We start from the raw sequence: 57,371 nt of genomic DNA, 5'->3' as shown, positions 1-57,371 counted from the left end.
TTCTAGCTGTTAGGTATTTACATTGTAATCCCAATCCAGCAGCATTTTTATCACTACCGATCAGTACGCCATAACCTGAAAACAGTAAACCAAGGTATATAATAGCCACGATCAAGAATAATCTGAATAAACTCATGTAGTTACTCCGTGTAATTAGTTTTACTTATTGTCTTGCTGAAATATTTAATAATTTAACTACTAATGATGTGATAATTAATAATAAAAATCCTAAATTATATTGATTTATAAGACGAAACAGTAAAAAATCTATGCTTAGTTAGGTCATATGACAATTTTGACATCACTAAATACATATTGGCTATAAATGGTTGATGTTTGATCCAGTATAATTTAAAAAACGTTGAAGGTTGAAGAAGGTGCCCGATTTGAACATAAAGAAACTTGTTGCGACGGTGGGAATTATTGCCGTTTGTTGCTTGTTTTATCTATTAGCCCTTGACAGCTATTGTGATCAAGGAGGGACGTTCTCAACGGGCCTATGTACCATAACTTCGATTATTCCGTGGTAACGTATTTTATTTTAAATACAAATAATAACCATTCTCAGTAATTATGATGCTAATTGCCATTCCTTTCTTATTCAGCCGCTAATTTCACCCTTCTGATGGGCTGAGTGGTAAGATAACGACTTCGTCATGCATGTAATAGGGTTGTCAATGTTAGAAACAAATATGAGCGGGTTGGGTGTGTTCCCTATTGCGCTGTCACTATTTACTGTCATTTTTTTCTTGATAGTTTGGTTCTTCTTGAGCCGAGCCAGTGTACGAGCAAATGAACAAATCCATTTGCTACAAGAGATTGCCGAGCAGCAAAAACTGCAAACTGAATTGCTCAAAGCGCTAGTTGCCAATGCCACTGGCGTCAGTGATGGGCAAAGTGATAGTGACATCGTTTCTCCTCTCGATTTTAAAGGCTTCATTCCTGAGAGATAAGCTATCCCGATTCTGGCGCTGTCGAAAGGCTGTGCCAGAGTGATTGTTAGTTTAGTTAGCAATCGCTTCAGACTGAGCTGTGATACCTCTCTCCACTTTCCCCTTTATTCACTTTTAACGTCCTGTTTATCCGTCTGAAATAAAGCATGCAAGCTGTCATAAATTTGTCTTATTTTCACCGTAATGTAGCCAGAACTTTTAAAAAGAACGGTGATTCGGATGATCAAATGGTATGAAGAGAGTGACAGTGAAGTGAACAGAAGTATTGCGCTATTGAACGGTGAAGATCCTGATAAGTGGTATCCGTACGGAGGTATTAAGGGCAAGGATTACTGTAAAAATCCATCCGATGCATGGCCTATCATTTATGCCAATAAAATTGGCCTTTATTCCCCTGAAGTTAATGATAATAATCAGTGGAACGCCCGAATCACTAACTCCCTTGGTGAATGGCAAGCTTACAGTCAAAGCCCGTTACGCGCGGCCATGATCTGCTACTTGTTGAGTCGGGAAGCTTAATAATAACGATCCGAAATTTTCATCAAGTGTCATTATTCCGTCAGTATTAAGTGGCGGGACGAATAAACGATAAGAAGTCTGTAACGACTTTCGTGGAGCTGATGATGAAACGTATTATTAAAGGGGATTCAAATTTATCTCATTTGGTGATTGCTCACGCAGCAATTGATCATCACCAAAAATCTTACGGTGTACGACGCCAAGGTTGGCCTTCAACTTATCTTATCCGCTACAAAAATAATCGCGTTGCTGTAGAAGTGGTCACACGACGTCAATCGTATGTGGCCACTTTGATGATTGGTGCCCGTAATTTAAGTAAGTTATGTGGTATGTCAAATCGGCATGTTTCAATGTGAATCGCCATCTTGGACAGATATAGCCAATAGTACAGAGACACAAAGCTATTGGTGCATTTTCGTAACGTGCCAACTACCTTTATCCTTGATGCAATCTGTTTTAAGTGTTAAAAACGCCGCAAATTTATTTATAAAATACTGTTTACGACTACTGGTTAAGAACAGATGCGGCAGAGGATAGGATGGAACAGCAGTTACAAGAATCAACGCTCAAACGCGGTTTAAAAAATCGACATATTCAACTGATTGCGCTGGGTGGCGCAATTGGTACTGGTCTATTTCTAGGGATTGCCCAGACTATCAAAATGGCCGGCCCCTCAGTCATCTTGGGATATGCCATCGGCGGTTTTATTGCATTCCTTATCATGCGCCAACTGGGTGAGATGGTCGTTGAGGAACCCGTGGCCGGTTCATTTAGCCATTTTGCTTATAAATATTGGGGCGATTTTGCCGGGTTTTTATCTGGCTGGAACTACTGGGCGATGTTTATTCTCGTCGGTATGGCTGAACTAACTGCTGTAGGTATCTATATCCAATATTGGTGGCCTGAAATACCCACATGGGTTTCTGCCGCCGTCTTTTTTGTCTTGATCAATGCCATTAACCTTATCAATGTCCGTATGTACGGTGAAACTGAATTTTGGTTTGCGATCATCAAGGTTGTTGCCATTATCGGGATGATAGTCTTTGGCGCATACCTTTTGGCATCAGGAACCGGCGGCCCAGGTGCCTCTATCACAAATCTCTGGGCCCAAGGTGGTTTTATGCCTCACGGATTAAGTGGCTTAGTGATGGCGATGGCCGTGATTATGTTTTCTTTCGGTGGGCTAGAGATGGTGGGGATCACTGCGGCTGAAGCGGAAGATCCACAAAACAGTATTCCTAAAGCAACCAATCAAGTCGTCTATCGTATTCTCATCTTTTATATTGGCTCACTGGGTGTTCTGCTCTCTCTTTATCCGTGGGGTAAGGTTGTTGAAGGCGGCAGCCCCTTTGTGATGATTTTCCATGCATTAGACAGTAACTTGGTAGCGACCATCTTGAATGTGGTGGTTTTGACTGCAGCATTATCGGTCTATAACAGTGGAGTATATTGTAATAGCCGTATGCTATTTGGTTTGGCATCACAAGGAAATGCCCCTAAGTTATTGACTAAGGTGAATAAACGTGGGGTGCCTATACTGTCAATTGCACTCTCAGCATTGGCAACCTCGGCGGGTGTCGTGATTAACTATGTGATGCCGGGCAAAGCCTTTGAGCTCCTGATGGCACTTGTCGTCTCAACGCTGGTCATTAACTGGGTCATGATTTGTCTCGCGCATTTAAAATTCCGTGCTGCAAAAACGCGAGAGGGCGTAGAACCACGATTTAAGGCGTTATGGTATCCCTACGGTAATTACCTGTGTCTGGTCTTCTTATCGCTGATTCTGGTCATCATGTACCTCACTGATGGCATTCAAATCTCCGTCTTGATGATGCCCGTTTGGGTGGCATTGTTGTGGTGTGGTTTCATGCTGACTCGCCGTCAAAAACGAGGCAAGATACAGACTAAGAACTCAAATATAGCCTGATAGGCTCGTTGTATTTGTTAAATAAAAAAACGGATATAACCATTTGGGGTTATATCCGCGTTTTGAAAATAATGTCTTGGTGAGTATGTTTAAATCAGCTGCAATCAAATAGAGTTGATATCATGGGATATTTACCAGCACAAATGAATGCATCCTAATGGTGCACTAAAAGTTAATTGAGATTAATTCTTAACTGCACAATATAACCACTTTTAATTCATGGTCTAATTAGCTTAATAAAGTATCTTATTAAAATTGCCAACGCATCCAAGTAAACAATACATTCCCATTGTTATAAGTGCCGGGAATATAGGTAGTTTGTAGTGAAAACTTATTATACTCAATGGATACGAGCGGTAAAGGTAAGGGTATTGGGATGTAATGATATTCGTGGCGAGCGGTAATACTTGCCGTAAAGCCTACACCAAATCGCCATCCATCCATTCTTCCCGGTATCCACATTTTTTGGTAACCATAACCTATAATGGGTTCAACTTCGTTGTGTGAGTCCATAAACGCCATCGCATACACAGAGTGCCAATTGTTATTCTCATCATAGCGATATCTGCCATAACCGATGCCCCATGGCCTTTCATTGTAGGACGCTATCTTATCCGCATCGTAAGTTCTACGGTTGTGCCACGTATTCAGCGGGATATACAGCTCTTGCTCCGGTGAATCCCAAGCGAGGGTGATATTGTTGACCAGACGCTGCCACAGGCTGTTACTGCCCGCATGTGGCTCAATTTTCTGCTCTGTGGGCACCTTGCCAGATTGATTGATATCTTCCGCAAGAGCAGTTGAAACATGGCCCCACCACAAACTACTCAGCAAGCAGGCGCTGATAATATACTTATGAATCATGATTTAAATCTCTGGTGCTGATAAGCCTAAATAAATTATCCAAGCATCAGATAATCTATATGCCTATCAAAAGTAATGATTGGTAATAAGCTAGTTATAATTAGGTAGAGGTTATCGTCTAAATCCTAAACAGTTCTTTAACGAAAAGGTAAAACCTTAATTTAAGCTTTTCTCAGAATGGCTAAGATATAATAGAAAATCACTTGGATATATCTTAAATTTTCTTTTTTACATAGAATTGACAATAATACACAGAATGAAATGACTTCCGTGACTGACTAATATCTCCATTTTCTTATATATTTATACAATTTACAAAAAGAGAAAATGCACCTTTCTGGTGCGGGTTGGTTGATTTTGATGCATCCTAGTATTCAATAAGCTCAATAATAGAGCGCTTAATAAATTAATAACCTCAGAGTTGAGGGTGTATTTCCCTGAGTATTAGTGGGAGAGCGGTTTATTTTTTCACTAGTGTTCTTGGTTTTGAATTGTCATTTCAGATGAGATTGGCGAATAAGATATTTATGTCTTTTAGATGTTTCGGGGCTCAGAGGTATAACCTGAGGTTAAGTAAGGGGTTACTCCCCCAGTCTGGGGTCTGGAAATTGTGTGATACTCCGGTGTCAGCATCTATGACAGGGGCGTGATATATTCAATTATTATATATTTAATGCTAATAAATTTTATACCCATACGTTTTTTGTGACGTTTAAAACATGCCAATCATGAGGTGGTGACGTAAGAAATATTATAAAAAGAGTTAGCCTAAATGTTAAAAACCAGTAAGAAAGCGGGGCAGAGCAGTATAAAAAAATAGAGCAGAAAATACGATGACCTTCAACAGGTTTTGGCATATTTAAGCATTCTTTATGTGCAACCGATTCAAATATGTGCGACAGGTTCACCCTTGATTAAAAATGGCTTGCCATCGAATTCAGAGTATGTGATAACGCATATGGGTAAAACGAGGTACAGTTCTGTATATGTGTGGCATTTTCAGTAAAGAAGTTCTGAGTAAAGACGTTAGCGTTGAATACCGCTTCTCTGCCGATCCTTATCTTAGTGCCTCAAGCAGTAACGACTCTAGTTTGTCTATGTAAACGCCTACGGGCGAGTTAAACAATCCAAAGGAAATACTCAAGATGGCAAAGATCAAAGGTCAAGTTAAGTGGTTCAACGAGTCTAAAGGTTTCGGTTTCATCACTCCAGCTGACGGCAGCAAAGATGTGTTCGTACACTTCTCTGCAATCCAAGGTAATGGCTTCAAAACCTTGGCTGAAGGCCAGAACGTAGAGTTCGAAATCCAAGACGGTCAGAAAGGTCCGTCTGCAGTAAACGTTACTGCAATCTAATCAGCACTTTTGCTGTAATAAAACCCGCCATTGTGCGGGTTTTTCGTTTCTGAAATCATTACGCGGTGAGTTCATTAAGGCAGGATGATCAAGCCAGAATACTGGTTGCGGCCTTTAATGCTTGGGTGCGTAGGATCAATTGCTTGTTGCTGGCTGGTACGACGATAGCTGGTGTACTTAAACTGAACTTTATTCGCATCATCTTTATCCGGTACGGTGGTACATATAGTACAACCGCCTATTCGCTCAACTTGATAGATACCTGCTCCGCGTAATTGATGCTCAGCAATCACCGCCAAGTTGAGGTGACGAAAACGGGGAGTAATAATGTTTCTAGCCAACGGCAATTGGTGAACAAACTGCTCAACTAACTCTTCATTAACCTCATAACAGCAAGATCTTGCTGCTGGCCCAATAGCGGCAACCCAATTCGCGGGATCGTCGTCGCGTGAGATACGTTTCACCATATTCAAAATAATGCCATCAAGCAATCCGCGCCAACCCGCGTGGACAACCGCAATACCTTTGCCTTGTCGATGACTGAAAATGACCGGAAGGCAATCGGCCGTCAACACCGTTAACAATATTCCGGCTTGGGTGGTATAGAGGCCATCCGCTTCACCACATTCTTGCCGAGGCTGCGTAACATCGACAATTCTGGTGCCATGTACTTGCTTCTTATTGGCTTGCGATTCCCGAAAAGGTTGGAGATCGTCAGGTAGAAGAGACGATTTGTCACCAAAACCGTGGCGGATAGCGGCAATTTTGCTCAATTGTGGTGAAAGGTCGGTCATCAGGTTTACCTACTGAGGGAAAAATACGCCATTCAGTGTAAGCCGTTTTTGAATCGATTGACCAGTCGCCTTTTCGATTAAATGCGCGTTAGCGAATTGTTGCAATATAACGCACCTTGTATCACTGTTTTAGCCCTCTCACGCCGTTGGATAGGGTTTAATGGCAGCTAAATTCCAAGCAGGCAGTCAGGGTTGATCTCAATGATTTCTAAACCAAAAAATGACAGTAATAACTTTATTCGATGGCGGTTTGGTTTGCTGTGTGGCTGCATTTTACTGTCATTCTTAGGTCTGACTGCTCGGGTCGCCTGGCTGCAAATTATTGAGCCAGACAGCTTGGTTAAGGAAGAGGACATGCGTTCCGTGCGCGTGGAAGAAACGCTTAATACACGCGGCATGATTACTGATCGTAATGCCCACCCCTTGGCTGTCAGTGTCCCCGTCGCTGCTGTTTGGGCTGACCCCAAAACAGTGATAGAGAAGGGCGGTGTTGTTGCAAATGAGCGTTGGCATGCATTGGCTCAAGCACTGAACCTGCCACTCGAGCAGGTGAATAGCCGCATATCGCTGGCCCCTAATGCGCGTTTTATCTATCTCGCCCGCCAAGTTGAACCTAATGTTGCTGACTATGTTCGGCGCCTGAAATTACCCGGTATTGAAACGAAAGTGGAGTCACGGCGTTTTTACCCCACAGGGGATGTGGCTGCAAATCTCATCGGTTTTACCAATATTGATGATCAAGGCATCGAAGGGGTAGAGAAAAGTTTTAACTCGCTACTGAGTGGTACGGCAGGCAGTCGGGTTGTGCGAAAAGATCGTTTTGGTCGAGTGATTGAGGATATTGCTTCGACAGACAGCCAGCCTGGGCAAAATGTACAACTCAGCATTGATGAACGGCTGCAGGCAGAAACCTCGCATGCATTGTCCAATGCCGTCATGTTCAATAAAGCAGACTCAGGCTCCGCGGTGGTTATTGATGTCAACACAGGAGAGGTTTTGGCTATGGCGAACTACCCGACGTTTAACCCCAATAATCGTGCTGCAACGCCGGAAGAAAATTTCCGCAATCGCGCCATTAGCGATATTTTTGAACCGGGTTCTACCGTCAAACCGATGGTCGTGATGACGGCATTACAACGGCGTTTAGTTAAGCCGGACACTGTTTTGGATACTCGCCCTTATATCCTGAGCGGTCATCAAATCAAAGATGTGGGCTATTATCCGGCATTATCATTGACTGGCGTATTGCAAAAATCGAGTGATGTGGGGGTTTCTCGGTTGGCGTTAGCCATGCCCGCTGCTGCATTAACGGAAACCTACAGCTTATTTGGTCTGGGAAAGCCAACTGAATTAGGCTTAACCGGTGAAAGCAGTGGGTTGATGCCGCATCGAAAACGCTGGAGTGATCTCGATCGCGCGACGTTTTCCTTTGGCTATGGCTTGATGGTGACACCACTGCAGTTGGCACGTGTGTATGCCACGATTGGCAGCTTTGGCATTTATCGGCCCTTGTCGATTACCAAAGTGGATCCCCCGATAGTTGGGCGACGAGTTTTCCCAGAAAATGAAGTGCGGCAGGTTGAGCATATGATGGAAAGTGTCGCATTGCCGGGTGGCGGCGGGATTAAAGCGGCGGTAAGAGGATACCGTGTTGCCATTAAGACGGGAACAGCGAAGAAGATTGGTCCAAATGGCCAATATATTGATAAGTATGTGGCGTACACCGCAGGCGTTGCACCGGCAAGTCAACCTCGCTTCGCGTTAGTCGTGGTCATTAACAATCCGCAAGGCGGAAAATACTACGGCGGTGCTGTTTCTGCGCCGGTTTTCAGCGATATTATGGGGCAAATTTTGCGCACGATGAATGTGGAACCTGATGCGATTTCCATTGAGGCCATCCGGCACAGCTAAGCGCTGAGATTTACGGATATAACAGTGGCTTGCAACCTCATAAACGCTTCTTTAGACTAACGCCGTGTCTGCCTACGATTGGGCGGTTAATTATCTGTTATTTTGGAACTCAACCATGTCTTATCAGTGCCCCCTTTGCCATCAAGCCTTGCTAAAAAGCTCGCAGCAGTGGCGTTGCAGCAATAATCATCAGTTTGATTGCGCCAAAGAGGGTTACGTTAATTTGATGCCAGTGCAGCATAAAGGCTCCAAACAACCGGGCGATAGCCCTGAGATGATGCAAGCACGGCGGGCGTTTCTGGATGCGGGCTATTATCAGCCTTTGCAGCAGCGAATTTGTGGGCTGCTTGATTCGGCGTTACCGTTAGATGCCGCCACGTTATTGGATATTGGTTGTGGAGAAGGTTATTACACGGCTGCAGTCGCTGATCAACTAAATCGGCAGCGACAAATGTCCATTTTTGGTTTAGATGTGGCAAAAGTCGCCGTTCGATATGGTGCTAAACGCTACCACCAGGTGAATTTCTGCGTAGCTTCCAGCCACAGATTACCCTTTGCTAATCATTCACTTGATGCCGTCTTACGTATTTATGCGCCATGTAAAGCAGCCGAGCTAGCTCGCACGGTGAAGCCCGGTGGGATTGTGGTCACGGTTGCGCCGGGGCCGCGTCACCTCTATCAATTAAAAGCGCTAATTTACGCGCAAGTGCAACTTCATGATGACACGGAAGAATCTCTGGAAGGGTTTGAACTCGTTAGCCGTGAAACACTGGCCTATGAAATGGTGCTCAGTGGCAAACAAGGTTTTAACTTATTGCAAATGACGCCTTTTGCATGGCGCGCCAGCGTAGAAACAGGGCAAGAATTAGCCGCCTCTCAGACATTCACTTGCGAAACTGATTTTGTTATTGCTCTGCATCGCCGTAAAGCTGAAGCGTCCGCTGCTGAAATTCATGAACCTGCGGTTGAATGTTGCGATGCGGTTGAACGTTGCGATGTAGTTGAATGCCACGAAAAGTAGAAGCGCCTTAGCATGCAAGCCTGAAAGGATTCGGGCTGTAAGATACTCTAGTTTTAACTTGAATAATAAAGCATGAGATATAATTTAATGGGAGTGAACCCCCTGAGATTAATATTATTCTAGTGGTAATAGCGTGTAAATATGCCCTGGTGTGGCATTGAGTATTAACTTAAGTCAAATTTATCGTGCTTTATTATTATAATATACTGACGTTACTTTAGATCTAGATTCCGCCAAGTTCGTCCGCCGGACTCAGTGACCAATATTGAAGGGATGAATCTGATTTGTTCAGCAACTTTCAATGCTAAATCAGCAACTTCTTGCTTATTCAATGTACCGCTACCGTAATTGAATTCTCCTTCTGGTAATTTGTAGACTTTATCTCTGCCAATGAGGCGGGTAAATCCCGCATCAGTCATTTTCTTATTAAGTGTTTCGTAATCGCCTTCTACTGCATTATGCAAAACAACACTGACCGTGAAATACGGCATATTTATCTTTCCAATTTAACAGACAATATTGTTTATATATCACACTGCGGGAAAGTATATTTTGACCGGTGTCTAATTGCTGACAGTACAACGCAATTAACCTTGCATTTTATGTGTGTTTATCACTGAAACAGGATTGAGGGGCAATCATTGCCCCAAGTGAAGAGGGCAGCTAGAGGGCGAAGGATAACCGGTTACGCCCAGCGTGTTTTGCTGCATAACACGCAATATCTGCCTGACGCATCGCTTGCGCGGCGGTTTCTGATTGACGATTTAAGGTGACGGCTCCAAGACTTGCCGTGAAGGTGTACGATTGACCGTGCCAATGGAATTGGATAGCGGAAATATCGGTAACTACCTGTTCAAGGATGTCAGTCGCTGGCTTATTTTTACAATTAAATAGCACGATTGCGAATTCATCTCCGCCTAAACGAGCAACAATATCATTTTCTCGCACGGCTTGTTGCATGGTCTGTGCCACCATTCGTAGCACCATATCGCCAGCTTCATGGCCAGCGGTATCATTAACATCCTTGAAGAAATCTAAATCCACGTAACAGAGAATATGCTGCTCATTGTCGCTCAATTCACTCAGGCTATCTGCTAGCCGTTCTTCTAACCGTCGCCGATTAATCAGGCCTGTGAGCATGTCATGATTCGCCTGATACTGCAGTTCACGCTGTTCATGGCGCGCGCGAGTCACGTCTTGGAACACCACGACAGCTCCGGTGAGTTGGTTGTCACGATCGTGAATGGGTGAGGCTGAACAACGAATTTCTTGGCGCTCACCTTGGCTTGATAATAGCTGGCTACCTTCTGGCAATAGCGTATGACGCCCTTCACTTAAACACTGGTTGAAAGCGTCGAGTCGGTTTTTATCCTGTAATGGGGACCACAAAATAAAGACGTCTTCAATGGGCAGGCCGCAGGATTCATTCTGGCTACGACCTGTCATTTCTTCGGCTTTGGGGTTCATTAATACAACGCGGCCCTCACAATCGAGAGAGATAATCCCTTCCTGAATAGAGGACAGCACGCGATGAAGCTGTTCGCGTTCCTCATAACGAGCGACTTCACTGGCCCTAAGCGCATCTTCACGTTGCTTACGTTCACTCATATCACGGATTATTTTGGCGTAACCCAGTAGTTTGCCATTGTGATCGTGAACCACAGTGATGATAGTGACCGCCCAAAAACGGGTCATATCTTTGCGAACTAGCCAGCCTTCACGCTCTATGCGGCCAGCAGATGCCGCGGTTTTCAGTAACTTTTCCGGCAGCCCCGCCGCGATATCTTCTGGCAAGAAGAAACAGCCAAAGTGTTGAGCGATGATCTCATTACTGGCATAGCCGATATTACGTTCTGCCCCATGGTTCCAGGTATTGACCCGCCCCCAAGGATCAAGCATCAAAATGGCGTAATCTTCCACGGTATCGACCATCAAGCGAAAGCGCTCTTCACTGATGCGCAATGCTTCTTCACGCTGACGGCGTTCCGTGAGGTCGCGGACAATTTTGGTAAAGCCCAACAGCTTTCCGTTGTCATCATGCATCGGGTTAATGGCAACACTAGCCCAATAGCGGATACCATTTTTACGCACATGCCAGCCTTCCGTCTGGAAATTACCTTCAGCAATGGCTTTGGCGAGGGACTTTTCTGGCAGACCAGCAGAGATATCCTCCTGAGTGAATAAGAGGGCAAAATGTTCACCAATAATTTCGTCGCTGGTGTAACCCTCATTGCGCTCTCCGCCTTTGTTCCACGTCAGAATGCGCCCATGGGTATCAATCATATAGATGGCGTAATCTTCGACTTCGCTGATTAAATGGCGAAACTGTTCTTCACTTTTCCGTAGCGCATTTTCTCGCTGCCATTTATCGGTCAGGTCACGGGTGACGTGAACAAATCCTTGTAAATTGTTATCTGCGTCATGCAAAGCATTGAGGGTGAGATTACCCCAAAAACGCTTGCCATTTTTTCGCACTCGCCAGCCTTGGGTTTCATAATGACCAAACTGGTTGGCGTGCTGTAGCCCTTTGGTTGGCAGCTTTCCTGCCAAATCTTCTGGTGTATAAAACAGCTCGAAGGATTGGCCAATGATCTCTTCCGCAGCATAACCGGTGTTGCGTTCGGCACCGCTGTTCCACGTCAGGATATGTCCTTGGGCATCAATGATGTAGATGGCGTAGTCATCAACGGCTTCAATTAATAGCCGGAAAATGTGATCGTCAAATGATGCCGGATGCAGAGCCATTCCTGTATTTCCTTGAATTTTTAATCAACATACTATGGCAAAGCAAAAGAGTCGCCATAAGGTTAAGCGGTGATTGCGATAAAAGATATGAATCAGTTTATCGCTAACATGAGAAAGTGGGTAATAAGATTTTTATTAATCTGAAAAAGGAATATAGCCAATAGTCGAAGGAGAATATCGCCAAAGATTGGGTGCTTAAGTGTCAAGCCTGTACTGGCAAGGCTTCTGGCTCTACGACATTAAGTCGATACTGTGCTAAGACTCTATTTTTCACCCTGTAAATATTAGGGGTAAATATCCATTGAAAGTATAAAAATAATGACTTAAGTCGGAATAACCCATTATATCCAATCTATATAAATTCAATTTCCATACTGATTCTACTTTAATGACTTCACATTTCATCGGGTAATAAACTGACCAATAGTGATCAGGTCATTCACACAATGACTCTAATTTTTTTACGCACTAAAAAATATTCCCCGTGAAGTACAGAAATGCTTGCATCAGCAAGTGTTATCAGGATAATTCTGAATCCTTATAATAAGCATTCTCATTACTTGCAGATTTACGAACTTCAGGGGCATCAAATCAATGAATCAACAAATTTCCACTACGGTGCATCAGAAACGACTGGCGCCTCGAATTCTATGCGTCATGATCGGTGCTGCACTTGGCACACTATCGGCATCTGCATGGGCTGCAACCGCATCTGACAGTACGGCCGAAAACGTTAAAAAAACCAGTGCCACAGCGGATGCGGCCAAAAGTGATGAGAGTAAAAAAACGGATACTATCACTGTCGTCGGAACGCAAGAGACATTCCGCGCAGGTGGTAACGATTTAATCCCAACCTATCTAGATGGTCAGGTTGCGAATGGTGGCCGTATCGGTTTCCTTGGGCAGCAAGATGCCCGGAATGTGCCCTTCAATGTCATTGGCTACACCTCGAAACTGGTAGAAGACCAACAAGCACGGACACTGGCCGATGTCGTGCGAAATGATGCGTCTGTGCAGAACGTTCGTGGTTACGGTAACGCTTCGCAGAACTTCCGTATTCGTGGTTTTAACCTCGACGGTGATGATATTTCATTCGGTGGTCTGTTCGGCGTGTTGCCACGTCAGGTCATCGATACCAGCATGGTTGAGCGGGTTGAAGTGTTTAAAGGCCCTAACGTTTTTGTTAACGGTATATCACCGAGTGGTAGTGGTGTGGGTGGGATGATTAACCTAGAGCCAAAACGTGCTGGTGATACACCATTAACGCGCGTTAGCCTAGATTATACCTCGGCTTCACAAGTGGGTGGAGCCGTAGATGTTGGCCGCCGCTTTGGTGATAATGACCAGTTTGGTGTGCGCGTTAATGCGTTGCATCGTGAAGGTGAAACGGCTGTTCATGACCAGAAAAATCGGACTACCGCCGTATCTACTGGTTTAGATTACCGTGGTGAACGTGCACGTACTTCTTTAGATATCGGCTATCAAAAACAGACCGTTCACGGCATGCGTACGGATGTTGCCATTGGTAGCGCGACTGAAATCCCAGAACCGCCAGCGGCGACCTTAAACTATGGTCAGCAGTGGGTTTATACCGATATGGCGACCACTTTCGGTATGTTGCGCAGCGAATATGATGTTAGCCAGAACTGGACGGTGTACGGCACCATCGGTGCTAGCCATAATGATGAAACAGGCCAATATGGCTCGCCAACATTGGTGGGCAATAGCGGGGCTGCCACCATTAGCCGCCTATACGTGCCGTACGTTTCTGATTCTATCGCCGGTTTAGGTGGCGTTCGTGGTCATTTCGAAACGGGCCCGATATTGCATAAAGTGAATATTGGTTATGCCGCTAACTACCGCACAGCCAAATCAGCTTGGAACATGTCAGCGCCGGTGGATACCAATATTTATAATCCGGGTGTTATCCCGTTCCCGCCAACCACGTCGGGTAGCGTTAATCAGGATCCAACGCTTAATAGCCAAGTACGTGCGAGCAGTATTTCCGTATCGGATACCTTATCGGCGCTAGATGATAAAGTGCAGTTGATGCTGGGCTTGCGTCGCCAAGATTTGGTTATCCGTAACTTTAACAGTGGCGTACCGGATAGTACTAACGTGCAAGATGCCATGAAAGTGACACCGGTATATGGCCTGTTGGTTAAGCCGTGGGAAAATGTGTCCCTGTATGCTAACCATATCGAAGCGTTATCACCGGGTCGCGTTGCACCGTGGTATACCGCCAATGCGGGTAATGTGACCGGTATTGTTCATGCCAAACAGGACGAAGTGGGTGTGAAGTTTGATAACAAACGCTATGGCGGTACGTTGGCGCTGTTTGAAATCACCCGACCTGCCGGTTCAATTGATGCCACAACCAATATGTACACCTTGGGTGGCGAGCAACGTAACCGTGGTGTTGAGTTGAACGTATTCGGTGAACCTGTATTTGGTACGCGCTTGTTAGGGAGCGCCGTGTGGTTGGACCCCGTGCTGACTGAAGCGCAAAACAGCAATAACAACGGTAACTATGCGGTAGGTGTGGCTCGTTATCAGTTAGTGTTTGGCGGTGAGTACGATATTAAAGCGGTCGAAGGTTTAACTGCGACAGGTACGGTTACTCGTTCTGGTTCTCAGTATGCTAACCAAGAAAACACGTTAAAACTGAAACCATGGACCCGTTTGGATCTTGGCGTGCGTTACACTATGCCGCTGAAAGAAACCAATCTTATCTGGCGTGCAAACGTGGTGAACGTGACCAACGAACGTTATTGGGAATCAGTTGAAGACACGGGGACTTACATATATCAAGGTAATCCACGTGAGCTGAAACTGTCCGTCTCAATGGACTTCTGATGAACGTTGGGGTTAGTGACGAGCGTTAACTGGTCCCTGATAAAGAAAAACCCCGCATCTCTTTTTGAGTGCGGGGTTTCTTTTTGAATCGGTTTTATTTTATGGCGGCAATAAAGGGTATCGTGTTATCAGGCCAGACCATAAATATGCTCATACAAGATATTAAAACCGATGCCAATTAGAACGATACCACCAATAATTTCAGCACGTTTCCCCAAGAGGGGGCCAATATAGCGGCCAATCAGCATGCCGAGAGTCGCCATGATCATCGTGGCTAAACCAATTGCCATCGCGGTATGAACAATATTGACTTGTAAGAAGGCTAAACCGACGCCAATGGCCATCGCATCAAGGCTGGTGGCAATGGCAGTCATGACCAATACACCAAAACTGTGGCTACGCATTTTTTCAGTTTCTTCGACTTTCTGTTTCACACCTTCGAAAATCATGCGAGAACCCAAAATAAACAGCAAGCTGAAGGCAATCCAGTGATCCCATTCCAGAATATACTGACTGGCGAACAGGCCAATACACCAACCGATAAGTGGGGTGATCGCTTCAATCACGCCAAAGATTAAGCCGGTACGGATTGCTTCTCGAAAACGGGGTTTATGCAGACTAGCGCCTTTGCCGATCGATGCAGCAAAAGCATCCATAGACATCGCAAAAGCAAGAATAAGTGTTGCAGATAGATTCATAGTAATAGACTCGGCCGGGCGGCTCCATATACACGTAACCCACCCCCAACCTAACGACGGAGCTACGTGTCTATGGTCTCGCCAACCTTACCTGGCTGCCCGTACCACGTTTCATTAGATGAAACGAGTATGTTGATACGGGCGTTTCTATTGCTCGCGCTATAAAAAATAGAACGAATAGAAACCGGCTACTCCCCATGAACGGCGCAACCTTAACATATAAATTAATATATCGACAACCCCAAAAATATTATGGCGAACGAAATGAGTTGATAATGATTTTCATTATCGGATTTGTCTTGGTAAATAGCGCATATAAGCATCAGTAATGGTGTGGAAATAAACCAAGGGAAGGGCGGCGGTGCTGGGAAATTAATCTTTTAAGAAAAATATAAAAGATCCCTCTCCCAGACATTTTTATTTTATGATTGATTTTCAAGGAAAAAATTATAAATTTTCTCTAAATCATCTAATTGGTTCACTTGAATTAATAATCTGCGCTGCTCTAATTGAATAACTAAGATCCCATCTTCAGACAAATTCATACTTTTAATCCGGCTATATTCAATAAAAGTATTAGCATAGAAGAAACCCGTATTTTTAAACAACAGCTTAGGCCAGCGGATATAAGAGATATAAACGGCAATTAAGGCTAGTCCCACTAACAAATAAGTGGTTAATGGTGCGCCATTTGACATGACATTATTGTAAATAAGGATAGCAATCAGCCCGACAAAGATGGCGCAGTCGATTCTGCTTTTACGTTTCAGGTGGACTTGTAGCCGAGTTTTACCTTTCATCATATTCATGATGAATTCATCATAGATAGCATAAGCAAGCAGCAGGGCAATAAATACAACTAGAATGACATCGGTAACCGACATGCAATGACTCCCTAACAGAAAACCAGTCCCAAATTGAAAACCAGCCTCAAATAAAAAAACGGCCCTGAAATAAAAAACCGAGAGTTACCCCCCGGTTTTAGTCCAATCTAACGGCTTAATTATGGTGCCAAGAAGCCAATCCAGTAACCGAAGATACCGATGGCAAAGAAGCCCATGATGATCCACAGTGCGTTAACTTTACGACGTAATAGCCACATACACCCAAACGTTAACAGCAGTGGGACTAAGCCCGGCATCAACTGGTCTAGAATAGTCTGTACCGTGGTGACCGTCGTCTCACCGGCTTGGTTGGTGACTCGAGACACCACCACCGGTATATTGACGTGCGTCCACTTGTTAACCAAGGCCCCCATAACAAATAGGCCGAGGATAGACGCCCCTTCCGTCAGTTTTTGCAGAACACCGCCGCCCATATCGCTAACGATATCGACACCCTTTTTATAGCCGTAAGCAACACCGTAATAACGGGTTAACAAACGCACGATGTTAAACAGCACGAAGAACAGCAACGGCCCCAGTAAGCTACCGCTCATGGCGATACCCGCACCGAGAGCAGCAAACACCGGACGCACGGTTCCCCAGAAGATAGGGTCACCCACACCGGCCAACGGCCCCATCAGACCCACTTTGATGCCGTTAATGGCAGCGTCGTCGATTTCAGCACCGTTAGCTTTCTGCTCTTCCATCGCCAGCGTTACGCCCAGAATCGGCGCAGCCACAAACGGTTGGGTGTTGAAGAATTCCAGATGACGTTTGATGGCTTGCTTACGTTCTTCTGAGTTCTCTGGATACAGGCGACGGATCGCTGGCACCATTGAGAAGCAGAAGCCCAACGCCTGCATACGTTCGAAGTTCCATGACCCTTGGAAGAGGTTAGAGCGGATAAACACCCCGCGGATGTCGGCGGGCGTGAGTTTCTTTTCACCAGTCGTTGTTTTATCAACACCGGCTTTATCAAGCACAGTTGTGGTATCAACCATTTCTCTCACCTTTTCCTAGTCTAATTCGTTATCAAGATCGTTATTGGCCGGACCCGCCTGTACAACCTGAGACTTGTTGTATTTCGGGCTAAGTTGGATATAAAGCAAGGCCATAACCACACCAATAACACCCAGAGCTACCAGGTTGAAGTTGGTAAATGCGGCGGTAACGAAACCTAAGTAGAAGAATGGCATCAGGTAGCCAGCACGCATCATGTTGATAACCATGGCGTAACCAACCACGACGATCATACCACCCGCGATATTCAGGCCATTGGTAACGACTTCAGGAATCGAGCTCAGCATCATCTGAACTTCAGATGTCCCAACAGACAAGGCAACGATTAACGCTGGGATAGCGATACGCATTGCTTGCAAGAACAGGGCAGAGATATGAATCCAAGTGATTGCGCGTAGGCTGCCACGTTCGGCTGCACCATCAGCGGCGTGTTGGAAAGCAACGGTAATGGTACGTACGATGATGGTTAGCACCTGACCGGCGGCGGCTAATGGGATAGCCAGTGCGATACCCGCACCAATGCTTTGACCACCAGCGATAACCAAGATGGTAGAAATAATCGATGCCAGAGCGGCATCAGGTGCCACGGCGGCCCCGATGTTCATCCAACCCAGAGCGATCATTTCCAATGTACCACCGACGATAATACCGGTTTTCATATCACCCAGAACCAGACCAACTAAGGTACAGGCGACTAACGGGCGGTGAAATTGGAACTCATCCAGAATGGAACCCATCCCGGCAATACAGGCAACTATGAATATCAGCACAATCTGAAGAGTTGTGATCTCCATTGTACTTCTCCTATGACCAAAAAAGCTGAGTAAAAATAACCGTGTTCCAAAACAGAACAGGGCATAACCTTTCTACGTAGTTTTTAGTAAAGCTATTTATCAAGTTTGCTAATTAAATCCATCATTTTGAGCCGCGTATCCGAGGAGACTTTCCGGACTTCCAGCTCAATACCGCGTGCATTTAACTTATTAAAAGCTTCAACATCTTTCTCATCAACGGAGACAGCATTGTTCACCTGGGTTTTTCCCTGACGGAATGCCATACCACCGATATTCACTGATTTAATATCGACACCACCCTCAACCAAACGCACGACGTCTGTTGGGTTGGTAAAGAGCAACATGACGCGATCTTTAGCATATTGCGGGTTGTTGTAGACACGAATCGCTTTTTCGACATCAACTACGTGGGCAGTTACACCTGGAGGGGCAACCTGTTTGAGCAAGGTACTGCGCATTTTGTCGGCAGCAACGTCGTCACTGACAACAATAATACGGTTTACGTTAGTTTCTTTGGTCCAACGCGTGGCGACCTGACCGTGTATCAAGCGGTCATCAATACGCGCCAGCCCGATCTTCATATGATCGTTCGGACCTAAAGCAACGGCCGGAGCCTTGGCTTTTGGCGCAGGAGCAGTTTGTTGCGTATCGGGCTTATCACTCTTCACTTCAGGCGCTTTCAGTGCTTTAACGCCTTCACGACCGGTTTCTACTGCGACCTTGACCAATTCAGCAAATGACGGGTTATCATCACGTGCCATAAAGGTCTCAGCCAGCATCGGAATGTTAACCCCGGTGACGACCTCATAGTTCTCTTTATCGACGGCAATACGGCTGGCAGCGTTAAACGGGCTACCACCCCATGTATCAACAAGGAATAGAACGCCTTGACTGGTTTCTAATCCTGTTAATTTGCCGTTGTATTTTTCAATCAACGTTTCGGCATTTTCACCTGGGACGAAATCGATATAAGCGACGTTATCTTGCTCGCCTAAAATCATTTCGGCTGTTTTCAGCAGTTGTTCTGCTGCAGCCCCATGTGTGCCAATGATAATAGCTATACTCACTCGCTACCCCCTCTGTTAACTCAAAATTGAGTTCTCGCACTTAACAGAAAAATCTGTATTCACCCACAACACTTCGGTACACATTGAATCTATTATGATAGTCACAATATTCACTCACTGCTGGCGATTTACACGTGACAGTAATGAATCGATTCAGGTTGATGCCGTAATGTTGTTGGATGTGATTTATTTTAGTCAGTGAAAAAATAAATTATGTGACGGTGCTCATTTATTGGGACATGTTATAGATGATTTGGCTTATTTGGATAATTATTCGACAATCACATGAGTGGTATTGATGTGTTTGATCTCTAAAACAAACATCACAGTAGGTTTTGCATGTTTAAGATTGATGTGATTTGTATGAACATTGGCAGATGACGCGAGCGAATGAGATTAAATTATCGGTGTGAAATTAAAGAATCGTGAGATGTAAATAGACATGGGTACATGAAAACGATAATAAATCTGACTATGCTGATAAAAAAAATCCTGATAGAGTTAACGGCTCTATTAATTGTCAGGAGTTAAGGGCCTCAGCTCTCCCTATGGACTGTCACCGAAGTTACTGTTTCTCAAGTGTTAACACCCAACCAGTGGGTTTAAATCTGGTTATCCTATCACGCACTTTTGCTGCGTATAATTTCACCCGATCATTCTGCGTATCTATACTGACAACCGTACTGCGGCAATTTGTTGCGTCAGTTGCAGGGCGCACATCATTTGAATCGTGTTCTCATTATCGGAGTCTGACATGGAATTTCTAATGGACCCCTCAATCTGGGCAGGGTTACTGACGCTGGTGGTGCTGGAAATTGTTCTGGGTATTGATAACCTGGTATTTATTGCCATCCTTGCTGATAAACTTCCGCCTAAACAAAGGGATAAAGCTAGAATTATCGGTTTATCTCTTGCGCTGATTATGCGTTTGGGACTGTTATCGGTCATTTCTTGGATGGTCACACTGACAACGCCATTATTCAGTGTCGGCAGTTTTAACTTTTCAGGGCGAGACCTGATTTTGCTGGTGGGGGGGCTGTTCCTGCTATTTAAAGCCACCACGGAGCTACATGAACGGCTGGAAGGTAATCAACACGATAGCAGCGCGAATCGCGGTTATGCCAGCTTCTGGGCCGTTGTCGCGCAAATAGTCGTACTCGATGCCGTCTTCTCACTGGATGCCGTGATCACCGCTGTGGGGATGGTCAACGATCTGGCCATCATGATGACGGCGGTCGTGATTGCAATGGGCGTGATGCTACTGGCATCGAAAACACTGACCCAATTCGTGAATGCGCATCCGACAGTCGTAGTGCTATGCCTAAGTTTCTTGCTGATGATTGGTCTGAGCCTGATTGCTGAAGGCTTTGGTTTCCATATTCCGAAAGGCTACCTGTACGCTGCCATTGGCTTCTCTATCCTGATTGAACTGTTTAATCAGATTGCGCGTCGCAACTTTATTAAGCATGAATCTCGCTTGCCAAGACGTCAGCGCACAGCTGAAGCCATCATCCGCTTAATGGGGGGGCGTCAGCAGCAGGAACCGCAAACGGGCGATCCGCAAGTCGTCATCCCTACTGAGGCATTTGCGGAAGAAGAACGTTATATGATTAGCGGCGTATTGACGCTGGCATCCCGTTCGATGCGTAGCGTGATGACACCTCGTACTGAAATCTCTTGGGTGGATTGTAATCGTACGCAAGAGGAGATCCGCGAGCAGCTATTAGATACGCCGCACAGTCTGTTCCCAGTCTGCCGTGACTCTCTTGATGAGATCATCGGCGTAGTACGTGCTAAAGATCTATTAGTTGCCATTGAGCGGGGTGATTCGATCAGTGAGTTTGCTGCCGCCACGCCGCCGATTGTGGTGCCTGATACCATGGATGTGATTAATCTGCTGGGTGTTTTGCGTAAAGCTAAAGGTCGTTTAGTGGTGGTTAATGACGAATTTGGTGTCGTTCAGGGCTTGGTGACACCGTTAGATGTGCTAGAAGCCATTGCCGGTGAATTCCCTGATGAAGATGAAACACCAGATATCATCGAGGATGGCGATAGTTGGTTAGTGAAGGGGGGGGCAGATTTGCACTCTCTGGAACAAGCGTTGGATTGCCAGGAGTTAGTCAGCCCAACCGCTGATTATGCCTCGCTGGCCGGTATGCTGCTCTCTTACTCAGGTCATATGCCAACGGTGGGTGATGTGGTTGAACTTCATAATCTTCGTTTTGAGATTATGGAAGTTTCGGAATACCGCATTGAGCTGGTTCGCATTACCAAGCTGCATAACGAGCTTGAAGAGTAACGTGTAAAGCACTTACAGGATTTTAGTTAATGCGGGTCATCTCATGATGGCTCGCATTTTTTTATGGATATTCTCGCGCTTTCTATTTTGTTCAATTCTCGATTTATCACAATGTTCTTTAAATTATTAGCCCAACCACTCTATTAATTCTGAGCTTTAAGTAATAGAAGAATGAAGAAATACTTTAGGTGCTAGTTATTGCTTATTTATACATTTCAGAATATATGTAATTTAAATTATTTTTTTGAAGTGTCATTGGTTCTAATAAATAGAATGTAAGAAATAATGTAATCGACGATGATGATCTATCGAGAATCCTTGATTTAATCTGAATTTAATTATTTTAAATCAGTGTGTTACTTGTTTTTTGTGACTGATTTTAAGTTTGGGAATTATTGTTTTAACTAAAATTACAGAATCAATAAATATATACTATCATTAAGCTCTCTTAAGAGAATTAATACATTGGGCGGTTGTTTTAGTATTTAAATGGAAATTTAAATAGGTCGTAAATCCGTTAAAAACATGGGTTTTGATCTATTTTGACAGTCAGATATTCCTTTCTACTCAGGCATCGCACAATCTCAATGACTGTACCATTCGACAAGTTAGTGACGGAGGTTCTATGAAAAAGATCGTTTTTGTTCTGACGTTAATGCTGTTTTCATTCGGAACGCTAGGTCAGGAGACAGCTTCAGGGCAGGTTGGTGATGTATCATCGTCAACAATAGCCACTGAGGTAAGTGAGGCAGAGTGCGGTACTCAGTCAGCAACAACCCAAGGCGAAAATGATTGGGATTGGTGCTGTGAGTTATGTTGCAATCCTGCGTGTTATGGTTGCTAAACAGATGAGCCACCAATAATTATTTGCTGCGCAGTAAGGGGAGCGTTGGCTCCCCTTGTGAACACAATATGCTAATGCAATTCAATGCACGAAATTAATTGCACTGCACTTTAATGGCTAGTCCACCACGGGATGTTTCGCGGTATTTAGCATTCATGTCTTTGCCCGTCTCAAACATGGTTTCGATGACTTTATCCAATGACACTCTTGGCTCGCTGGTACGGCGCATCGCCATGCGTGCAGAGTTAATCGCTTTTACTGATGCAATCGCATTACGCTCAATACAAGGTACTTGCACTTGACCAGCAACAGGGTCGCAAGTCAGGCCTAGATTGTGCTCCATGCCAATCTCAGCCGCGATGCAGACTTGAATTGGGCTGGCGCCGAGTAATTCAGCTAAACCGGCTGCTGCCATGGAACAGGCAACACCGACTTCACCTTGGCAACCCACTTCTGCACCAGAAATAGAAGCGTTCATCTTATAGAGAATACCGATAGCCCCAGACGACAGGAAATAGCGGATAAAAATCTCAGGGGTGACCGGCTCGATGAAGTGATCGTAATAAGCCAGTACCGCAGGAACGATGCCGCAAGCCCCGTTAGTGGGGGCCGTCACCACTCGCCCACCTGCCGCATTTTCTTCGTTAACGGCCAAGGCGAACATATTAACCCAATCAATGACGTTCATTGGGTCATGGGACAGCTTATCGGAGGAAACCAGCAAACGGCGCAAGGCAGAAGCACGGCGAGGTACACGTAGCGGGCCAGGTAATACCCCTTCGGTATTTAAGCCACGATCGATACAGGCTCGCATGGTCTGCCAGATGGCGGTGAAGTAGGCATCAATCTCTTCTTTGCTGTGCATCGCCAACTCATTTTGCATCACCATGCCGGAGACTGACATACCGGTTTGCTCGCAGTTTGCCAAGATTTCCGCTGCTGAGTTAAATGGATAAGGCACGCTGACGGCATTGACGGCGGCTTTGCCGAAATGCTCTTCATCAACGATGAAACCCCCACCGATAGAATAATAGGTTTTGCTCAGGATTTTTTCATCACCGGCGAAAGCATGAATCTGCATGCCATTTTCGTGCAGTGGCAGATTATCACTGCGAAACACCATGCCACCTTCACGAGGGAAGTCCACCTCATGAAGCCCGTTGGCTAGCATCAATTTTTGCCGTAGCTCCACATCACGAATAAAGGCTGGAATACTATCGATATCTACGGTGTCAGGCATATTGCCTGCTAACCCCATAATAATGGCGATATCGGTGTGGTGGCCTTTACCCGTCAATGATAATGAGCCGTAAACATCCACGGCAACACGCGTGACAGATGGCATCAGTCCTTGAGTCACCAGCAAGTCAGCAAACTCTTTGCCTGCTTTCATTGGCCCAACAGTATGAGAACTGGAGGGACCGATACCAATCTTGAACATATCAAAAACGCTAATCACGCTAAAAACTCCTTCACAACGCAATCTTTCTTCTTAATGCCAATAAGGCAGCTAAGAATGTTTGTATTAAGTATAAGTGTTCTATGAATCGCAGCAGGGGATTTCGCATCAAATGCCTACGTGAAACCAAGCCATCACAGAACGCTGTTTATGGGGTGCTATTGGTGCCGGCCGTATCAACTTGATACCGCATAATTGTTTATCGCCATCCGCAGTTGTGTATGGCGAAATCAGTGTTATTTTTTGTCGGGTTTTAACCTTATAGATTTAGAGGTTTATTTTGACGAAAGATATTTTACAGATATTTCATAACGCTGACATGTCAGTTTACAGTTTTTTTAAAAACTCTGTGCGGGAAAAATAGAGTAAAAATCGAGATGGTGCGGTGATAGGGATCGCTTTATGCTGAAATGACCCTTTTTAAAGGACAGTGCTGTGAAGCTGATCACCCAGTAACCATGTCAATAGTGCGGGTTAGCTTAATTTAAAGACTGACTTGTTGCGCTAGCCGCCGAATGATAGCGGCTGTCAGCCCCCATACAAACTGCCGCTCATACCAAGAAAGATACACGCGGTGATGAGTTCCCCCACGGTGGATATCCAGCGAATAGTAGCGTGAAAGACTCAGCGCTTCGTAAAGCGGCATTTCAAATAGCCCTGCAACTTCATCCTCATTGCCATGAAAAGCGACGGTGTCAGGGACCAAACCGACAATAGGGGTGACCTGATAGCCACTGGAACTGTCCAAAGGTGCCAATTGCCCCAATACATGGACGGCAGACGCGGGAATAGCGACTTCTTCTTCGGCTTCACGCAGCGCCGTCGCAATTAATGAGTGGTCATCTGGATCAGCTTTACCTCCGGGGAACGCGACCTGACCAGCATGTTTCCGCAAATGATTGGAACGCCGTGTTAGCAGTAATGTCGGTTCTGGTCGACAAATAATTGGGATCAATACCGCGGCATGTCGGCTATTGGCCAAAAAACAACCGGGTTGCGGCAACTGTAATTGGAAGCGGCTGATAAATTCAGGCAATGTTTTCCCGATTAAAGATTCACTCACAGGGTGTCTCGTACATAAATTATTCATTCTCAATCGTGATAAATTTTAAAAAGTCGCACACGGCTAACATTCTGACCTTTTTGACGATGACTCTTTTTCGAGTTGCGGCAAAATCCGGGCAATTTTATCAAAAGTTTCCTGATATTCAGCCTGTTCCTGACTGTCAGCCACAATTCCCCCGCCAGCGGAGCAATATATTTTCCCGTTTTCAGTCAATAGGGTGCGGATCGTAATATTGGTATCCATTGTCCCGCAGCAACTAATATAGCCAATGTTACCGCAGTAGGCATTACGCCGATGCGGCTCCAGCTGTTCAATAATTTCCATTGCACGAATTTTAGGGGCACCCGTGATGGAACCTCCGGGGAAACAAGCACGCAGAAGTGCGGTCGCAGGGCAATTATCAGGCAGTGTGGCAGTAATGGTACTGACCAAATGGTGCACTGCAGGGAAGGGCTCAACGACGAATAATTCTGGCACCCGTACGCTACCTGGCTGAGCCACTCGTCCGATATCATTGCGTAGCAAATCAACTATCATCAGGTTTTCTGCTCGGTCTTTACTGGCGTTTGCCAATCGTGCTGCTTGCAGACGATCCTGCTCAGGGTTTGGTAGCCGTGGCAATGTCCCTTTAATTGGGCGAGTCTGAATCTGATGGTTTTCCAACCAGAGAAAACGCTCTGGCGATACGCTGAGTACGCTGTTGTGAGGCAATCGAATAAAGGCAGAAAAAGGGGCACGATTACTGCGGCTCAAAGAGAGGAAGGCTTGCCATTCATCTCCTTGATATTCAGCACTGAATCTCTGTGCCAAATTAATTTGGTAGCAATCCCCGCTATGAAGATAGGCCTGAATTTGGCGGAATTTTTCGCCATATTGCTCACGCGACATATTGGCTTGCCATGGGCTCGTCAACCTAAAAGGTGCGGCAGCTTCTGTCGCTTTCAACTGACACAACCAGTCTAGTCGTTGCTCGGCATCACCGTGACATACCAAGGTCAGTTTTTGCAGATGGTGATCAGCAATGAGTGCCCAGTCATACAACCCAATGGCCATATCGGGTAGGGCAATATCTTGTTCAGCCAACGCAGGGACCTTTTCAATCCGCCGGCCAAGATCATAACCAAATAGTCCCAATGCGCCCCCTAAGAAGGGTAAGTCTGGATACGTTGGGATGGATGGTAAGAATTTATCCAATTCTTGCTGTAATAGCATAAAGGGATCTTCGCGGGATAACGTCGTTCCTTGAGTCCCGACTATCTCGGTTTGTTCCCCTCTGGTCGTGAGTGTGACCACGGGGTCAGCAACCAAAATATCAAAACGATTATGAGCATGCTCGGCGAATCCAGAGTGCAATAACATCGCCCACGCCTGATTGGCGAGTGGTGTAAATTGCTGGATCAGAGCATCAGGCTGATAAGGCAAAGTTTTGAAGGTCAGGGATTTTATACTCATGAGTCGTTATTCTTTTCTTACGGGTGAAGAGGGGGGAACATCAGGCCGCCGAGAAGATTAGCATAAAACACGCATCGGTTTCTGCCCGTTCTATCGGGGAGGGCCAATTCGACTCGGATATAGCCAATTCAGTATGGAATAGCCAATTCACCGCTGATGAGAATAAACAGGTATACTTGAGCAATTATAGGTAGGAGATAAATCAATGCTAGCGGGTATGCCTTCACTTTCCCATGAGGAACAGCAAGAAGCGGTTGAACGTATTCACAAATTCATGTCGGAAGGAATGAGCAGTGGTGAGGCGATCGCATTGGTTGCCGAAGAGATTCGTGAGCGGCACCAAAACGATCCTCAAGCGATGCCTATTTTTGAAGATACCGACTTTGAGGATCACGAAGAGTCTGATTATCGTCGTGATGATGAACAAGATGCAGATGAAATTGAAGACCAATATGAAGGTTGATTTTCGCACCGCAACTTAAACGAAAAAACCCGCCGAGAATGGCGGGTTTTTTGATCAGAGCAAAAGTGTTATTTCCCACTTACCACGACAGCACTCGCAGCGCGCTTCGCCACTTCAATGGCAGCACTCACATCATCTGCAACGGCTAAAGCAACGCCCAGACGCCGTTTACCGGCAATTTCCGGCTTACCAAATAAGCGAATCTGCGTATCCCCCGCTAGCGCTGTTTCTAGCCCATGATAATGGATATTTTGGCTAGTCAATTCAGGCAAAATAACGGCTGATGCTGCCGCGCCATATTGCCGAATGGTGCCAATCGGCAACCCCAAAAAGGCACGAACATGTAGCGCAAACTCGGACATATTCTGCGAAATTAAGGTCACCATCCCTGTATCATGCGGGCGCGGTGAGACTTCACTAAAGATCACTTCATCGCCGCAGACAAACAGCTCGACGCCAAATAATCCGTAGCCACCTAATGCTGTCACCACCTGAGAGGCTATCGCTTTAGCGCGTTTTAACGCAACATCACTCATTGCTTGCGGCTGCCAAGATTCGCGGTAATCACCTTCTTCCTGACGGTGACCAATCGGCGCGCAGAAATGGATACCATCAACAGCGCTGATCGTCAGCAAGGTTATTTCAAAATCAAAGCGCACCAGTCCTTCGACGATCACGCGTCCACCACCCGCACGGCCACCCAATTGCGCATAGTCCCACGCGGTTTTGAGTTGATCTTCACTGCGAATCAAACTCTGTCCTTTACCTGAAGAACTCATCACAGGCTTGACGATACATGGGTAGCCAATCTCACTCACGGCAGCGTGAAAAGCACTTTCGGTATCGGCGAAACGGTAGCTAGAGGTGGGAATTTGCAGGGTTTCAGCGGCCAGACGGCGAATACCTTCACGATTCATCGTCAAACGGGTAGCCTCGGCACAAGGGACAACACGTTGCCCCATGTTTTCTAATTCAACCAGCATATCAGTGGCGATGGCTTCAATTTCTGGCACGATATAATGTGGTTTCTCTTGTTCAACTAACTGCTTCAACGCAGCACCATCCAACATGTTAATCACATGGTTGCGATGGGCGACATGCATAGCGGGAGCATCCGCATAGCGATCGACAGCAATAACTTCCAACCCGAGTCTCTGGCATTCTATTGCCACTTCTTTGCCCAACTCGCCTGAGCCTAGCAGCATGACACGAGTGGCGCCTGGGCGCAGAGCGGTTCCAATTGTTAGCATAGTGAGATACCTACATCAGTGGGAAAATGACATATTTACTCGGCGCGCGAGTGATTTTAATGGGCGATAGTATAAAGTAAAACAGAAACGAAAACGATTGCGTATCTAACCGAGCGCAGTCAAATAGGGGCATTTATTGGGTGAAAATTTTAATTCTGAGCGTATGAAGAACGAATTGAGAGGCGTCGGCCAAGTCTAATTTGTGTGGTTTTTGCAGTATTCTACCGGCGAGAGGCCCACTTCTGGTATTATCGCGCCAAAATATTGCGCTTGCCTTCAGGCCATCGCTGCCATTCCATCCTGTTATAAGAGTCTTTGCCGTGAGCACAACCTCCTTTGCGACCTTGACGCTGCCTGCTGAGCAGTTGTCCAATCTTAATGAACTTGGCTATACCGAAATGACACCGGTACAGGCTGCAGCGCTACCGGCAATCCTCAACGGGCAGGATGTTCGGGCGAAGGCCAAAACGGGCAGTGGTAAAACCGCTGCATTTGGTATCGGTTTGCTAGACAAAATTGCGGTAGGTGAGTTTGTCACTCAGGCATTAGTGCTGTGTCCGACCCGTGAATTGGCAGACCAAGTCAGTAAAGAGCTACGCCGCTTGGCCCGTTTCACTCAGAACATCAAAATTTTGACCTTATGCGGCGGCCAGCCGATGGGCCACCAGTTGGACTCTCTGGTACATGCGCCCCATATTGTTGTCGGTACACCAGGGCGCATCCAAGAACATTTACGCAAAAAAACGCTGGTGCTGGATGATCTCAAGGTGCTGGTCTTGGATGAAGCCGATCGCATGTTAGATATGGGTTTCGCCGATGCCATCGATGATGTGATTTCTTACACCCCACCAACGCGTCAAACTTTGTTGTTCTCCGCCACTTATCCGTTTGGCATTGAACGCATCAGTGCGCGGGTGCAGCGTGATCCGCTCAATGTTGAAGTGGATGATGGCGAAGAAGCGCCCGCCATTGAGCAGGTGTTCTTTGAAACCACGCGCGAAAAACGCTTACCGCTGCTGATTGCCATTCTCAGCCACTATCAACCCGCATCTTGCGTCGTGTTCTGTAATACCAAAAAAGATTGCCAGAGTGTTTACGACGCACTGGAATCCCGTGGCATTAGTGTGCTGGCTTTACACGGTGACTTAGAACAACGTGACCGTGATCAGGTGCTGGTCCGTTTTTCCAACCGCAGTTGTCGTGTGTTAGTGGCAACCGATGTTGCCGCTCGTGGTCTGGACATCAAAGATTTAGAGTTAGTGGTTAACTTTGAACTGGCATTTGATCCTGAAGTACACGTGCACCGCATTGGGCGTACTGGCCGAGCAGGGATGAGTGGGCTGGCTGTTAGCTTGTGTACACCACAAGAAATGACTCGCGCCCATGCAATTGAAGATTATCTGCAAATAAAGTTGAAATGGACACCCACTGATCAAGTGAGCCGCAGCACTAGCCCTCTGCTGGAACCCGAAATGGTGACGCTATGCATTGACGGTGGCCGTAAAGCAAAAATTCGCCCAGGCGATATCTTGGGTGCACTCACCGGTGATGCGGGTTTGACTGCGGCGGATGTGGGTAAAATCGACATGTTCCCGGTGCATGCCTATGTGGCTATCCGTAAGGCCAGCGCCAAGCGCGCTTTACAACAGTTGCAACAAGGTAAAATCAAAGGCAAAAACTGCAAAGCCCGTCTATTAAAATAATCACAGTGGGGGGATGGTGATTGCATCCTCCCAATAAATCATCTTATACTGTGTTTATGTACAGTAACCTATAAGCAAATAGGACGTTTATTCATGGCCGTTGAAATAAAATTCGTCGTGGTAAGACAGGGTGAGGAAAAAATGACTTTCACAACCAAAAAAGAAGCCGATGCCTACGATAAAATGCTGGATTTGGCTGACAATTTGTCTGAATGGTTGTCGCAAGCTCCCTTAACTCTTGAAGAAGAACAGCGTGAAGCGCTGAGTTTCTTCTTGGCAGAAAATAAAGATGCATTAGGGCAAATTCTTCGTGGCGCAAGTCCGACAGCCCCTGTAGATGGGCAATCAAAAGTGAAGTCTGAGAAAAACGCGCCAGAGAAAAAGACCAAACCTGAAGAAAATCAAGCGGCTTAATCTGTCCACTTTCGGCAGAAAGTCAAAAAGGGATCTAAAATGAATCGTGAAATCACCTTCTTTCGCCGCTTTGAGGCGGATATTTTGGCTGATCGTAAAACGATCACGATCCGAGATAGCAGTGAATCCGACTTTCGCCCAGAAGAAATTCTGCGCGTGTGTCGAAATGAAGACGGCGTATTTTTCTGCCACATCAAGGTCACGTCAGTTACGCCAGTGACATTGGATGCGCTAACTGAACGCCATGCTGAGCAAGAAAATATGTCCTTGGATGAACTCAGAAAGGTGATTAAGGCGATCTATCCCGGCTTGGAACAGTTCTACGTGATTGAGTTTACTCGGTGTTAATTCAGCAGCGCTGATTCGCAGACGCGACAGCGTTGTTCACTCTGTAACCTACCTCTCAATCATCGTTCCTGCCGCTGGATGGTAATAATAAAAAGTGGAGGAAGGATGAGAAAGACAGGACTCGCCTTGGTATTTGCTGCCGTATCGGCAGCCATCACAGGCAATGTGCAAGCGCAAGAGCCACGGGTAGCGAAAGTGCCTACTTGTACCGGCTTAAATCAATCTCAGGTTGCCACTCAGGTCAAACGTGATTTTCTACAAAATAGAATCACGCGCTGGGAAAATGACAAAAAACGACTCGGAACAGATAAGCCCGTGGTTTGGATTAGTGAGGTTGATATCACCGGCAAAGATGACATCTGGCAGGTTCCATTGGTTGTTCGAGGTAATAAGGGCGATGAAACCTATGAGGTGGTGTTAGATTGTCAGGCTGGTTCGATGACGTATACCCTTCGTCCTTGAAGCCACAGGGGTGTTGGCTGCTTTCACTCACCCGAATCACATACTCATGTATGCTCATCGGGATGAGTTCAATTGCCGCCTACCTGTGACTCCAATGACTTTGGGTATATTTTTTTCTTGAAGCCGCAGGGTTGTTAGCTGCATGCACTCGCTCGAATTACGTCTAAACAGGTGCTGGGGCGAAGAACCCCAGTATCTGTTTCTCACTCCATTTATCACTTATTTAGAAGCATATTGATTCATCATCATTAAATGTTGGTGCTTGGCATCACCAAATAATCGTGTCACCCTCGCGATAACGAACACAGATGGATAACTCACCCATGACCACACCTCCAAAGGCAGAAAAACGCCCTTATCCGATAACCATGCACGGCGATACCCGTGTAGATGACTATTATTGGTTACGTGATGATGAACGTACCAACACGGATGTTTTGAATTATTTGCATGCCGAGAACGAATACACTGAAGCCGTCATGAAGCCACTGCAACCCTTGCGTGAAACCTTATACCAAGAGATGGTGTCCCGTATTCCACCGCAAGAAGAATCTGTCCCTTATATCCGCAATGGCTATCGCTATCAGACTCGCTATGAACCGGGCAACGAATATGCGATTTATGTCCGTCAACCTGTTTGGGCGGATAGTAGTTGGGAAACGTTATTGGATGGTAATCAGCGTGCCGCAGACAGTGACTTTTATACCTTAGGTGGGTTAGATGTCAGCCCAGATAACCAACTTTTGGCTGTGGCTGAAGATTTCTTATCGCGTCGCCAATATGATATTCGGGTAAAGTATTTAAAAACCGATACTTGGCAAGAAGATGTCATTACCAATACGTCAGGCAATTTTGAATGGGCAAATGACTCGAAAACCCTGTACTACGTGCGTAAACATGAAAAAACCTTATTGCCTTATCAAGTCTATCGCCACATCGTTGGGACGGATCCAAAACAAGACCAACTGATCTATCAGGAAACTGACGACACTTTCTATGTTGGTTTAGAAAAAACCACATCAGAGCGTTATATCGTTATCCATCTCAGCAGCACCACCACCTCTGAAATTCTCCTACTAGATGCCGATCAGCATAACCCTGTGCCGCAGTTGTTTGCGCCACGGCGTAAAGACCATGAATATGGTTTGGACCACTACAAGCAGCATTTCTATATTCGTTCCAATAAAAACAGATGCACATCTGAAGACGGCAAGAATTTTGGTCTGTACAAAATAGCGGAAGAAGGTAAAACGCTCAGTGATTTTGCCGATGAGTCCCAGTGGCAGCCCATCATTGCGCCAAGAATAGACGTGATGTTGGAAGGGTTCAGTTTGTTCCGTGACTGGCTGGTGGTCGAAGAGCGCAGCGAAGGGCTGACCCATTTGCGGCAAATTCACTGGAACACAGGTGAAGAAAAGTCGATTACGTTCGATGATCCTACCTATGTGACTTGGCTCGCGTATAACCCCGAGCCAGAAACTGAACTGCTGCGCTATGGCTACTCATCCATGACCACGCCCAGCTCTATGTTTGAGCTGAATATGGACACTGGCGCGCGCCAGTTACTTAAACAACAGGAAGTGAAGAACTTCTCACCTGAAAAATACCGTAGCGAACGGATTTGGGTGACGGCAACTGATGGCGTAAAAATACCCGTCTCGCTGGTTTATCACCGCGACCAATTTGTTTCAGGTGCTAACCCCTTGTTGGTGTATGGCTACGGTTCTTACGGTAGCAGTATGGATCCCGCGTTTAGCGGCAGCCGCTTAAGTTTGCTGGACCGTGGCTTTGTCTTTGCACTGGCGCATATTCGAGGTGGTGGTGAACTGGGCCAACGCTGGTATGAAGATGGGAAGTTATTCAATAAATTAAATACCTTTAATGACTTTATTGATGTTACTAAGGCATTGATAGAAAAAGGTTACGGTGATGCCAAGCGTGTCTTTGCTATGGGGGGGAGTGCTGGTGGCTTACTGATGGGAACCGTCATTAACCAAGCCCCTGAACTGTATAAAGGTGTTGTCGCACAAGTGCCATTTGTTGATGTGGTCACCACGATGCTGGATGAATCTATCCCGCTAACCACTGGTGAATATGATGAGTGGGGCAATCCAAACGAAAAGGCGTATTACGACTATATTAAGCAATACAGCCCCTATGATCAGGTTAAAGCCCAAAACTACCCGCACATGCTGGTCACGACCGGTTTACACGATTCCCAGGTTCAATATTGGGAACCGGCAAAATGGGTCGCAAAATTGCGTGAAATGAAAACCGATGACCACCAACTGCTGCTCCATACCGATATGGACTCTGGCCATGGCGGTAAGTCGGGGCGTTTCAAAGCCTATGAAGATATCGCTTTGGAATACGCATTTATTCTTGGTCTCGCTTGATATCAACGATCAAATTACGACAGATAATGGTTCAGTGTATGGCGCATATCTGGCGTCAGATCAGTGATTGAAGCTAACATCCAACGCAGGTAGTCCGGATCCTGTCGGGCTATCTGCTCAATACTTTTCCCGCGATACTTGCCGAATTTAAAGGTCTGCAACAACAAGGGTTGCTGCGTTATCTCGACCATTTGCTCAGCGTTCCAACCTGAGTCCAGCATTATACGCTGCAACAATGCCGCCGTGACGTAGCAGTCATACAACGCGCGATGAGGGTACAGTCCATCAGGCGGTGAAACATTCAGGCGTAAGGCATAACGTAGATATTGATTACTGTACTTAATATCAGGGTAAAGCATACGTGCCAGCTTGAACGTGCAAATCCATTGGCCACCCATCTCAGGCAGAACACCTCGGTCAAAAGGGGCGTTATGCGCAACATAATAAGGACTACCCTGATATTTTCGAATGGCAACAGCGATTCTTGGTTTACCCTCGACCATTTCTTCGGTGATATGGTGAATTACCATGGCGTCAATACTGATTGGCCTATCCGGGCTGACCAGATCACTCATCGGGTTACTCAGTTGTCCATCCACTAAATCTATTGAAGCAACCTCGACAATCCCACCGTCTAAACCACAAGTTTCAGTATCGATGACACGAAAATACATCCTTAATCTCCTTCGTTTCCATGATAATAACCAACAAAAAACCCGCCTTTCGGGGCGGGTTGGCTAACGAGACGAAAATACCATTATTCTGCGCTGGATGCTGATGACTTCTTAGCGCGTTTCTCAGCTTTTTTCTCAGCCGGTGTTTTTAGTGGCTTTTTCTTCGCGTTCTTTTTGCTGTCCATTCCCTTACTCATGGCTGCCTCTCTTTACCTTCGGTTAGGTTGGTACGCATGCCTATTAACCACCTAATGGTGGGGAGTTGCAAGTAGATAAACCATCACTACGATTAATAGATTGTTTAACAAGAGTATTATTAAATCATCATCCCTCTTGATACCGCTTAATTCACATGCTGTATTGAACTATCGCCAAACTATTTATTGAGATCCGATGCAATTATCAGCAATTGATAGAATTAATGAGCTGATTGGCGTAAATGTGATGTTTTATCGTTGACCCTGCGTGCGGTATAAGCTTTGATAACATCCATGTCTAATAAGAAACAGGGAAAAATAATGGAGCAGTTACGTGGACTTTATCCAGCGTATGAACCCTACGACAGTGGTTTATTAGACACCGGCGATGGGCATCAGATTTACTGGGAGCTCTGTGGTAACCCTGAGGGCAAACCAGCGGTATTTATTCATGGTGGTCCAGGCGGGGGAATAGCACCTTATCATCGGCAATTGTTTAATCCGACAAAATATAAAGTATTGCTGTTTGATCAACGTGGGTGCGGGCGCTCGAAACCCCACGCCAGCCTAGACAACAACACCACGTGGCATTTAGTCGAAGATATCGAGCGGCTGCGTAAAATGGCTGGTGTAGATAAATGGCTGCTATTTGGTGGTTCATGGGGTTCCACACTGGCGCTGGCCTATGGAGAAACACACCCAGAGCGAGTCAGTGAAATGGTGTTGCGGGGTATCTTCACCCTGCGTAAAACAGAGCTGCATTGGTACTATCAAGAGGGTGCTTCGCGTTTCTTCCCCGATAAATGGCAACGTATTTTATCCATTTTGTCGCCAGAAGAGCAGGGGGATGTTATCGCGGCTTACCGCAAACGACTGACATCACCAGATAAGGCGGTGCAGTTGGAGGCAGCTAAAATCTGGAGTCTGTGGGAGGGGGAAACCGTCACTTTATTGCCGACCAAAAGTTCAGCGTCATTCGGTGAAGATGATTTTGCATTGGCTTTTGCGCGCATTGAGAATCACTATTTTACCCATTTAGGTTTTTTAGATGATGATAATCAACTGCTCGATAACGTTACGCGTATTCGCCACATACCTGCCGTGATCATTCATGGCCGATACGATATGGCTTGCCAGCCACAAAATGCGTGGGACTTAGCACAAGTTTGGCCAGAGGCTGAATTGCACCTTGTTGAAGGGGCAGGGCATTCATTCGATGAGCCAGGGATTTTGCATCAGTTAATTCTTGCTACGGACAAGTTTGCTCGTAAATCCTAACCGCATATTAGTTTACGCCTGTAGTTTTACCTAACAGGCGTTTTATCATGATTTCATTTTAGGTTCATACGGCAAACGCGAGAACTTATTCGACTCGATTCGGTAATGTGCAAGCCGTTGTGAAAAGTACTCACGCAATTCTTCTGGTTGTTCTCGTGCGACCATTTCTGGAATAACAGGCATGTTGTAGCGTTCTTTAAATGCGACACCTGACGCCGCCAGATCAACATTCATCTTGGCCATTTCTTCACTAGAGAGCTCTGCCAGATTGTATCCCATCGTATTCTCCTGCTTTCTTGTATCGACTATGGCGCAAAAGGTAATGCAGTCGGCGGGTGTTGGCAAGTAGCGAATATAACGAAGTGAAATGTGATAATGGTATTCAACTCAGCGAGAATAATAATCATCTAACTTTTATTATTATTATTTAATAAAAACCCCACTTAAACAAGAATCATTCTTTTTACTATTTCAGTGGTAATGTGAATGATTCTTATAACAGTTCACTTTATGCGAGTGATTTATTAATTTTGAACTAAAACAATTAGTTATATTATTTTTTTCTTTTCGATAATAATAATGTGAATAGGGTGTTCTTATTTTGTTTTTATCTTGGCATAATACGAGCATCAATCGTTGCTTACCTGCATTATAAAAAGAGAAGGGAATTATTATGTTGAAAACAGAAATGGCACAAAAGCTCAATGAGCAGCTGAATCTGGAATTTTACTCTGCGAATCTATATCTACAAATGAGTGCTTGGTGCAGCGATAAAGGCTTTGAAGGCGCGGCAGCATTTCTAAAAGAGCATTCTCAGGAAGAGATGCAGCACATGCAGCGTCTATTTGAGTACCTCAGCGGAACCGGCTCTATGCCTGTTTTAGGTACCATCAGTGCGCCACCAATTGATTTTGCCTCATTGGCTGATGTCTTTAAATTGACCTACGAACATGAGCAATTGATCACCACTCAAATCAATGAGCTTGCCCATGTTGCAATGACCACTCATGACTATTCTACTTTCAACTTCCTACAATGGTATGTTGCTGAACAGCATGAAGAAGAAAAACTGTTCAAATCAATCTTGGATAAATTGGCTCTGGTTGGTAATAGTGGCAATTCATTGTTCTTCGTCGATAAAGACTTAAAAACAATGGCCGCTCAAAGCCATCCACAGGCTTAATTTCACCGATTAGTGTAGATTTGTGAGACATTCGCTGCAGCAATGAGTGCCTTGAGGAACAGGTTGCTGCAGTGTTTTGTTTTAGCTCCGCAATGCTAGCTGTAATGGCCCCCCATCATATTGTTTTCTCACCATTTACATATTGTTTACCTTTGGTTTCTCGACTTGCAATAACTAAATCGTTATCATTTGCATTAACGTCAAACTGGTAAGTTTAGTTATCGTTCAACTATTGGTGATATTTCAATCATCAATCAGAAACTGGCGTTTTCTTTTGTGTCCTACCTCACAGGTAGTGCAATTGACTGGATTTGATAGGGGTTTGCTCTGCCAATATAGGATATGGTTGGTAGCAGACTGATTATTCTCCCCATCGATAAAGGGATACCATGTTTATTCGTAAAGTACGTTCTTCATGCCGCATGCTTTCGGCACTTATCGTGTTATTTGTTGGGCTATCTAGTCAGCAAGCTCTTGCTCATGCACATTTAAAGATTGAGTCTCCTGCTGCGGATACGACCATCGGGTCAGCACCAGAAGCCCTGACATTGGGGTTCTCGGAAGGAATTGAGTTGAATTTCAGCGGCGTAAAAGTCACAGGTCCAGATAACAGCGTCGTGAAAACGGGTGTTCTGAAATTGGATCCAGCTAACAACACACAATTGATACTGCCCATCGATCACGCATTGACTGCGGGTAAATACAATGTTTCATGGCATGTAGTTTCGGTTGACGGTCATAAAACCAAAGGCACCTACAGTTTCACAGTGAAATAATATGTCTTTAGCGGCGCTATTTATTCTTTGTCGCTTCCTGCATTTTTTAGCGGTGATGCTGATGTTTGGCATCAGTCTATTCACCGCTGTTCTCGCATCAGGTCCATTTTCCTCGATACTCGCAAAACGCCTATCACTTCTGCTGATTATCAGTACAACGCTTGCCTTTATCTCTGCAGTGAGTCTGCTCGCCATTCAAGCTGGCATAATGGGGGATGGCTGGTCTGATACCTATCGATTGTCTGTTTGGTGGTCGGTGCTGGGGACTCGTTTTGGCCAAGTGTGGCAGTGGCATCTAGCGTTATCGGTTCTGAGCATGGGGATAATCTTCCTCGGGCCAACCCGCACTGCAGTACGGATGATGGTTGTCTGCGCAACCCTGCTATTAGCCAGTTTGGCATTCACAGGGCATGCCGCAATGCACGACGGTCTATTGGGCTGGATTCATCAGACCAATCAAGTCATACATCTAATCAGTGCGGGTTACTGGGTCGGATGCCTTCCTCCATTGCTTATCTGCCTGGCTTATACCCGCAATCAGACGGTTAAACGTGAAGCCACCACGGTCTTAATCCGGTTTTCAAGTTGGGGGCATTTGTCTGTTGCGTTGGTATTGGCGACGGGCGTTATTAATAGCTTAATTATGTTGCGCGATACTCAACTTGAACTGACATCCCGCTATCAGATGCTGTTGTTCAGCAAAGTTGTATTGGTCATGCTGATGATTGCCATTGCGTTGATTAACCGCTATCGCATTGTCCCTATGCTCAGAAGACTTCCTGCGAAAGCGAACTATTGGCTGGTGGTAAATAGCTGTACTGAAATCTTGCTTGGTGCAGCAGTGTTACTGTTGGTCAGCTTGTTTGCGACCATGGCACCTGTCTAGTATGAGATATAGAGGCGGTATATCTCGTACTCTGCTTGCATCTACGCCTGCGTATGCGAGAAAATCAACACTATGAATAGCTTGAGGATAATTAAAATGAAGGGTTCTGTGTTGGCGTTAACCTTACTGGTGCTATCAGTTAATGCTTTTGCTGCGGGGAAAATCATCACTGTCAGTAAGTTTGAGTTTGGCAAGAAATGGGCGTTTACTCGGGAAGAAGTCATGCTGGAATGCCGAGCAGGTGATGCATTATTTGTGATTAACCCGAGTACATTAGCGCAATATCCGCTAAATGATATCGCGACTGAGCAGATGAAAGCAGGGCATGTGTTGGCAAAACCATTAGATGTTTTGCTACTTGATGACAGTGCAAATCCAAGTCAAAAGATGAGTTTAGAGCCCTTTGTTCAGCGCGCTATGACGTTATGCCAAAAGTAATGTGACCATTTTTATTGGCATTGGTGAGCATCAGCTCTGAATTAACAAATGGTTACCTATTACCTCTCCAGTGCAGATGCTTATTATGCAAATTAATTTACAACCGTAATTAATTACTTTTGCAATCAACTTGGCGAAAAGCATGCTCTCGACTACGCTTAAAGGGTACGGCTGAGTAAGCCTACGTTAATGCCAACTTTTAGCGCACGGCTCTCTCCCAAGAGCCATTTCCCTAGACCGAATATAGGAATCGTATTCGGTCTTTTTTAATTTGTTGATTTTATTGGTATTTTTATTTTTCTCCCGAAATCCCCCGAAATTTCCCCGAAATCCTATACTCGGCCTAAATCTCAACCCACTCATTTTTACGTGAATCCAGGTATACATTCGTCATTTTCATCGATTTATGTCCAAGCAATTTCTGTGCAAATTCCTTACTGTATTCTGCTTTATAAAGTCGTGATGCTAGGCTATCTATTGTCACACCTTCCAGCGTCTACCTATCCTCCAACTGAATCATGGGCGTGCAGAATACGACCGAAGAGATTGGCGCGTTACATTAACAAATGATGCAGACTATTCGAGGACAGACAGATCCGATTCCCTTAGAATAAATCATCGAACAGACTGAGGGTTCTATTGTGTCCGTAATTTATCATTACTGTAATCCTGAGGCTTTTTTACAGATTATTGAGAAAAAGAAACTCTGGCTCTCTGCCACTAACAATATGAATGATTCCACTGAGGATCGTTGGGTTGAAAATTCTCTTGGGAATGTATTACGAAGCATAATAAATGAGACTAATAATGATTGGTGTAATCAGGTATGGTCTTCTTTTACTGTAAGTAATTTGCCGAAGTATGTGGCTTGTTTCTCTACAGATGACGATTCACTTAGCCAGTGGCGGGCGTATGCACTGGATGGTGAAGGAGTGGCAATTGGGTTTGATGAATCCCGTTTTGGCTTGGGCGATTCACTACGCTTGCACGGTGAAACAAGAATTAAACTGAGTAAAATTGACTATTTAGATACACATGAATTAGAGCGAGAGATTAGGCTTTTACTGAATAAATATTACGCCACGCCGGGTAATCCTGAAGAATCCCAGCTCATTCTCACCGATAAACTTAATGAGTTGGGTATGCAGATCAAAAATCCTGCATTTGAAGAAGAGAAAGAAAAGCGAATCATTTATTGGCCAACTTCATCCTTAAGTTACGATGTACCCAGACTTGATAAGCCTGAACAGGTTGGCGAGTTAAGATATCGCATTGCCTCTGGTTATCTGACTTCTTACTATGAGTTTGATTTTTCAGCACAAGATGCAATAGTTGATGTGGTATTAGGTCCGAAAAATAAATTCACGGAATATGATATATATGCATTTCTTAGTCTTAATGATGTGTATGCAAAGCCTCGCCGTTCCGCTGCCACATACCGATAAATTATTAAACTTATTGAATTGACCCCAGATACTCGCTGGATTTCCGAAAGATGTACTACATTGCGCTGAATTCAGCCTCGGCTAATCGCGGGGCTTTTTGCCTCGATTCAGATAGGGGGGATACATCACCTTTCTCCTGAATAAGTCCGCTTTTAGTTCATAGCGCACAGTGAGACTTAGTCGTAACTTTCTGAAGAATACAACCCTAACGTATTAAACGTATCGTAATTTTTACGAATGGCTCCGAACTAACGGTTAACTATATGAAGTTAAAGTCCATGGAAGTATGGGGATATCATAAAGTCTTTATGCCAGGCTGCGGATCTCGTGAAAAATGGGAGGGGATATGTCATAAACCAGATCTGTTACTTTCAATGTTTTGGCGGAGGGGAGATTACTGTTAGATACTATAATTCAAATTATCCATAATCCCCCGACCGCTTATTAAGGGCGGGCAGTTACAATTCTTCAGTTCTGCGTGTTCTGGTAGAGATCCCAACGGTTACCGTAAAGGTCTTCAAACACAACCACTGTTCCGTAGTCCTCCTCGCGAGGCTCTTCGCAGAAATTAACTCCTTTTGTCTTCATTGAATTGTAATCGCGCCAGAAATCATCTGTCTGCAGGAATAGGAACACCCTACCGCCGCACTGGTCGCCAATAAAGTTTTCCTGTCTCTCGTTTGAGGCGCGTGCGAGTAGAATGTTACAGTCGCTTTCCGGATTCGGTGTAACCACCACCCAACGTTTCCCTGGCTGTGGCGCATCCTCGACAAGAGTAAAGCCCAGCTTGTCCGTGTAATACTCAATAGCGCAGTCGTAGTCGTCAACAACTACAGCCACATATCCCAGACACCGCTTCTGCGTTCTCATTTTCTGCTCCGTTAGGTTTAAGGTGTAGCTGACCGGATACTCTTTTATCATAAAAGAGTTTCTATTTACTGTTTTATGGGGGGAATAAAGTACCGAAATCCGCGGTTGGCTCGGAGCTAACTTCGCATGGATACTGGAAGAACCTGACTCTAGCCACCCTCTGATGGCTTGGATGAGGCAGTATCTATATCTTTTTTATCAGTTGATAAAAATCAACAAGTTCATCATGCTCACGCTTTTTTGTTTTCATGTGTCTGCTCCCTATGAATTGGAATCCATTTTTTATTAAAACCTTACCTGAAGCTGGATTGCGATGAAGATGACGACCGCTGATTGCTGATAGATTTAATGTGTTGAAACCAAAAAGAGAAATAGCAACACAGGCTTCACTACAATATCCCTGATTCCAATACGCCTGACCAAGCCAGTAACCGACCTCTGCTTTTTCGCAATTAATATCCATAAGAGAGATGGCGCCAATAAGGCCTTGATCATCTTTTCTGATGATCGCAAATGCAGCCAGTGTGCTCTCTTCCCAATTAGAGCTATGGGATGCAATCCATTCTTTCGCAAGCACTAATGAATAAGGGTGAGGTATATTCGCGGTCACATCAGAAATTAAAGGATCATTTACCAGTTCATAAACTCGATCAGCGTCATCAAATTGAAATGGTCTGAGAATAAGCCGTGGTGTCTCTAAGTGTGGTTGCAACATGATTCCCTCCAAGATAGTAGCTGCACTATTTGCTTGCACATTTACAAAGCGCTTTATTGTTTTGCAGTAAAATTTCAAGAAAATCAATAGTTATATGGATATTCTATACTGCGGAATCAGTTGGCATTAAAGCTATCTGTTATGAAGGTATCGCGGATAATCCTCTATGTTTCTGTATTACTGTGTTGGCAACGTGATAGCAGCCTGCGAACAATTTCCACGCTGGGTATATGACGGTGGCAAGAAATTGTCTGGCTTGATGACTCGCCGTGAGAAGGAATAAGCACTTTGCCTAACTAACTGCATGTAAGGTACCGGAGTTCGTCGTTACAACTTGGGGCGATAGTAGGATGTAAGCATTAGCCTTGAAACGTGAACTGCGGGTCTGTAAAGGACGGCTCGATAAGGTTTTTAATTGGCGGCAGAACGCTGGGGGAAAAAATAATTGTAAATTGATAGCCGTTTTCACAACGGCTCCTTAGGGATATAAAAACTTAAGAATGCTAACCGATATTTATACGCACTGGAAAGTCAGGCGCGCAACGCCATTAACGAGTAAATGAGTATCTATGTCAGTTTTCACTTCTTTCATGGCTTTATTTTGTACCCTACAAAAGTCTGACGCTTTTTTGCTGGCTGTGCCAGTAGCGCCATGAATTCGACCTGCTGCAGGTGCGGCTTCAACTTCGGTAAAGTAGTTCCCGTTATCTAGTCTTTTGATATCCGACTGATATGTCAAACCCAAACCTTGAAACTGTGTTTTGTCATTTTTTACTGCGCACCCACTTAAAATAGTACTCAATATAACTGTTGCTGCAATGATTGAAATTTTCAAATGAAAGTAATCCTTTATATGTTTAGTTGGCCTGTATTTTACAAGGAGTGATGAAACGGTAATTAAACAATGATAATTTTCTGATTGTATTAATTTTATCTCATTGAGTTTTATTGTTTTTTACATATTAAGGTTTTGCTAATCACTCCATTGAGCTGTAATTTATCTACAACAATTTCAGAGCCAAGATAAAGTAATACATCGAGTTCATCAAAGAGTCATGGTCGCATCAGATCACTTTTTACGACAAGTGAAGGTAGTCGTGGAAACGGATGCATATCACGCAGGAGGCCATTTTGAATTGGGGGATGTCGCTACGATCAACGCCGCCATAATCTGAGAGTCACGCCGTTCATGGCAGGTTAATGGGTGACTATCTTAATAATCATCCTTAGTATCTTTCGCAGCTGAGTGAATTACGAACCAAGCTAACAGGGCTATAATCGCCGAAATCGAGACTATAATTAGTAGAACTTTCAATTATCGTACCGCCTTAGTTGGAGTGTTATCAATGTTCGCCCGAGATTAGATTTCAATCAAATAGTCTATAACGATCAATTTATCGAATTTGATCGTTATAGCCGATCAATGTTAAGGAAAAATTATTGGGGGAATTTGTTGGCAAATAATAAAGCTGGGCTTAAATTCCCAGCGTCCAATCGTAATAACCGGTAGTTTTATTCGAAGAGGCAGCTAAAGTGGGGTTATGGTTTCAACCTCATGCTGGAAAACGTAAGGATCGGAAAGTAATTCAAATTCCTCGTCATCCGGATATGTCACTGCCACATGATAGTTTTCACCCGCGAAAGTCTTTACCGCCTCCAGATCCTGCCAGTAAGTGGCAAGAAAAAAATGCTCCCAGCCGTCCCGTGCTTCCCGCCTCACAAATGCGCCTTTGTTTCCTTGTATGCTTCTTGAATGAAATACACCTGTTTTTTCAAGATGTTTCGCAAAACCCTCGGCGTATTTCTCTGGAACGCAGCCATGCCATGTTCTGACAATCATTTCCTTTCTCCCTTTTTGATTAGATGAAGATAACCATATCACGGAAAAATTTGGATACCGAGCATCTAGGATGGCTTATAAGGTGAGTGATATGATTTGTTCAGGGATAGGCGTTAACCCGCTAATTTTAAGTAGGAATATTATATTTAATCGAAATAAGGAATCTTGCTCGGTTTTTTAACTATTAATGAGAGCCACTATCGTAATGGCTCTCTGAGTATTTACATCATAGTGCTAATAATAAGTGTCACTGAAGTCTGCAAAAGAAAACGTTAACCCAAGCACCAGGGGTTGTTAGCATATATTTAGCCTTTGCTTGATTGACAGCGTCAGCTTCGCTGTTAGCTGTAAAGGTCCAGTCCCATAGCCCAGAGTCAGTTGCATCGCCATGAGCACCACTGCATATATATGTCTGGGACTCCGATGGGGCTGCATGTGAAGGTAATGCAGCGAATACAGATAAGAAACAGATTGCTGGAACGATAATTTTTCGAATTGCAGTCAATATATTCATCTTTGATTCTCCCGTAAATTGTAATGAGAAATAGAAGTGCTGAGAATAAATCAGCGGGTGTACAATATCATCGTGAATGGCTAGTTATTTAAACTTTGAATAAACAATTTATAAGTTAATAAGTTAGCGTGTGAAGTGGTATTCTGCTAATAATTAATCTGGTGTCATTTGTTTAAGTGCTAGGTGATTATATGCAAGTAAATGGCTGTTAATGAATATTGTGTATTTTGCCATGAAATACTCACCTACAAATAAAGTCATTATTAATATGGGTATTGAATGGTGAACAGTGGCTTTTAAAAAATCATGCGGAAAAACAATGGCCAGATGATACAATCGCCTTGAGACAAATTAAAAAGTGGTACTTATGAATGTGAATTTTTTCTGCTGTCCGTTGATGCTCCATCCTCGAATAGCGAAAAGCAGTGGTTATCTGAACGTATAATCACTGCCGCGAAACCAAAACGTTCCGTGGCTTTCTTAAAATGGAAGGAAAAAGTCATGAATAATAAACACTGGTCAAAAGTGGAATATCTGCACAGTTCTGTCAAAAACCCGAATATTCTGATCAAAGGCCAACATAGTTACTACAGTGACTGTTGGGATGATGGGTTTGAAAATTCGGTTGTCCGTTATCTACACGGAGACAGCGTTAGTCAACAATGGGAACCGCTTGGCCATATTGACCAACTTATTATCGGCGATTATGTCTGTATCGCCGCAGAAGCTGTGATATTGATGGGGGGGAATCACAATCATCGGATTGACTTTATTAGTCTTTATCCCTTTATGAGTATGATTAGAGACTCTTATCAGCCAAAAGGGGATACGGTATTAAACGATGGTTGTTGGCTGGGTATGCGTTGTATGATTTTGCCTGGTGTTACCGTGGGTGAGGGGGCTGTTATTGCTGCTGGGAGTATTGTCACAAAAGATATCCCTCCTTATGCCATTGTTGGTGGAAATCCAGCTCGGCTCCTAAAGTATCGTTTCTCTGACGAGACTATCGCGAAGATTTTAAGTCTGCAAATTTACAATCGCTCCGACGATGAAATAGAAAGACTTATCCCATTACTCAGTTCCGAAGATATATCTGCTTTGGAATTAGCGCTCACTGAGTTAGATGCGTAAAATCAGCCCCACTTCGGTGGGGCTTTTTGTCCTGCATCAGGAAGGCGATGATTTTGGGGTTATTCAAAGAATCAGTAAAGTTGATACTGTTGAATTTAATCGGTCAACAGCGGAGTCATCTTTTTCATTTAAATGCATGCTGTTATATCGGAAGTGTCTCAGTTTGCTTCATCACTGCCCGCGTTACGGTACACTTCACCGCAGATTAATACGACATCAGGCCTTCTTTCATGGAGACGTAACGCCACGGCCATGCACTCATGACGAGTCGAATAGATGTCATCGGTCACAGGCAAAGCCTCACAAGCATCCATCCCGCAAGTGCTAACCAATAAAACAAATCCTATGAGCATATATTCTCCTTATTTATAGGATTTATATGAGTATAGCGCGTTTATCGATAAGATTGTCTGCTCGTTTTATATTGAACATCAGTGGCCATATAAACGGGTTGGAACTCAGTTAAACTTGACGATGAGGATGGTCACTGCTTTATAAAATAGCGGTTAATTGGCATGATAGGCAGACGCACTACTTTTTTAGGATGAGTGATGAAGCAATTTCCTTTTGATAAGCGTTACGAGATTGAAGATGCTAGCGGTGTTATTGGGTACTACATTGATGGTGATGAGTATATCCGTACACAAGATGGTATCCCAGGCTACCGAATTGATGGTTATGAAGTGTATGAACACGATGCACCAACAAAGCTTGCCGGTTTTCTGGAAGGGAAACATATCACAACACCGGATGCCGATATTCTACTCACGATTCTAGATGATCAGCAGCCTACAGAATAATCTTCATTTTTTAGTTTTAAGTCTTGGAAAGCTGTGTTTTGGAAAGGGCGCAGCTTGTCATCTGAACCACGCCGGAGTCTCAATGAATCAGCAAACGATAACGCTATACAGCGATGCAGATTTTTTCAGTCCCTATGTGATGTCTGCATTTGTTGCACTAACAGAAAAAGCACTTCCTTTCACTTTAAGCACTATTAATTTGTCCACAGGGGAGCATATGCAGCCAGCTTATGCTCGGTTGTCCACGACGCAACGTGTGCCGACATTGGTCATTGATGATTTTCAACTGTCAGAATCTTCGGCAATCGCTGAGTACTTAGAAGACCGTTTCCCCTCGCCGGATTACGCCAGTATTTATCCGCAAGATAGACAGGAACGAGCTCGGGCGCGGGAGATACAAGCGTGGTTGCGCAGTGATTTTATGCCCATTCGAACTGAGCGCCCAACAGAAGTCGTTTTTGCTGGATTGAAGTTACCCCCTTTATCTGAGAGTGGCTTACAAGCTGCCAGTAAGTTGATTTCGGGGCTAGAACCCTTATTGTCAGATGGCAGAAAATATCTGTTTAATGAGTGGTGCATTGCTGATACTGATCTTGCTCTGATGCTTAACCGATTAGTCTTGAATGGCGATCCACTGCCTGATTATCTTCAGCAGTATGCAAGTTATCAGTGGCGGCGGCCATCAGTGCAACAGTGGCGAGCGTTATCGCAGAAGTAGGCCAAGCATCACATGTGGGGAAGGACCCCCAATGGCGAAATGATGTTGTGAAATAGCGCGGGAATGTTGTGAGCAAGACAGATATTAATCGTGTAGAAATGAATAGGAGATAGAAGTAGACGTGAAATGAAGGGAAATACGTTGAATGAGTTTTACTGAATTTGATGTTTTATCAATCGGTTAGATGGAAATGAAAACAATTTAAGCAGCATATGAGCAGTGAGGTGGTGATTGTGCTACACTATGCGGCCGATAATCAAGGATAAAACATGAAAAAAGTCTCAATCATTGCTCAGTGCTTAATAAACGCTAAGAGTTTCAGTGAGATGTCTGAAGCTGAATCCTCGATAAAAAAGGTCTTCAACGATAGTTATGCCGATCACTCTTTTGATGAATGGAATACTGATGTTTCAACGTTGAGTGCTAACCGTATTATCAGCTTGGTCGCGGGAGCTTCCAAGGTTCGCGTCAGAGGGTTGATCCAAGAGTTATGGAACCACTGATCCCCGCTGAACAGTTATCTATGATCGACTTACCACTTCACTACGCCAAGCATGCACGCCATGCTGCGTGGTGAATGTGTTCTCTCTCACTAATTCTACAACTGCCTGTTTCTCTCCTGACATTTATTTCACCAACCAATACTCTCTTGCCTAATAATACGCCCTAGTGAAAATCAGCCATAAAATGGCACGCTTGGTATAGCTAATGTGAGTAAACGATGACTCCCCCACGGTTTATTACCGTGAGTTAACCTAAACTAGCAAGGTTACACAACGGAGAGGTGAACAAATGTCATTGTTTGATAGCATCAAAAGGCTGGTCAGCAGCAGTAATGTGAAAATTAAATGCCCTGACTGCAACAACGCTTCTGAGCAAAGCTCAGAAAAGGTGCAGAAAAATACGGCATTAGTCTGCCCGAGGTGTGGCTGTTTATTTTTACCTAAAGATAAGCATAACTGACGGTCATCAGCCAAAGATCATCGATGCCCACCGCAGTAACATGAGTGCGCCACAGATACATAATAAAACCACAAACATTTTCCAATGTTTAGCATGAAAGCGCTTAGTCACTCTCGGGTCCTTATTTGATCTCAGAATGATGGTTTGGTAAAACCCCTTTCTGCGGGATTTATTTGTCTACCGCAACTCAGTTATAGTAGCGAAAATTTATGCTGATGCGAGCGATAGTTCGCATTGATAAGTGTAAAATGCGTTGCGTCAAAAAGATAACGAATAGGAACAATGAAACTATGGCGACAATCCCACAAAAATATCAAGATGCTGAACGTTGGGCTTTTGGTGATACCGAGCAAGTGGCTGATGATGTATTAGCATTAGTGTTGGACGGTACTAAGACCGCGACTTGCGCGTCTTTAGACGACGAAGGTGTTCCACAGGTGGGCGATGTCTTTGTGGTGGTTAATGGTCGAAATGAACCGGTCTGTGCTGTCGAACTTACCGACGTAGAACTGAAAACGTTCGATCAGGTGGATGAAGCACATGCTTTGGCTGAAGGAGAGGGCGATCGAACGCTAACTTACTGGCGTAAAACACAGCAGCGTTTCTTTGAGGAATACGATATGTTCTCACCAGATATGATGCTGATTTGCATGCGGTTTAAGTTGCTAGAGAAATTCTAACGGGTGCGTTTGACTCATGAGTCATTGGCCTGCTAGCCCTGTCAATTGGCAAAGGAAGATTCCGTCTCTCATTAGTTTGCGCTATAGGTTGACGGATCTTCTTATTGTTATCATTAAGTTACCTTCATGATCCAAGCATCCTGATTTTGATCATAATGCTGCTTATAAAGTAGCCTATCATTGCCATCTAATGTTGCGGGAATACTGGTATGCTCATCCCACCCGTCAAGCTGCATGCACAAGTCAGGATCCGATTTGCAGGGAATACTCAGTATATTCTCGCTTTTCTCCAGCGGTGCAGCTAAGACAGCGTCATCAACTTCGAAACTTCTGATTTTCACCACAGTTTTTACCATAACAGTTCCTTTTTTATTGAGTGGTCTGAGGTATGACCAGATTGGCACTTTATTGAGAATAGCTGAGCTAAAGAAAAGTGCCATCAGGAACGGCTAAAAAATGCAGCAATTTGTTAACACGGAAGTTGGGCCAGATTAAATTGGTTACGACCATTCTTTTTCGAGTAATAGAGCGCTTGATCCGCGGCTAGCATTAAATCTGCCTGATCTACGATGCTAGCGTGTTGGTGAGCACGATAGATGGTCACACCAAGGCTGATGGTGACTTTTCGAAATTTACTGTCGCTATGTTTAATGCCCATCGCTCGGATGGATTGCAAAATATGCTCAGCGACCAAAATAGCCCCTTCTTGATCCGTGTCAGGCAAAATCGCGGCGAACTCTTCGCCACCGTAGCGAGCAACGATATCTGTGGTGCGCTTTAATGATTTTCGTAATGTACGAGCGACTAATCTTAGGCAAGCATCGCCGGAGATATGGCCATAACAGTCATTGAAATTCTTGAAATAATCGATATCAATCATAAGAATCGACAAAGGAGAATTAGAACGTTTAGCGCGCATAAATTCATGGGCTAAAACTTTCTTGAATTCACGACGATTCGGTAGCTTGGTAAGTGAATCGGTTCTGGCTTGAATTTCCAGTCGGCGATTAGCCTTAACCAGTTTCAGTTCCAGTAACTTTCGTTCATGGATATCTTCCGCTGTGCCGTACCAGCACATCACATTGCCATCCTCATCTACGCTAGGGAAGGCGCGGATACGCATCCAGTTCCAGCCTTTCTCAACATGACAAAAGCGAATTTCAACATCTAGCGGTGTTTTCGTTTGGAGTGAATGTTCCCAGCTAACCAGTGTCGGGTGGCGATCTTCGGCATGAATAGTTCGCAGCCACTTATCAGCCAGTGCTTCATCTCGGGTTAAACCGGTGATTTTTTCAAAGCGGGAACTGACATCGGTGATCATCCCATCAGGAGATGCGGTCCAAGGAATCTGTGGGTTCAGTTCGACCATGTTGCGATAATGCTGCTTACTTTTGCGCAGTTTCTCTTCCATTTCTTTCAACGGAGAAATGTCGATCATCGCAACGGACAGACCACTGACTTGACCGCTCGGGTAGCGGGCAGCATTGATCCGCATGAAAAAGGTTCGCTGCTTATCGGGCATTTGAAATTCAGCATCGGGAATGCTTTCGTTGCAATACGCTTTGAGTAGAGCACTTTGCAGTATTGGCGTAATACTCGGTAAGAAGTCCGCGACTTTGCGGCCATTAACCTCGACGGTATTTTTACCCAATAACGTCGCAAGGTAATCGTTTACTGTCAGATAACGCAGGGCTGTATCGATAAAGCACAGGCCTGCGGGGGCATTGGAATAAATAGACTCCAACTCAGACAAACGCTTATCGGCGTCATAAGGCAAATTACTCAGATTACGATCGATGCCGCGATAGCCTTTGAACTCGCCATTGTCACCAAACAGTGGGATGCCACTGGTTTCCAATAAAACTTCACTGCCGTCGGCGCGGATATTACGATTCTGTAGGCCGGCAAATGGGATCCGAGCTGCTGCGATCTCAGCAAATATTTTGCCTACCCGATTTGCTTCATCCTGTGGCATGAAATCAAAAGGCGTTTTACCAATGACTTCATCAGGGTGGCGGCCAAGGAGCTCGATGGATTTTGCGGATGAAAACGTATAACGGCCGGTCGCATCAACTTCCCAGAACCAGTCTGAGTTGTTTTCGATGATATCCCGTAAGCTGTTCATTTCATTTAACAGACTAATGTCTGCTGAATTATCCCGATTATTGTAATCAGTCATGAGGTCCACTCCTGTTAATCGCGGATTTCCTTTACGAGAAATATGTCGGCTACTATTTAAGCCCGCAGATTGTATAACAGGGACAGATTTAGTACAGCTCAATCGGAATATTCTTATCTACAAATTATTTTTGTCTTTAAATACATAAATTAGCGCATAGATGGTAACGGCAACAAATTGATAAATAGGTTATCTGGCCATTTCGAATCATTAATAGACAAGTACCAGACTGACGTCATCTTTGTAGTCTCCTGGTGTGCGTTGATTCTGATTGGGGTTGATAACCGCATGAAAGGGGACTTGCTGCTGAGCACCGGTGCCGGTTCCCGGCTGCATCGAAGTTGAATTCCAAAGTGTAGAGCCTGAAGCGCCTTGATACAGTTGATACTGTAAATAGTCGGTGGCCGTTGATGAGGTCAGTTTCATTTGCTGCCAATTGGTGACCGGATTATTCCCCGTGGTGACGTAGGTATTGAATGTAGAACCTTTGGTGCAGGTGAGGGTAATGTTTTGGCTGATAGCGTTAAATTGGCCGACTAAGGCGAAACTGCCAAAATTGACATCTTGAGCACTGTTGATGGCGCAATCTTTACTGACCACTAACGTGACGGTCACCGTGGATACGTCAGTGCCTGTTCCGGTGCCAGTCCAATAGCCACCAACACAAGCCCCTAGAGCAGCGACCTTACAAATATTGTAGGTCCACGCCAGATTGATGACATCAGTATAAGTGCCAGCGCTGATATTGACATTTATTGCACCATTGGTGCCGGTACGGATATAGATGGGTAGATTTGCCGTGATGCCTGTTAGGCCAATCACCAACAAATTTGCGCTGCTGTAGTCCAATATGCCATTGATCCCCAGCGCGGGGCTAAAGGTACCGTTGCGATAAATAGAGTAGGGGATCAGGTCTCCTGCCGCATTTTTCAGATTGAGATTATTCGTCGTGCTACTTATTTTGGCGGAGAGAGAGTAGGTCGATAATAAGCTGACACCAAGGCCAGAACATGCCATCGGGGTATTTCCCTGAGCATTGACTGTCGTGGTATTCGTCGCCACCGAGGAACTGGGTGGGAGTGTGACAGCGGCTGGAGTGAAAGTACAAGAATCTGCCCATGCTGAAGAGGCCAACAAACCATAGAGTAATCCCACTGCGAGTAATAATCGCGACAGTAAGTTCAGTATCGTGACGATATTACCCAGTGGCTGGGAATGGGCTTTATTGATCTTACCGTGCGTCATGTTCTCTCCATGTATTCCACTATCGGCAGATTAAGGTACCGATATTTTGTATGCCTTTGCTGTTCTTCAGCGTGAATTGCACTGAACAATGAGCCCCGTCGTCTGCCCGTATTATTTCCAGCGTATTTTGCGGCTGTACCTGTTCGATATAAGCGATCCCATCCCAGCCAACATAGCTAATGGTTTTATGAGCAGAGGACAGTATTGGGCTACCTTTAGGTAAATCTTTACCTGATGAATCGATAATATGCAGTGTTGCGGCGGTAATTTGTTCGAGCGGGAAGTCAATTAAATAACCACTGCGCTCGCTGATCGCCAGGCGGCGTTCAACTTCTGGCATGGATATGTCTGCGGGTAAACTCATCGGGTCAATTTGGAACTTCGCCTGATAATAGGACGTCACATTGGGAATAAGTAAATAGCCATCGTTATTCGTTGACCCGATAAGCTGATTTTCATAACTGACTGGGATTTGACCAAAACCGTGGGTAGAGACTAAAGCGAACGCATCATTGATGGTATTACTGGCATAAATTCCGCGATTCATCATCACCAATGAACCGCTGACTTCACCCCAAGTCCGATAATCACCTTCGCCGCCATAAACCCCCACTCGGCTTTCCATGGCTCGGGTACGCCAAATCAAATCAGCTTGCTGGTAGCTGCTATTCGTTCCTGAACCATTGGCATACGCCATGTTCCAACCAAATCCGCCATCAGTCGGTGTGGCGCGGCTGTAGTTGACCCTTTGGCTCCAGTTATTATCCGTATCACGTACGCTACTGACACTGCCCGCACCCCATTCACCCAGTGGAATACTAAAGACCATCTGGGCGTTATAACCGTTGCTGCCAAGTTCACGATTGACCGAAAGATAAAAGCTGGTATTCCCCCATAACGAGGTGTTATAGCTGACGTTGACTAAGCGAGTTCGTTCCCCAAATGCGTCCCGAACATCAAAATAGCCTGTTCCGATGGAACCATAAGTCCCCAATCCGACACTGGCGGTAATTTGATCAGTACGGAGACTCTGACGATATTCACTTTTGTAATTTGCCAAATCGCCATAATTACTGCTGCGCATGATGCGTTGGGCATTCAGACTGAAAATATTATTACTGTAAGTGTAGCCAATTGACTTCTGATTACCGTGCCCGCCATAACGGGTTGTCGTGGTCGATTGTGTGATATCCGTGTTGAATTCAGTCGGTGCGATCCCACTGCCAAAAACCTCATCACCTGCCTGACTCAGGGTATACGCGCCGTTTAGCACACCGTAATTTCCAACGCGCAAGCCCATCCCGCCACCCGCAACATGCAGTTGTTTGGCGATATCTGCTCGGCCCTCTAGCGTCAACCAAGGCGTGGCACCATATCGAACCACACCACTGGCAACTGCATCACCATAGTCGCTAGAACGAATGCCATAGTTTTGGCGAAGCACGCCACTTGAAATACTGAAATCCCATAGGCCGGGTTTTAACAACTCACTGGCAACATAGAATGGAACTGAGGTACTCACTTGCCGACCTAAGGCATCAGTAGTGACCACTGTGGCTTGTCCTGCCCCATTAATTCTGGGGCCATTATCAATCACAAAAGGGCCGGGATTCACTGTCGCGGATTGCGTGCGAAAGTTATCAATATAGAGGTCAACGGTGCTGGGAATAGCCGCTTGACCCGCGAACTGGGGTAGTGGATAAGTCACCAAGTCTGGACGAATGGTAAAGTTGCGCGATAGCTGTAAACCGCCAATACGTACTGAGCTGCTCCATGCGAGGGAACCGGTGATCAAATCTCCAGCCATATAGCTCAGTAGGTGGTTTTCATCGTTAAAGCGCCACTGAGTGTCATAGCGGACATAACCTTTTTCAACAGTAATGTCATTGGTATCGGTCAAACTGGAGCGATAAACACCGGTATTACTGAACACGCCGAAACGGTCAAATAGACGTTGTTCTGTCCAGGCGGAAACGTTACTGGGTGAATTGCTGTTGTTACCTTGACTGGCGTAGACATCGTAGTTGAATAACAGTCCGAGGCTGCTTTTCGCCAAATTATAATCATCTGTTGCGGCAGCGCTAATCTGCTGCTGAGGAAGCCATTCACTCGGGACATCTATGAGTAATCTCTGGCTATTACCTTGATAGGTGACCTTCACTTTATCCATCCCATCGACAGCGATTTCAGATCTATTGGTATCTGGTGCATTGACGACGCCTTCCGGAATAGGTAAACCAACGGCTTTAAGCTGTTCTGGGGTAAGGTAATAATGTCCACCACGAAACACCACGGGCACCGCTTCACCGAAGTGACGACCATTGACCACGAGCTCAAGATAAAGTGTGGTGTCGGGCATCACGGCTGCTGAGGGCGGTGGCGGTAAATCATCCCCTCTTACCATTAATGGTATAAAAACAGGGAATATCATTGAGCCATACATCAATGCCAATAATGGCGAAAGCCTCAATTTGATCATCATCCCAAACCCTAACGTATTTGCTGTTATGCCTGTCTCTCAATGCCACCTCGGCGCATAAATCCCTTGCCTCCTGATATTCAGATGCATTTACTGACGTGGGATAACGATGGGCTTGGTATTACTGTTCACCAGAGCGGTTAATTGCCCCTCATTAGCTGTTTTCGGTACAGAGAAACGCATTTCATTGCCGGGTAATACATATCCCATCAAGCCATTATTGATCGCCTTATTTTGTAAGCTGACTTGAGAAATTCGGGCATGGGTATGACCCTGATTACGAATCGATAGCCATTGTTCACCGCTATCTTTGATAAGCCGGTAGCTCAGATTCAGTGGGAAAAACGTTTCTGGGTTATTGGCATTTTCAGGCTTCAAGCCTGCGCCATAGATAAACAGTGGGATGGAATAACGCATCTGGAATTTCAACCCCATATTCAACGACGGTGTCGGGGCGTCTTCGTTAGGATCTTTACGTGGGATTTCATCAATCAATATCCGGAAGGCCTGCTCTTGCCCCGCAGGCACCTGAGTATTTTTAATCAAGCGGATGAGTTGGCGTTTACCCGGCAAAATCGTCGCGACCGGTGGGCTGGCAAGGATACTTGTTTGGCTGTTGTAATCGTCTTTTCCTGCTTTTTGCTGCCATTCGAGTACTCTGACTTGTAAGTAAACTGGTTGGCTATCTTTGTTTTCCAACCAGAGTGCGGTGGCTTTTTCATCACTGCCTATCACCGGATCAATCGGCCAGATCAGCACAGAGGCTGCCGCATAAAGTGGCTGAGAAACAAGCGCACTGGCTAATGCAAACACCGATGAGAGTAACGTTAATTTTGTCATGGTGACTCCTTGGCATCGTGCCATTTTAAGAAAAGGTCATGACCGCCTAATAAGTGGCGGTAACTAATAATGTATCTGTATAAGTTCCCGCTGTAGGCAGCGTGCTACTGGCAAAAAGCTGTGCATATAAAATAATTTGTTGCAGTTGGCTATTGCCCGTAATGATCTTTGTCGTGCCGCCATTACTGCCATTTCCCCAAATGATGCTGCGAGCGCTGTCCTGAAAAATCTGATACAGCAGGTACTCACCGGTGGTGCTGTTGAGTAGCCGCCTACCGGATGAAATACTGCCTGTGACATTAGCGCCACTATTGAGGGCTAGCGTAATGTTAGGCGTGCCGCTGCATTGAATGACAATGGAGCCAGCATTCTGACTGGAGGCGACGTTAATGGCCGTTGCCAATGAAGAGACGTTGCCGAAGTTGAGCGAACCAAAGTTTGTGGTGTCGGTTGTCCCGCTGCCGAGAATGCAACCCGACAAAATGGTGGCTCTAACGGCAAAAGGACTATTAAGGGTTTCGCTGTGGCTACTCGCAATAGACAGGCTGATTAAGATAAGCGCCAGAATCTTCGCGATGGTGGGGAGGAAACATTTGTATGTCATATCTTTACCTCCCTACCAATTAATGGTGACTTGAACGGTATCGGTATAAACACCTGCCGCGGGTGTGCTTTGCGCCGGTATCAGTCCATAGACAATGAGAGATACAGGTAGACCCGTGGCAATTTGTGAAACGCCCACAGTGTTATTCCAAACTTGGCTATGAGCTGCATCGGTATACAGGTTGTAATTCACATGCTGGTTACTTGGCCCGCCCATCAGGTAGCGGCTACTGACATTGCCGCTTTGCCCGCCATTGAGTAACACGGAAAAGCTGGTTTTATTGCTGCATTGAACAGAAATGGCCCCATTATTGGTTTGTCCGGTCACTGAAATTGGAAGATTGAGAACACTAACGGAGCCAAAACTCAAATTGCCAAAGCTAGTGACACCCCCAACCAGCGTGCCAGCAATGCAGGTTGGCACTAAAGTGGCGGTGACCGTGATATTGGCGGTTTTGGATACGGCATGAACCGGATATACCCGCAGCAATAACAAACTGAAGGCTAGCCCTAAAAATGCCATTCTTTTGCAAATTGGCAGCGAGTTATCCGGATTGCGACTTGGTGTCATTCTCCTTTACCAAGTGACAGTCACATTGACTGTGTCGGTATAGGTACTAACACTCGGCGTTGTCTGTGCGGGAACCTCGGTATAAATAGCCAGTGGAATAGGGGTGGCTATTGCGGTTGCCGTACCTGTCAGCAGGCCAGCCCCGGATGTTCCCCAAGGTACGGTATAAGCGCTGTCATTAAACAGGTTGTAATTAACAAACTCTGATGTTCCACCCGCCATGCGACGTTGGCCACTAGAAACATGAGTTCCGTTATCTATACCAATACTGTAGGCCGTACCCGCACTACAGTATAAGTTCAGTGTGCCACTGGCCGTATTGGTATAAGGGGCTCGGATGCGAACATTTAGGCTGGGCACTGAACCGAAGTTAACTGTGCCGAGATTCGTTAACCCACCTGGCGCAGTCCCATCATTGATATAACATCCAGTAATGATGGTAAGAGACACCCCTAAGGTGCCTGTTATCGTACCTGCACTCTCTGCTGGTGGAGCTGACTGTAAAACGACCATCGCACCAATAATAAGTAAGGGTTTCTTCATTGTTTCTTCCTTAATCATATAATTTACAGCCAGACTATCTAGAAGAAGTGTTGAGCCAATAACGTAGCACAACTGATGTATGCTTATTAAACATGACGAACTCTAGACATTTAATTAATAGCAGTAAGATTCGGAAAGTGTTTAAAATTAATCAAAAAAGGGCTTGTCAATCTCATTTTTATCATTTATTTCCTATTGGGCTGGAAATAATGCAGAAATCCTTTACTGCTTATAGAGAA

61 protein-coding genes, 1 pseudogene and 1 riboswitch (1 of these 63 cut by a window edge) are annotated in these 57,371 nt (G+C 45.1%); of the genes and pseudogenes, 31 read left to right on the top strand and 31 right to left on the bottom strand.

The annotated features are described in order from the left end of the window. A protein-coding gene (locus BN68_RS06070) for a YobH family protein (RefSeq protein WP_019210270.1) crosses the window boundary here: on the bottom strand, positions 1-136 show its 5' portion. It extends 98 nt beyond the left edge of the window; 136 of the gene's 234 nt are visible here — the first part of the coding sequence; the start codon lies at positions 134-136; its stop codon lies beyond the left edge, outside the window. A gap of 250 nt (positions 137-386) precedes the next feature. Here BN68_RS06070 and mgrB point away from each other — a divergent pair, with 250 nt between their 5' ends. The 5 genes from mgrB to BN68_RS06050 all read left to right on the top strand — a co-directional run bounded on the left by mgrB (position 387) and on the right by BN68_RS06050 (position 3,399). Further along, positions 387-530: a PhoP/PhoQ regulator MgrB gene (mgrB, locus tag BN68_RS24485; RefSeq protein WP_071822406.1), complete on the top strand. Its 144-nt coding sequence runs from the start codon at positions 387-389 to the stop codon at positions 528-530. A gap of 147 nt (positions 531-677) precedes the next feature. After that, the gene (locus BN68_RS06065) at positions 678-953 is read left to right on the top strand and encodes a YebO family protein (protein ID WP_019210269.1); all 276 of its coding nucleotides are present in this window, start codon (positions 678-680) and stop codon (positions 951-953) included. A 219-nt stretch (positions 954-1,172) separates the two neighbouring features. After that, on the top strand, positions 1,173-1,472 hold the full coding sequence (locus BN68_RS06060; RefSeq protein ID WP_019210268.1) for a phage protein NinX family protein: 300 nt from the start codon (positions 1,173-1,175) through the stop codon (positions 1,470-1,472). Between the two features lie 104 nt (positions 1,473-1,576). Then, positions 1,577-1,828: a DUF4060 family protein gene (locus tag BN68_RS06055; RefSeq protein ID WP_019210267.1), complete on the top strand. Its 252-nt coding sequence runs from the start codon at positions 1,577-1,579 to the stop codon at positions 1,826-1,828. 182 nt (positions 1,829-2,010) lie between these two features. Further along, a complete protein-coding gene (locus BN68_RS06050; protein WP_019210266.1) occupies positions 2,011-3,399 on the top strand; it encodes an amino acid permease in 1,389 nt (462 codons plus the stop codon). Between the two features lie 249 nt (positions 3,400-3,648). Here BN68_RS06050 and pagP read toward each other — a convergent pair whose 3' ends face one another. Then, positions 3,649-4,263 carry a lipid IV(A) palmitoyltransferase PagP gene (gene pagP, locus BN68_RS06045; RefSeq protein ID WP_019210265.1) on the bottom strand — a complete coding sequence of 205 codons (615 nt, stop codon included), beginning with the start codon at positions 4,261-4,263 and terminating at the stop codon, positions 3,649-3,651. Positions 4,264-5,249: 986 nt separating this feature from the next. Here pagP and BN68_RS06040 point away from each other — a divergent pair. After that, entirely contained in the window at positions 5,250-5,366 is a 117-nt protein-coding gene (locus tag BN68_RS06040) for a DUF2627 domain-containing protein (RefSeq protein ID WP_002211058.1), read from the top strand. 42 nt (positions 5,367-5,408) lie between these two features. Continuing rightward, positions 5,409-5,618: a transcription antiterminator/RNA stability regulator CspE gene (cspE, locus tag BN68_RS06035; protein ID WP_002221949.1), complete on the top strand. Its 210-nt coding sequence runs from the start codon at positions 5,409-5,411 to the stop codon at positions 5,616-5,618. 74 nt (positions 5,619-5,692) lie between these two features. On the opposite strand, the gene pgeF is transcribed toward cspE, so the two are convergent. After that, positions 5,693-6,412 carry a peptidoglycan editing factor PgeF gene (gene pgeF / locus BN68_RS06030; protein WP_019210264.1) on the bottom strand — a complete coding sequence of 240 codons (720 nt, stop codon included), beginning with the start codon at positions 6,410-6,412 and terminating at the stop codon, positions 5,693-5,695. 201 nt (positions 6,413-6,613) lie between these two features. On the opposite strand from pgeF, the gene ftsI reads away from it, so the two are divergent. Both ftsI and rlmA read left to right on the top strand, forming a co-directional pair. Beyond that, complete coding sequence (ftsI, locus tag BN68_RS06025) at positions 6,614-8,323, top strand: peptidoglycan glycosyltransferase FtsI (protein ID WP_019210263.1); 1,710 nt, start codon at positions 6,614-6,616, stop codon at positions 8,321-8,323. 115 nt (positions 8,324-8,438) lie between these two features. Next, positions 8,439-9,344, top strand: coding sequence for a 23S rRNA (guanine(745)-N(1))-methyltransferase (rlmA, locus tag BN68_RS06020; protein WP_019210262.1), 906 nt, complete (start codon positions 8,439-8,441; stop codon positions 9,342-9,344). A 212-nt stretch (positions 9,345-9,556) separates the two neighbouring features. Here the strand turns inward: rlmA and BN68_RS06015 are convergent, their stop codons facing one another. Both BN68_RS06015 and BN68_RS06010 read right to left on the bottom strand, forming a co-directional pair. Continuing rightward, positions 9,557-9,835: a hypothetical protein gene (locus BN68_RS06015; RefSeq protein WP_019210261.1), complete on the bottom strand. Its 279-nt coding sequence runs from the start codon at positions 9,833-9,835 to the stop codon at positions 9,557-9,559. A gap of 172 nt (positions 9,836-10,007) precedes the next feature. Further along, positions 10,008-12,089: a PAS domain S-box protein gene (locus tag BN68_RS06010; protein ID WP_019210260.1), complete on the bottom strand. Its 2,082-nt coding sequence runs from the start codon at positions 12,087-12,089 to the stop codon at positions 10,008-10,010. Positions 12,090-12,683: 594 nt separating this feature from the next. Between BN68_RS06010 and BN68_RS06005 the strand changes: the two genes are divergently transcribed. After that, positions 12,684-14,945, top strand: a complete 2,262-nt coding sequence (locus BN68_RS06005) for a TonB-dependent receptor (RefSeq protein ID WP_019210259.1) — start codon at positions 12,684-12,686, stop codon at positions 14,943-14,945. Positions 14,946-15,073: 128 nt separating this feature from the next. On the opposite strand, the gene mntP is transcribed toward BN68_RS06005, so the two are convergent. From mntP to manX, 5 genes are all read right to left on the bottom strand, one after another. Continuing rightward, positions 15,074-15,643 carry a manganese efflux pump MntP gene (mntP, locus tag BN68_RS06000; RefSeq protein WP_019210258.1) on the bottom strand — a complete coding sequence of 190 codons (570 nt, stop codon included), beginning with the start codon at positions 15,641-15,643 and terminating at the stop codon, positions 15,074-15,076. A 10-nt stretch (positions 15,644-15,653) separates the two neighbouring features. After that, a riboswitch (yybP-ykoY riboswitch) is annotated at positions 15,654-15,852 on the bottom strand. 213 nt (positions 15,853-16,065) lie between these two features. Next, positions 16,066-16,527, bottom strand: a complete 462-nt coding sequence (locus tag BN68_RS05995) for a DUF986 family protein (protein ID WP_019210257.1) — start codon at positions 16,525-16,527, stop codon at positions 16,066-16,068. A 119-nt stretch (positions 16,528-16,646) separates the two neighbouring features. After that, positions 16,647-17,528, bottom strand: a complete 882-nt coding sequence (locus BN68_RS05990; RefSeq protein WP_019210256.1) for a PTS mannose transporter subunit IID — start codon at positions 17,526-17,528, stop codon at positions 16,647-16,649. Positions 17,529-17,543: 15 nt separating this feature from the next. After that, on the bottom strand, positions 17,544-18,341 hold the full coding sequence (locus BN68_RS05985) for a PTS mannose/fructose/sorbose transporter subunit IIC (protein ID WP_019210255.1): 798 nt from the start codon (positions 18,339-18,341) through the stop codon (positions 17,544-17,546). Positions 18,342-18,433: 92 nt separating this feature from the next. Then, positions 18,434-19,408, bottom strand: coding sequence for a PTS mannose transporter subunit IIAB (manX, locus tag BN68_RS05980; RefSeq protein WP_019210254.1), 975 nt, complete (start codon positions 19,406-19,408; stop codon positions 18,434-18,436). A 754-nt stretch (positions 19,409-20,162) separates the two neighbouring features. On the opposite strand from manX, the gene BN68_RS05975 reads away from it, so the two are divergent. Then, positions 20,163-21,707, top strand: a complete 1,545-nt coding sequence (locus BN68_RS05975; protein WP_019210253.1) for a TerC family protein — start codon at positions 20,163-20,165, stop codon at positions 21,705-21,707. 625 nt (positions 21,708-22,332) lie between these two features. Further along, positions 22,333-22,551 (top strand): ST-I family heat-stable enterotoxin YstC, encoded by a 219-nt coding sequence (gene ystC / locus BN68_RS23225; RefSeq protein ID WP_071822394.1) that lies wholly within the window; start codon positions 22,333-22,335, stop codon positions 22,549-22,551. A gap of 94 nt (positions 22,552-22,645) precedes the next feature. Here ystC and BN68_RS05970 read toward each other — a convergent pair whose 3' ends face one another. The 3 genes from BN68_RS05970 to pabB all read right to left on the bottom strand — a co-directional run bounded on the left by BN68_RS05970 (position 22,646) and on the right by pabB (position 26,528). After that, positions 22,646-24,010, bottom strand: a complete 1,365-nt coding sequence (locus tag BN68_RS05970) for an L-serine ammonia-lyase (RefSeq protein WP_019210252.1) — start codon at positions 24,008-24,010, stop codon at positions 22,646-22,648. A 484-nt stretch (positions 24,011-24,494) separates the two neighbouring features. Beyond that, positions 24,495-25,073, bottom strand: coding sequence for a CoA pyrophosphatase (locus BN68_RS05965; protein WP_019210251.1), 579 nt, complete (start codon positions 25,071-25,073; stop codon positions 24,495-24,497). 63 nt (positions 25,074-25,136) lie between these two features. Continuing rightward, the gene (gene pabB, locus BN68_RS05960; protein WP_019210250.1) at positions 25,137-26,528 is read right to left on the bottom strand and encodes an aminodeoxychorismate synthase component 1; all 1,392 of its coding nucleotides are present in this window, start codon (positions 26,526-26,528) and stop codon (positions 25,137-25,139) included. A gap of 205 nt (positions 26,529-26,733) precedes the next feature. On the opposite strand from pabB, the gene BN68_RS05955 reads away from it, so the two are divergent. Continuing rightward, a complete protein-coding gene (locus BN68_RS05955) occupies positions 26,734-26,991 on the top strand; it encodes a YoaH family protein (protein WP_019210249.1) in 258 nt (85 codons plus the stop codon). A 68-nt stretch (positions 26,992-27,059) separates the two neighbouring features. Here BN68_RS05955 and purT read toward each other — a convergent pair whose 3' ends face one another. Then, complete coding sequence (purT, locus tag BN68_RS05950; protein WP_019210248.1) at positions 27,060-28,241, bottom strand: formate-dependent phosphoribosylglycinamide formyltransferase; 1,182 nt, start codon at positions 28,239-28,241, stop codon at positions 27,060-27,062. Between the two features lie 320 nt (positions 28,242-28,561). On the opposite strand from purT, the gene dbpA reads away from it, so the two are divergent. The 5 genes from dbpA to BN68_RS05920 all read left to right on the top strand — a co-directional run bounded on the left by dbpA (position 28,562) and on the right by BN68_RS05920 (position 33,564). Continuing rightward, a complete protein-coding gene (gene dbpA, locus BN68_RS05940) occupies positions 28,562-29,944 on the top strand; it encodes an ATP-dependent RNA helicase DbpA (RefSeq protein WP_019210246.1) in 1,383 nt (460 codons plus the stop codon). A 93-nt stretch (positions 29,945-30,037) separates the two neighbouring features. Further along, positions 30,038-30,358 carry a YebG family protein gene (locus BN68_RS05935; RefSeq protein ID WP_019210245.1) on the top strand — a complete coding sequence of 107 codons (321 nt, stop codon included), beginning with the start codon at positions 30,038-30,040 and terminating at the stop codon, positions 30,356-30,358. 39 nt (positions 30,359-30,397) lie between these two features. Further along, a complete protein-coding gene (gene yqfB, locus BN68_RS05930) occupies positions 30,398-30,706 on the top strand; it encodes a N(4)-acetylcytidine aminohydrolase (RefSeq protein ID WP_019210244.1) in 309 nt (102 codons plus the stop codon). A gap of 105 nt (positions 30,707-30,811) precedes the next feature. Then, entirely contained in the window at positions 30,812-31,168 is a 357-nt protein-coding gene (gene yebF, locus BN68_RS05925; protein ID WP_019210243.1) for a protein YebF, read from the top strand. 323 nt (positions 31,169-31,491) lie between these two features. Next, the gene (locus BN68_RS05920; RefSeq protein WP_019210242.1) at positions 31,492-33,564 is read left to right on the top strand and encodes a S9 family peptidase; all 2,073 of its coding nucleotides are present in this window, start codon (positions 31,492-31,494) and stop codon (positions 33,562-33,564) included. Between the two features lie 14 nt (positions 33,565-33,578). On the opposite strand, the gene exoX is transcribed toward BN68_RS05920, so the two are convergent. Next, complete coding sequence (gene exoX / locus BN68_RS05915) at positions 33,579-34,238, bottom strand: exodeoxyribonuclease X (protein WP_019210241.1); 660 nt, start codon at positions 34,236-34,238, stop codon at positions 33,579-33,581. Positions 34,239-34,756: 518 nt separating this feature from the next. Here exoX and pip point away from each other — a divergent pair. After that, a complete protein-coding gene (gene pip, locus BN68_RS05910) occupies positions 34,757-35,713 on the top strand; it encodes a prolyl aminopeptidase (protein WP_019210239.1) in 957 nt (318 codons plus the stop codon). A 45-nt stretch (positions 35,714-35,758) separates the two neighbouring features. On the opposite strand, the gene BN68_RS05905 is transcribed toward pip, so the two are convergent. Next, positions 35,759-35,992, bottom strand: coding sequence for a DNA polymerase III subunit theta (locus BN68_RS05905; RefSeq protein WP_019210238.1), 234 nt, complete (start codon positions 35,990-35,992; stop codon positions 35,759-35,761). Positions 35,993-36,386: 394 nt separating this feature from the next. Between BN68_RS05905 and ftnA the strand changes: the two genes are divergently transcribed. The 4 genes from ftnA (at position 36,387) to BN68_RS05885 (ending at position 38,996) form a co-directional block, all read left to right on the top strand. Continuing rightward, entirely contained in the window at positions 36,387-36,896 is a 510-nt protein-coding gene (gene ftnA, locus BN68_RS05900; RefSeq protein ID WP_019210237.1) for a non-heme ferritin, read from the top strand. 389 nt (positions 36,897-37,285) lie between these two features. After that, entirely contained in the window at positions 37,286-37,672 is a 387-nt protein-coding gene (gene yobA / locus BN68_RS05895) for a CopC domain-containing protein YobA (RefSeq protein ID WP_019210236.1), read from the top strand. Between the two features lies 1 nt (position 37,673). Beyond that, positions 37,674-38,558, top strand: coding sequence for a copper homeostasis membrane protein CopD (copD, locus tag BN68_RS05890; RefSeq protein ID WP_019210235.1), 885 nt, complete (start codon positions 37,674-37,676; stop codon positions 38,556-38,558). A 96-nt stretch (positions 38,559-38,654) separates the two neighbouring features. Continuing rightward, positions 38,655-38,996 (top strand): YebY family protein, encoded by a 342-nt coding sequence (locus BN68_RS05885; protein ID WP_019210234.1) that lies wholly within the window; start codon positions 38,655-38,657, stop codon positions 38,994-38,996. Between the two features lie 343 nt (positions 38,997-39,339). Here the strand turns inward: BN68_RS05885 and BN68_RS23215 are convergent, their stop codons facing one another. Next, positions 39,340-39,480 carry a tyrosine-type recombinase/integrase gene (locus BN68_RS23215; RefSeq protein ID WP_391592291.1) on the bottom strand — a complete coding sequence of 47 codons (141 nt, stop codon included), beginning with the start codon at positions 39,478-39,480 and terminating at the stop codon, positions 39,340-39,342. Positions 39,481-39,637: 157 nt separating this feature from the next. Between BN68_RS23215 and BN68_RS05880 the strand changes: the two genes are divergently transcribed. Next, positions 39,638-40,441 (top strand): DUF2971 domain-containing protein, encoded by an 804-nt coding sequence (locus tag BN68_RS05880; RefSeq protein WP_019210232.1) that lies wholly within the window; start codon positions 39,638-39,640, stop codon positions 40,439-40,441. A 468-nt stretch (positions 40,442-40,909) separates the two neighbouring features. Here BN68_RS05880 and BN68_RS05875 read toward each other — a convergent pair whose 3' ends face one another. Both BN68_RS05875 and BN68_RS05870 read right to left on the bottom strand, forming a co-directional pair. Beyond that, positions 40,910-41,311, bottom strand: a complete 402-nt coding sequence (locus tag BN68_RS05875; RefSeq protein WP_042806537.1) for a VOC family protein — start codon at positions 41,309-41,311, stop codon at positions 40,910-40,912. A 184-nt stretch (positions 41,312-41,495) separates the two neighbouring features. Further along, a complete protein-coding gene (locus BN68_RS05870; protein ID WP_019210230.1) occupies positions 41,496-42,026 on the bottom strand; it encodes a GNAT family N-acetyltransferase in 531 nt (176 codons plus the stop codon). A 160-nt stretch (positions 42,027-42,186) separates the two neighbouring features. Between BN68_RS05870 and BN68_RS23210 the strand changes: the two are divergent. Further along, positions 42,187-42,309: pseudogene (locus BN68_RS23210) on the top strand (glycoside hydrolase family protein); the annotation flags it as partial. Positions 42,310-42,540: 231 nt separating this feature from the next. Here the strand turns inward: BN68_RS23210 and BN68_RS05865 are convergent. Both BN68_RS05865 and BN68_RS05860 read right to left on the bottom strand, forming a co-directional pair. Then, a complete protein-coding gene (locus BN68_RS05865; RefSeq protein WP_019210229.1) occupies positions 42,541-42,861 on the bottom strand; it encodes a hypothetical protein in 321 nt (106 codons plus the stop codon). 693 nt (positions 42,862-43,554) lie between these two features. Next, on the bottom strand, positions 43,555-43,866 hold the full coding sequence (locus BN68_RS05860; protein WP_019210228.1) for a hypothetical protein: 312 nt from the start codon (positions 43,864-43,866) through the stop codon (positions 43,555-43,557). 1,015 nt (positions 43,867-44,881) lie between these two features. On the opposite strand from BN68_RS05860, the gene BN68_RS05850 reads away from it, so the two are divergent. Further along, positions 44,882-45,511 (top strand): CatB-related O-acetyltransferase, encoded by a 630-nt coding sequence (locus tag BN68_RS05850; RefSeq protein WP_019210226.1) that lies wholly within the window; start codon positions 44,882-44,884, stop codon positions 45,509-45,511. A 158-nt stretch (positions 45,512-45,669) separates the two neighbouring features. On the opposite strand, the gene BN68_RS05845 is transcribed toward BN68_RS05850, so the two are convergent. Beyond that, entirely contained in the window at positions 45,670-45,864 is a 195-nt protein-coding gene (locus BN68_RS05845) for a hypothetical protein (RefSeq protein ID WP_019210225.1), read from the bottom strand. A 198-nt stretch (positions 45,865-46,062) separates the two neighbouring features. Between BN68_RS05845 and BN68_RS05840 the strand changes: the two genes are divergently transcribed. From BN68_RS05840 to BN68_RS24275, 4 genes are all read left to right on the top strand, one after another. Then, positions 46,063-46,311, top strand: a complete 249-nt coding sequence (locus tag BN68_RS05840; protein ID WP_019210224.1) for a hypothetical protein — start codon at positions 46,063-46,065, stop codon at positions 46,309-46,311. An 82-nt stretch (positions 46,312-46,393) separates the two neighbouring features. Further along, positions 46,394-47,029, top strand: a complete 636-nt coding sequence (yfcF, locus tag BN68_RS05835) for a glutathione transferase (protein ID WP_019210223.1) — start codon at positions 46,394-46,396, stop codon at positions 47,027-47,029. A gap of 269 nt (positions 47,030-47,298) precedes the next feature. Continuing rightward, the gene (locus tag BN68_RS05830; RefSeq protein ID WP_005272441.1) at positions 47,299-47,532 is read left to right on the top strand and encodes a hypothetical protein; all 234 of its coding nucleotides are present in this window, start codon (positions 47,299-47,301) and stop codon (positions 47,530-47,532) included. 289 nt (positions 47,533-47,821) lie between these two features. Continuing rightward, a complete protein-coding gene (locus BN68_RS24275) occupies positions 47,822-47,992 on the top strand; it encodes a YnfU family zinc-binding protein (protein ID WP_019210222.1) in 171 nt (56 codons plus the stop codon). A gap of 6 nt (positions 47,993-47,998) precedes the next feature. Here the strand turns inward: BN68_RS24275 and yniD are convergent, their stop codons facing one another. Next, positions 47,999-48,103: a small membrane protein YniD gene (gene yniD / locus BN68_RS24270; RefSeq protein ID WP_226720408.1), complete on the bottom strand. Its 105-nt coding sequence runs from the start codon at positions 48,101-48,103 to the stop codon at positions 47,999-48,001. A 179-nt stretch (positions 48,104-48,282) separates the two neighbouring features. On the opposite strand from yniD, the gene BN68_RS05825 reads away from it, so the two are divergent. Then, positions 48,283-48,672, top strand: coding sequence for an ASCH domain-containing protein (locus tag BN68_RS05825; protein ID WP_019210221.1), 390 nt, complete (start codon positions 48,283-48,285; stop codon positions 48,670-48,672). A gap of 113 nt (positions 48,673-48,785) precedes the next feature. On the opposite strand, the gene BN68_RS05820 is transcribed toward BN68_RS05825, so the two are convergent. The 8 genes from BN68_RS05820 to BN68_RS05785 all read right to left on the bottom strand — a co-directional run bounded on the left by BN68_RS05820 (position 48,786) and on the right by BN68_RS05785 (position 57,150). Beyond that, the gene (locus BN68_RS05820) at positions 48,786-49,028 is read right to left on the bottom strand and encodes a DUF1480 family protein (RefSeq protein ID WP_019210220.1); all 243 of its coding nucleotides are present in this window, start codon (positions 49,026-49,028) and stop codon (positions 48,786-48,788) included. A 113-nt stretch (positions 49,029-49,141) separates the two neighbouring features. Beyond that, entirely contained in the window at positions 49,142-50,851 is a 1,710-nt protein-coding gene (locus BN68_RS05815; RefSeq protein ID WP_019210219.1) for a sensor domain-containing diguanylate cyclase, read from the bottom strand. A 210-nt stretch (positions 50,852-51,061) separates the two neighbouring features. After that, complete coding sequence (locus BN68_RS05810) at positions 51,062-52,096, bottom strand: Csu type fimbrial protein (protein ID WP_019210218.1); 1,035 nt, start codon at positions 52,094-52,096, stop codon at positions 51,062-51,064. Positions 52,097-52,115: 19 nt separating this feature from the next. After that, positions 52,116-54,578, bottom strand: coding sequence for a fimbria/pilus outer membrane usher protein (locus BN68_RS05805; protein WP_042806412.1), 2,463 nt, complete (start codon positions 54,576-54,578; stop codon positions 52,116-52,118). A gap of 87 nt (positions 54,579-54,665) precedes the next feature. Next, entirely contained in the window at positions 54,666-55,415 is a 750-nt protein-coding gene (locus tag BN68_RS05800; RefSeq protein WP_019210215.1) for a fimbrial biogenesis chaperone, read from the bottom strand. A 46-nt stretch (positions 55,416-55,461) separates the two neighbouring features. Beyond that, the gene (locus BN68_RS05795) at positions 55,462-56,019 is read right to left on the bottom strand and encodes a Csu type fimbrial protein (RefSeq protein WP_019210214.1); all 558 of its coding nucleotides are present in this window, start codon (positions 56,017-56,019) and stop codon (positions 55,462-55,464) included. A gap of 12 nt (positions 56,020-56,031) precedes the next feature. Then, positions 56,032-56,541, bottom strand: coding sequence for a Csu type fimbrial protein (locus tag BN68_RS05790; protein WP_042806534.1), 510 nt, complete (start codon positions 56,539-56,541; stop codon positions 56,032-56,034). Positions 56,542-56,595: 54 nt separating this feature from the next. After that, positions 56,596-57,150 carry a Csu type fimbrial protein gene (locus tag BN68_RS05785; protein ID WP_072102413.1) on the bottom strand — a complete coding sequence of 185 codons (555 nt, stop codon included), beginning with the start codon at positions 57,148-57,150 and terminating at the stop codon, positions 56,596-56,598. Positions 57,151-57,371: the final 221 nt, after the last annotated feature.

Source organism: Yersinia massiliensis CCUG 53443, from assembly GCF_000312485.1.
Taxonomy (GTDB): Bacteria; Pseudomonadota; Gammaproteobacteria; order Enterobacterales; family Enterobacteriaceae; genus Yersinia; species Yersinia massiliensis.
Note: the sequence above shows the minus strand (reverse complement) of the source record. Positions and strands in the feature narration are given on the sequence as shown.

What these genes read in the sequence shown, in the direction of transcription:
- BN68_RS05870 (WP_019210230.1), bottom strand. Translation starts at nt 42,026, where the DNA reads ATGTTGCAACCACACTTAGAGACACCACGGCTTATTCTCAGACCATTT.
- rlmA (WP_019210262.1), top strand. Translation starts at nt 8,439, where the DNA reads ATGTCTTATCAGTGCCCCCTTTGCCATCAAGCCTTGCTAAAAAGCTCG.
- ftnA (WP_019210237.1), top strand. Translation starts at nt 36,387, where the DNA reads ATGTTGAAAACAGAAATGGCACAAAAGCTCAATGAGCAGCTGAATCTG.
- BN68_RS05785 (WP_072102413.1), bottom strand. Translation starts at nt 57,150, where the DNA reads ATGATTAAGGAAGAAACAATGAAGAAACCCTTACTTATTATTGGTGCG.
- BN68_RS06040 (WP_002211058.1), top strand. Translation starts at nt 5,250, where the DNA reads ATGTGTGGCATTTTCAGTAAAGAAGTTCTGAGTAAAGACGTTAGCGTT.
- pabB (WP_019210250.1), bottom strand. Translation starts at nt 26,528, where the DNA reads ATGAGTATAAAATCCCTGACCTTCAAAACTTTGCCTTATCAGCCTGAT.
- BN68_RS05990 (WP_019210256.1), bottom strand. Translation starts at nt 17,528, where the DNA reads ATGGTTGATACCACAACTGTGCTTGATAAAGCCGGTGTTGATAAAACA.
- BN68_RS06010 (WP_019210260.1), bottom strand. Translation starts at nt 12,089, where the DNA reads ATGGCTCTGCATCCGGCATCATTTGACGATCACATTTTCCGGCTATTA.
- yqfB (WP_019210244.1), top strand. Translation starts at nt 30,398, where the DNA reads ATGAATCGTGAAATCACCTTCTTTCGCCGCTTTGAGGCGGATATTTTG.
- BN68_RS05975 (WP_019210253.1), top strand. Translation starts at nt 20,163, where the DNA reads ATGGAATTTCTAATGGACCCCTCAATCTGGGCAGGGTTACTGACGCTG.
- BN68_RS05845 (WP_019210225.1), bottom strand. Translation starts at nt 45,864, where the DNA reads ATGCTCATAGGATTTGTTTTATTGGTTAGCACTTGCGGGATGGATGCT.
- copD (WP_019210235.1), top strand. Translation starts at nt 37,674, where the DNA reads ATGTCTTTAGCGGCGCTATTTATTCTTTGTCGCTTCCTGCATTTTTTA.
- BN68_RS05920 (WP_019210242.1), top strand. Translation starts at nt 31,492, where the DNA reads ATGACCACACCTCCAAAGGCAGAAAAACGCCCTTATCCGATAACCATG.
- yfcF (WP_019210223.1), top strand. Translation starts at nt 46,394, where the DNA reads ATGAATCAGCAAACGATAACGCTATACAGCGATGCAGATTTTTTCAGT.
- BN68_RS05885 (WP_019210234.1), top strand. Translation starts at nt 38,655, where the DNA reads ATGAAGGGTTCTGTGTTGGCGTTAACCTTACTGGTGCTATCAGTTAAT.
- BN68_RS05790 (WP_042806534.1), bottom strand. Translation starts at nt 56,541, where the DNA reads ATGGCATTTTTAGGGCTAGCCTTCAGTTTGTTATTGCTGCGGGTATAT.
- BN68_RS05805 (WP_042806412.1), bottom strand. Translation starts at nt 54,578, where the DNA reads ATGATGATCAAATTGAGGCTTTCGCCATTATTGGCATTGATGTATGGC.
- BN68_RS05795 (WP_019210214.1), bottom strand. Translation starts at nt 56,019, where the DNA reads ATGACATACAAATGTTTCCTCCCCACCATCGCGAAGATTCTGGCGCTT.
- ystC (WP_071822394.1), top strand. Translation starts at nt 22,333, where the DNA reads ATGAAAAAGATCGTTTTTGTTCTGACGTTAATGCTGTTTTCATTCGGA.
- BN68_RS05995 (WP_019210257.1), bottom strand. Translation starts at nt 16,527, where the DNA reads ATGTCGGTTACCGATGTCATTCTAGTTGTATTTATTGCCCTGCTGCTT.
- BN68_RS05840 (WP_019210224.1), top strand. Translation starts at nt 46,063, where the DNA reads ATGAAGCAATTTCCTTTTGATAAGCGTTACGAGATTGAAGATGCTAGC.
- pgeF (WP_019210264.1), bottom strand. Translation starts at nt 6,412, where the DNA reads ATGACCGACCTTTCACCACAATTGAGCAAAATTGCCGCTATCCGCCAC.
- BN68_RS06015 (WP_019210261.1), bottom strand. Translation starts at nt 9,835, where the DNA reads ATGCCGTATTTCACGGTCAGTGTTGTTTTGCATAATGCAGTAGAAGGC.
- BN68_RS05985 (WP_019210255.1), bottom strand. Translation starts at nt 18,341, where the DNA reads ATGGAGATCACAACTCTTCAGATTGTGCTGATATTCATAGTTGCCTGT.
- cspE (WP_002221949.1), top strand. Translation starts at nt 5,409, where the DNA reads ATGGCAAAGATCAAAGGTCAAGTTAAGTGGTTCAACGAGTCTAAAGGT.
- pagP (WP_019210265.1), bottom strand. Translation starts at nt 4,263, where the DNA reads ATGATTCATAAGTATATTATCAGCGCCTGCTTGCTGAGTAGTTTGTGG.
- BN68_RS05860 (WP_019210228.1), bottom strand. Translation starts at nt 43,866, where the DNA reads ATGATTGTCAGAACATGGCATGGCTGCGTTCCAGAGAAATACGCCGAG.
- BN68_RS05825 (WP_019210221.1), top strand. Translation starts at nt 48,283, where the DNA reads ATGGCGACAATCCCACAAAAATATCAAGATGCTGAACGTTGGGCTTTT.
- BN68_RS05875 (WP_042806537.1), bottom strand. Translation starts at nt 41,311, where the DNA reads ATGAGAACGCAGAAGCGGTGTCTGGGATATGTGGCTGTAGTTGTTGAC.
- BN68_RS06065 (WP_019210269.1), top strand. Translation starts at nt 678, where the DNA reads ATGTTAGAAACAAATATGAGCGGGTTGGGTGTGTTCCCTATTGCGCTG.
- BN68_RS05935 (WP_019210245.1), top strand. Translation starts at nt 30,038, where the DNA reads ATGGCCGTTGAAATAAAATTCGTCGTGGTAAGACAGGGTGAGGAAAAA.
- BN68_RS06005 (WP_019210259.1), top strand. Translation starts at nt 12,684, where the DNA reads ATGAATCAACAAATTTCCACTACGGTGCATCAGAAACGACTGGCGCCT.
- yebF (WP_019210243.1), top strand. Translation starts at nt 30,812, where the DNA reads ATGAGAAAGACAGGACTCGCCTTGGTATTTGCTGCCGTATCGGCAGCC.
- BN68_RS05800 (WP_019210215.1), bottom strand. Translation starts at nt 55,415, where the DNA reads ATGACAAAATTAACGTTACTCTCATCGGTGTTTGCATTAGCCAGTGCG.
- BN68_RS05955 (WP_019210249.1), top strand. Translation starts at nt 26,734, where the DNA reads ATGCTAGCGGGTATGCCTTCACTTTCCCATGAGGAACAGCAAGAAGCG.
- BN68_RS05830 (WP_005272441.1), top strand. Translation starts at nt 47,299, where the DNA reads ATGAAAAAAGTCTCAATCATTGCTCAGTGCTTAATAAACGCTAAGAGT.
- BN68_RS24275 (WP_019210222.1), top strand. Translation starts at nt 47,822, where the DNA reads ATGTCATTGTTTGATAGCATCAAAAGGCTGGTCAGCAGCAGTAATGTG.
- BN68_RS05815 (WP_019210219.1), bottom strand. Translation starts at nt 50,851, where the DNA reads ATGACTGATTACAATAATCGGGATAATTCAGCAGACATTAGTCTGTTA.
- exoX (WP_019210241.1), bottom strand. Translation starts at nt 34,238, where the DNA reads ATGTATTTTCGTGTCATCGATACTGAAACTTGTGGTTTAGACGGTGGG.
- purT (WP_019210248.1), bottom strand. Translation starts at nt 28,241, where the DNA reads ATGCTAACAATTGGAACCGCTCTGCGCCCAGGCGCCACTCGTGTCATG.
- BN68_RS06055 (WP_019210267.1), top strand. Translation starts at nt 1,577, where the DNA reads ATGAAACGTATTATTAAAGGGGATTCAAATTTATCTCATTTGGTGATT.
- ftsI (WP_019210263.1), top strand. Translation starts at nt 6,614, where the DNA reads ATGATTTCTAAACCAAAAAATGACAGTAATAACTTTATTCGATGGCGG.
- BN68_RS05810 (WP_019210218.1), bottom strand. Translation starts at nt 52,096, where the DNA reads ATGACGCACGGTAAGATCAATAAAGCCCATTCCCAGCCACTGGGTAAT.
- pip (WP_019210239.1), top strand. Translation starts at nt 34,757, where the DNA reads ATGGAGCAGTTACGTGGACTTTATCCAGCGTATGAACCCTACGACAGT.
- BN68_RS05905 (WP_019210238.1), bottom strand. Translation starts at nt 35,992, where the DNA reads ATGGGATACAATCTGGCAGAGCTCTCTAGTGAAGAAATGGCCAAGATG.
- mntP (WP_019210258.1), bottom strand. Translation starts at nt 15,643, where the DNA reads ATGAATCTATCTGCAACACTTATTCTTGCTTTTGCGATGTCTATGGAT.
- BN68_RS06050 (WP_019210266.1), top strand. Translation starts at nt 2,011, where the DNA reads ATGGAACAGCAGTTACAAGAATCAACGCTCAAACGCGGTTTAAAAAAT.
- BN68_RS06060 (WP_019210268.1), top strand. Translation starts at nt 1,173, where the DNA reads ATGATCAAATGGTATGAAGAGAGTGACAGTGAAGTGAACAGAAGTATT.
- BN68_RS05820 (WP_019210220.1), bottom strand. Translation starts at nt 49,028, where the DNA reads ATGGTAAAAACTGTGGTGAAAATCAGAAGTTTCGAAGTTGATGACGCT.
- BN68_RS05850 (WP_019210226.1), top strand. Translation starts at nt 44,882, where the DNA reads ATGAATAATAAACACTGGTCAAAAGTGGAATATCTGCACAGTTCTGTC.
- yobA (WP_019210236.1), top strand. Translation starts at nt 37,286, where the DNA reads ATGTTTATTCGTAAAGTACGTTCTTCATGCCGCATGCTTTCGGCACTT.